This window comes from Stenotrophomonas sp. SAU14A_NAIMI4_8, assembly GCF_003086695.1.
Taxonomy (GTDB): Bacteria; Pseudomonadota; Gammaproteobacteria; order Xanthomonadales; family Xanthomonadaceae; genus Stenotrophomonas.
Genome location: NZ_CP025999.1, coordinates 114,132 through 171,802, shown reverse-complemented (window position 1 = coordinate 171,802; position 57,671 = coordinate 114,132). Strand labels below are relative to the sequence as shown.

Annotated in this window: 43 protein-coding genes (2 of these 43 cut by a window edge); 26 read left to right on the top strand and 17 right to left on the bottom strand. The window is 64.0% G+C overall.

Translation table 11 applies throughout. From position 1 onward, the window contains the following. Nucleotides 1-92, top strand: the end of a protein-coding gene (locus tag C1930_RS00675) for a type II toxin-antitoxin system HipA family toxin (RefSeq protein WP_108770846.1). It extends 1,195 nt beyond the left edge of the window; the window shows 92 of its 1,287 coding nt (coding positions 1,196-1,287); the start codon falls outside the window, past its left edge; it ends in the stop codon at nucleotides 90-92. Here C1930_RS00675 and C1930_RS00670 read toward each other — a convergent pair whose 3' ends face one another. After that, a complete protein-coding gene (locus tag C1930_RS00670; protein WP_108770845.1) occupies nucleotides 93-707 on the bottom strand; it encodes a DUF938 domain-containing protein in 615 nt (204 codons plus the stop codon). It lies immediately after the preceding gene. Nucleotides 708-1,423: 716 nt separating this feature from the next. On the opposite strand from C1930_RS00670, the gene C1930_RS00665 reads away from it, so the two are divergent. From C1930_RS00665 to C1930_RS00625, 9 genes are read left to right on the top strand one after another with little or no spacing between them, the layout of a single operon-like run. After that, complete coding sequence (locus C1930_RS00665) at nucleotides 1,424-3,055, top strand: TldD/PmbA family protein (RefSeq protein ID WP_199912393.1); 1,632 nt, start codon at nucleotides 1,424-1,426, stop codon at nucleotides 3,053-3,055. A gap of 31 nt (nucleotides 3,056-3,086) precedes the next feature. Then, nucleotides 3,087-4,721 (top strand): TldD/PmbA family protein, encoded by a 1,635-nt coding sequence (locus C1930_RS00660; RefSeq protein ID WP_108770844.1) that lies wholly within the window; start codon nucleotides 3,087-3,089, stop codon nucleotides 4,719-4,721. Between the two features lie 21 nt (nucleotides 4,722-4,742). After that, complete coding sequence (locus C1930_RS00655; RefSeq protein ID WP_108755036.1) at nucleotides 4,743-6,077, top strand: TldD/PmbA family protein; 1,335 nt, start codon at nucleotides 4,743-4,745, stop codon at nucleotides 6,075-6,077. Then, nucleotides 6,077-6,784: a DUF4159 domain-containing protein gene (locus C1930_RS00650; protein ID WP_108760858.1), complete on the top strand. Its 708-nt coding sequence runs from the start codon at nucleotides 6,077-6,079 to the stop codon at nucleotides 6,782-6,784. The genes C1930_RS00655 and C1930_RS00650 overlap by 1 nt, the downstream gene beginning before the upstream one ends. A 13-nt stretch (nucleotides 6,785-6,797) precedes the next feature. Continuing rightward, nucleotides 6,798-7,781, top strand: a complete 984-nt coding sequence (locus tag C1930_RS00645) for a MoxR family ATPase (protein ID WP_108755034.1) — start codon at nucleotides 6,798-6,800, stop codon at nucleotides 7,779-7,781. 7 nt (nucleotides 7,782-7,788) lie between these two features. Further along, nucleotides 7,789-8,685 (top strand): DUF58 domain-containing protein, encoded by an 897-nt coding sequence (locus C1930_RS00640; RefSeq protein WP_108755033.1) that lies wholly within the window; start codon nucleotides 7,789-7,791, stop codon nucleotides 8,683-8,685. Then, nucleotides 8,682-9,803, top strand: a complete 1,122-nt coding sequence (locus C1930_RS00635; protein WP_108770843.1) for a BatA domain-containing protein — start codon at nucleotides 8,682-8,684, stop codon at nucleotides 9,801-9,803. The genes C1930_RS00640 and C1930_RS00635 overlap by 4 nt, the downstream gene beginning before the upstream one ends. Next, nucleotides 9,800-11,932, top strand: coding sequence for a hypothetical protein (locus C1930_RS00630; RefSeq protein ID WP_108770842.1), 2,133 nt, complete (start codon nucleotides 9,800-9,802; stop codon nucleotides 11,930-11,932). The genes C1930_RS00635 and C1930_RS00630 overlap by 4 nt, the downstream gene beginning before the upstream one ends. Beyond that, nucleotides 11,929-13,737 carry a hypothetical protein gene (locus tag C1930_RS00625; RefSeq protein ID WP_108770841.1) on the top strand — a complete coding sequence of 603 codons (1,809 nt, stop codon included), beginning with the start codon at nucleotides 11,929-11,931 and terminating at the stop codon, nucleotides 13,735-13,737. The genes C1930_RS00630 and C1930_RS00625 overlap by 4 nt, the downstream gene beginning before the upstream one ends. Nucleotides 13,738-14,180: 443 nt before the next feature. Here C1930_RS00625 and C1930_RS00620 read toward each other — a convergent pair whose 3' ends face one another. Next, nucleotides 14,181-14,855: a hypothetical protein gene (locus C1930_RS00620; protein ID WP_108770840.1), complete on the bottom strand. Its 675-nt coding sequence runs from the start codon at nucleotides 14,853-14,855 to the stop codon at nucleotides 14,181-14,183. 37 nt (nucleotides 14,856-14,892) lie between these two features. Next, nucleotides 14,893-15,387: a hypothetical protein gene (locus C1930_RS00615; protein WP_108770839.1), complete on the bottom strand. Its 495-nt coding sequence runs from the start codon at nucleotides 15,385-15,387 to the stop codon at nucleotides 14,893-14,895. Nucleotides 15,388-15,657: 270 nt separating this feature from the next. Between C1930_RS00615 and C1930_RS00610 the strand changes: the two genes are divergently transcribed. The 4 genes from C1930_RS00610 to C1930_RS00595 all read left to right on the top strand — a co-directional run bounded on the left by C1930_RS00610 (nucleotide 15,658) and on the right by C1930_RS00595 (nucleotide 20,721). After that, nucleotides 15,658-16,713 (top strand): hypothetical protein, encoded by a 1,056-nt coding sequence (locus C1930_RS00610; protein ID WP_159093511.1) that lies wholly within the window; start codon nucleotides 15,658-15,660, stop codon nucleotides 16,711-16,713. Nucleotides 16,714-16,803: 90 nt separating this feature from the next. Further along, complete coding sequence (locus C1930_RS00605) at nucleotides 16,804-19,293, top strand: DEAD/DEAH box helicase (protein ID WP_108751753.1); 2,490 nt, start codon at nucleotides 16,804-16,806, stop codon at nucleotides 19,291-19,293. Continuing rightward, entirely contained in the window at nucleotides 19,290-20,312 is a 1,023-nt protein-coding gene (locus C1930_RS00600) for a ribonuclease H-like domain-containing protein (protein ID WP_108755025.1), read from the top strand. Before C1930_RS00605 ends, C1930_RS00600 begins: the two co-directional genes overlap by 4 nt. Nucleotides 20,313-20,397: 85 nt before the next feature. After that, nucleotides 20,398-20,721, top strand: coding sequence for an I78 family peptidase inhibitor (locus tag C1930_RS00595; protein WP_108755024.1), 324 nt, complete (start codon nucleotides 20,398-20,400; stop codon nucleotides 20,719-20,721). Between the two features lie 72 nt (nucleotides 20,722-20,793). Here C1930_RS00595 and C1930_RS00590 read toward each other — a convergent pair whose 3' ends face one another. The 6 genes from C1930_RS00590 to C1930_RS00565 form a co-directional block, all read right to left on the bottom strand. After that, the gene (locus tag C1930_RS00590) at nucleotides 20,794-22,692 is read right to left on the bottom strand and encodes a M56 family metallopeptidase (protein WP_108770837.1); all 1,899 of its coding nucleotides are present in this window, start codon (nucleotides 22,690-22,692) and stop codon (nucleotides 20,794-20,796) included. Nucleotides 22,693-22,695: 3 nt separating this feature from the next. Next, a complete protein-coding gene (locus C1930_RS00585) occupies nucleotides 22,696-23,082 on the bottom strand; it encodes a BlaI/MecI/CopY family transcriptional regulator (protein ID WP_108751749.1) in 387 nt (128 codons plus the stop codon). Between the two features lie 478 nt (nucleotides 23,083-23,560). Then, nucleotides 23,561-23,725, bottom strand: a complete 165-nt coding sequence (locus tag C1930_RS00580; protein ID WP_343125582.1) for a YgaP-like transmembrane domain — start codon at nucleotides 23,723-23,725, stop codon at nucleotides 23,561-23,563. A 197-nt stretch (nucleotides 23,726-23,922) separates the two neighbouring features. Next, nucleotides 23,923-24,564 (bottom strand): AbiV family abortive infection protein, encoded by a 642-nt coding sequence (locus C1930_RS00575; protein ID WP_234412713.1) that lies wholly within the window; start codon nucleotides 24,562-24,564, stop codon nucleotides 23,923-23,925. Between the two features lie 86 nt (nucleotides 24,565-24,650). After that, complete coding sequence (locus tag C1930_RS00570) at nucleotides 24,651-25,115, bottom strand: hypothetical protein (protein ID WP_108770835.1); 465 nt, start codon at nucleotides 25,113-25,115, stop codon at nucleotides 24,651-24,653. A 73-nt stretch (nucleotides 25,116-25,188) separates the two neighbouring features. Next, nucleotides 25,189-25,782: a hypothetical protein gene (locus C1930_RS00565; protein ID WP_159093510.1), complete on the bottom strand. Its 594-nt coding sequence runs from the start codon at nucleotides 25,780-25,782 to the stop codon at nucleotides 25,189-25,191. 397 nt (nucleotides 25,783-26,179) lie between these two features. Here C1930_RS00565 and C1930_RS00560 point away from each other — a divergent pair, with 397 nt between their 5' ends. Then, nucleotides 26,180-27,052: a hypothetical protein gene (locus C1930_RS00560; protein WP_108770833.1), complete on the top strand. Its 873-nt coding sequence runs from the start codon at nucleotides 26,180-26,182 to the stop codon at nucleotides 27,050-27,052. Further along, nucleotides 27,049-28,749: a hypothetical protein gene (locus tag C1930_RS00555; protein WP_159093508.1), complete on the top strand. Its 1,701-nt coding sequence runs from the start codon at nucleotides 27,049-27,051 to the stop codon at nucleotides 28,747-28,749. Before C1930_RS00560 ends, C1930_RS00555 begins: the two co-directional genes overlap by 4 nt. A 396-nt stretch (nucleotides 28,750-29,145) precedes the next feature. On the opposite strand, the gene C1930_RS00550 is transcribed toward C1930_RS00555, so the two are convergent. Next, nucleotides 29,146-30,867 carry an RNA-directed DNA polymerase gene (locus tag C1930_RS00550; RefSeq protein WP_108770831.1) on the bottom strand — a complete coding sequence of 574 codons (1,722 nt, stop codon included), beginning with the start codon at nucleotides 30,865-30,867 and terminating at the stop codon, nucleotides 29,146-29,148. Continuing rightward, nucleotides 30,864-31,832: a hypothetical protein gene (locus C1930_RS20125; protein ID WP_159093507.1), complete on the bottom strand. Its 969-nt coding sequence runs from the start codon at nucleotides 31,830-31,832 to the stop codon at nucleotides 30,864-30,866. The genes C1930_RS00550 and C1930_RS20125 overlap by 4 nt, the downstream gene beginning before the upstream one ends. A gap of 1,358 nt (nucleotides 31,833-33,190) precedes the next feature. Here C1930_RS20125 and C1930_RS20120 point away from each other — a divergent pair. The 4 genes from C1930_RS20120 (at nucleotide 33,191) to C1930_RS20490 (ending at nucleotide 37,831) form a co-directional block, all read left to right on the top strand. Then, nucleotides 33,191-33,409 carry a hypothetical protein gene (locus C1930_RS20120; RefSeq protein WP_159093506.1) on the top strand — a complete coding sequence of 73 codons (219 nt, stop codon included), beginning with the start codon at nucleotides 33,191-33,193 and terminating at the stop codon, nucleotides 33,407-33,409. A gap of 216 nt (nucleotides 33,410-33,625) precedes the next feature. After that, a complete protein-coding gene (locus C1930_RS00540) occupies nucleotides 33,626-34,819 on the top strand; it encodes an SAVED domain-containing protein (RefSeq protein WP_108770829.1) in 1,194 nt (397 codons plus the stop codon). Then, complete coding sequence (locus C1930_RS00535; protein ID WP_108770828.1) at nucleotides 34,816-36,075, top strand: nucleotidyltransferase; 1,260 nt, start codon at nucleotides 34,816-34,818, stop codon at nucleotides 36,073-36,075. The genes C1930_RS00540 and C1930_RS00535 overlap by 4 nt, the downstream gene beginning before the upstream one ends. Nucleotides 36,076-36,316: 241 nt before the next feature. Beyond that, entirely contained in the window at nucleotides 36,317-37,831 is a 1,515-nt protein-coding gene (locus C1930_RS20490) for a ThiF family adenylyltransferase (protein WP_325051538.1), read from the top strand. 484 nt (nucleotides 37,832-38,315) lie between these two features. On the opposite strand, the gene C1930_RS00520 is transcribed toward C1930_RS20490, so the two are convergent. Next, on the bottom strand, nucleotides 38,316-38,861 hold the full coding sequence (locus tag C1930_RS00520) for a 3'-5' exonuclease (protein WP_108770825.1): 546 nt from the start codon (nucleotides 38,859-38,861) through the stop codon (nucleotides 38,316-38,318). A gap of 1,539 nt (nucleotides 38,862-40,400) precedes the next feature. On the opposite strand from C1930_RS00520, the gene C1930_RS00515 reads away from it, so the two are divergent. Both C1930_RS00515 and C1930_RS00510 read left to right on the top strand, forming a co-directional pair. Then, nucleotides 40,401-42,578 (top strand): DDE-type integrase/transposase/recombinase, encoded by a 2,178-nt coding sequence (locus C1930_RS00515; protein ID WP_159093504.1) that lies wholly within the window; start codon nucleotides 40,401-40,403, stop codon nucleotides 42,576-42,578. Next, a complete protein-coding gene (locus C1930_RS00510; RefSeq protein WP_108770823.1) occupies nucleotides 42,575-43,669 on the top strand; it encodes an AAA family ATPase in 1,095 nt (364 codons plus the stop codon). The genes C1930_RS00515 and C1930_RS00510 overlap by 4 nt, the downstream gene beginning before the upstream one ends. 1,907 nt (nucleotides 43,670-45,576) lie before the next feature. On the opposite strand, the gene C1930_RS00500 is transcribed toward C1930_RS00510, so the two are convergent. Then, a complete protein-coding gene (locus tag C1930_RS00500) occupies nucleotides 45,577-46,683 on the bottom strand; it encodes an SDR family oxidoreductase (protein WP_108755022.1) in 1,107 nt (368 codons plus the stop codon). A 198-nt stretch (nucleotides 46,684-46,881) separates the two neighbouring features. On the opposite strand from C1930_RS00500, the gene C1930_RS00495 reads away from it, so the two are divergent. Continuing rightward, on the top strand, nucleotides 46,882-47,226 hold the full coding sequence (locus tag C1930_RS00495; RefSeq protein ID WP_108747990.1) for a hypothetical protein: 345 nt from the start codon (nucleotides 46,882-46,884) through the stop codon (nucleotides 47,224-47,226). 35 nt (nucleotides 47,227-47,261) lie between these two features. Here C1930_RS00495 and C1930_RS00490 read toward each other — a convergent pair whose 3' ends face one another. From C1930_RS00490 to C1930_RS00475, 4 genes are all read right to left on the bottom strand, one after another. Next, complete coding sequence (locus C1930_RS00490) at nucleotides 47,262-47,855, bottom strand: hypothetical protein (RefSeq protein ID WP_159093501.1); 594 nt, start codon at nucleotides 47,853-47,855, stop codon at nucleotides 47,262-47,264. Nucleotides 47,856-48,043: 188 nt separating this feature from the next. After that, nucleotides 48,044-48,844: a hypothetical protein gene (locus C1930_RS00485; RefSeq protein ID WP_108755020.1), complete on the bottom strand. Its 801-nt coding sequence runs from the start codon at nucleotides 48,842-48,844 to the stop codon at nucleotides 48,044-48,046. 3 nt (nucleotides 48,845-48,847) lie between these two features. Beyond that, nucleotides 48,848-50,266 carry an XVIPCD domain-containing protein gene (locus C1930_RS00480; RefSeq protein WP_108770820.1) on the bottom strand — a complete coding sequence of 473 codons (1,419 nt, stop codon included), beginning with the start codon at nucleotides 50,264-50,266 and terminating at the stop codon, nucleotides 48,848-48,850. 127 nt (nucleotides 50,267-50,393) lie between these two features. After that, on the bottom strand, nucleotides 50,394-51,446 hold the full coding sequence (locus C1930_RS00475) for a DNA topoisomerase IB (RefSeq protein WP_108772511.1): 1,053 nt from the start codon (nucleotides 51,444-51,446) through the stop codon (nucleotides 50,394-50,396). A gap of 118 nt (nucleotides 51,447-51,564) precedes the next feature. Between C1930_RS00475 and C1930_RS00470 the strand changes: the two genes are divergently transcribed. The 3 genes from C1930_RS00470 to C1930_RS00460 form a co-directional block, all read left to right on the top strand. Beyond that, nucleotides 51,565-51,954, top strand: a complete 390-nt coding sequence (locus tag C1930_RS00470) for an I78 family peptidase inhibitor (protein WP_108751744.1) — start codon at nucleotides 51,565-51,567, stop codon at nucleotides 51,952-51,954. A 172-nt stretch (nucleotides 51,955-52,126) separates the two neighbouring features. Next, nucleotides 52,127-56,581 (top strand): glutamate synthase large subunit, encoded by a 4,455-nt coding sequence (gene gltB / locus C1930_RS00465; protein ID WP_108755018.1) that lies wholly within the window; start codon nucleotides 52,127-52,129, stop codon nucleotides 56,579-56,581. A 28-nt stretch (nucleotides 56,582-56,609) separates the two neighbouring features. Next, on the top strand, nucleotides 56,610-57,671 hold the 5' portion of the coding sequence (locus C1930_RS00460) for an FAD-dependent oxidoreductase (RefSeq protein ID WP_108755017.1). 384 nt of this gene lie beyond the right edge of the window; the window shows 1,062 of its 1,446 coding nt (coding positions 1-1,062); its start codon is at nucleotides 56,610-56,612; the stop codon falls past the right edge of the window.

Genomic DNA, 57,671 nt, shown 5'->3' with positions numbered 1-57,671 from the left:
GCATGCGCCACCCGGTTCTGGAACGTATGGTGGACGGCATCAGTGCAAGCTGCCAGCGCTGCCTGCGGCAATTCGAACAATCCGCTAGCTGATCACCCCAACCGCCACAGCAGCAGTCGGTTGTTGGCTGGCATGGCCACGTCGCGCAGGCGGGTGAAGCCGTTGTCCGCGGCCAGCGTCTGCACGGCTTCCACGTCGCGGATGCCGCTGCGCGGGTCGCGCGCCTTCAGCCAGGCATCGAACTGCGCATTGCTGTCGCTGGTGTAGCGGCCGCCGTAATTGAACGGGCCGTACGCCGCAAGCAACGCGCCGTGGCGCAGCAGCGGCGGCAGAGCGGCGAACAAGGCCTGCACGTAGTCCCAGCCCATGATGTGCAGCGTGTTGGCGCTGAATGCGGCGTCGAAGGTGCTGCCTTCGGGCAGCGCCAGACCCGGCGCAGGCGGCAGTTCCACCTGCAGCGCCAGCGGCGGCAGCAGGTTCAGCAACGCGGCCTCGGCGCGCCAGGCCTCGATGCCCGGCAGATGGTCGGGGTGATCACTCGGCTGCCAGCGCAGCCACGGCCAGCGCTCGGCGAAGAACGCGGCATGCTGGCCCGTACCACTGCCGATTTCCAGCACCCGGTGGCGATCGCCCATCCACGGGTCGAGCGCCGCGGCGATTGGTTCGCGGTTGCGTTCGCAGGCTTCTGAATACGGCTTGCTCGACATCAGGGCGGGGTCCAGGCGGAGTCGGCCCATTGTGCACGAGGGGGGATTGTTGGGCAGGGCTTGCAGCCCTGCACCTGCAGAGGCAACGGCAACGGCCAAAGCAACAGCAAAAGCTGGTTTCCTGTGGGTAGGCGGGGTGGGTCCGGTTGAGGGGGACGCCGTAAACCCATCCATGGGGGCTTGGTCGCGGCATCCATGCGGCTCACGCCCCCTCAACCGGACCCACCCCGCCTTCGACAGTTGACCGCGATCTGTCGGAACGGCACGGGGTCAGATCCCGTTGCTACGCAACGGGATCTGACCCCAGATTTATTTCGATATCTGACAGATGTGTCGACCAAGGTCGACACCTACCAACAGCCGCGCGGACAACCATCGCAGTTCCCAACAGCTGCAGGAATCTGTCAGAGGTGGGGCGGTGTCGGATTGCGGGGTGTCAGCCGCATGGATGCGGCTGCCAAGCCTCCATGGACGGATTCACGGCGTCCCCGCAATCCGACACCGCCCCGCCCACCCACGGAATGCCGCTCTGGCTCTGGCTCTGGCTCTGGCCGTTGCCGTTGCCCCAAGCAGGTGCAGGGCTGCAAGCCCTGCCGAAACCCTCCCCACCCATGACTGCAGTCACTTGCCGCCACGCCCCGCGCTGGCGAAAGTCGGAGAGTTGACGTGATCGGCCTGGCCCGTTGCCAGCCGCACGGAAGTGAGAGAGAGACGCTGTGCAACGACGTGAGTTCCTGGCATTTTCCGGTCTGGGCCTGGCGGGCCTGGTGCTGCCGCATTCGCGGCTGATCGCGGCCGAGCAGCTGCTGGCGCCGGTTGATACCGCCCAGCGCAGGCGTTTGGCCGAGGTGGCCCTGTCCGCCGCCCGCAGCGCCAAGGCCAGCTACTGCGACGTGCGCATCGGCCGCTACCTCAACCAGTCGATCATCACCCGCGAGCACCAGGTCGGCAACGTGACCAACCGGGAGTCGTCCGGCGTGGGCGTGCGGGTGATCGTCAATGGCGCCTGGGGCTTCGCCGCCACCCACCAGCAGACCGAGGCCGCCGTGCGCGGGGCCGTCGAGCAGGCAGCCGCCATCGCCCGCGCCAACGCGACCATCCAGACCCACCCCGTGCAACTGGCCCCCACCCCGGCCGTGGGCGACGTGCGCTGGCAGACGCCGGTGCGCAGGAACGCCATGGCCGTACCGATCCAGGACAAAGTGGAACTGCTGCTGGCGCTCAACAGCGCCGCGCTGGATGCCGGCGCCGACTTCATCAACTCCACCCTGTTCCTGGTCAACGAGCAGAAGTACTTCGCCTCCAGCGACGGCTCGTTCATCGACCAGGACATCCACCGCATCTGGCTGCCCTTCACCGCCACCGCCATCGACAAGGCCAGCGGCAAGTTCCGCACCCGTGCCGGCCTGTCCTCGCCGATGGGCATGGGCTACGAATTCCTGGATGGCGATGCACGCGGCAAGGTGCAGCTGCCCGGCGGCATCACCGCGTACCGCGATTCCTATGACCCGGTCGAGGACGCCATTGCCGCCGCCCGCCACGCGCGCGAGAAGCTGAAGGCGCCCTCGGTGAAGCCCGGCAAGTACGACCTGGTGCTGGACCCGTCCAACCTGTTCCTGACCATCCACGAGAACGTCGGCCATCCGCTGGAACTGGACCGCGTGCTGGGCTACGAGGCCAACTACGCCGGCACCAGCTTCGCCACGCTGGACAAGCGCGATGCCGGCTTCCGCTGGGGCAGCGACATCGTCACCTTCTTCGCCGACAAGACCCAGCCGGGCAGCCTGGGCGCGGTCGGCTACGACGACGAAGGGGTGAAGACCCAGCGCTGGGACCTGGTGCGCGATGGCGTGCTGGTCGATTACCAGGCCACCCGTGACGAGGCCCACATCCTCGGTCGCGAGGCTTCGCACGGCTGCAGCTACGCCGATTCGTGGTCCAGCGTGCAGTTCCAGCGCATGGCCAATGTCTCGCTGGCGCCCGGGAAGACGCCGCTCAGCGTGGAGGACATGATCAAGGACGTGGAGAACGGCATCTGGATCCATGGCCGCGGCTCCTACTCCATCGACCAGCAGCGCTACAACGCGCAGTTTGGTGGCCAGCTGTACTACCAGATCAAGAACGGAAAGATCACCGGCATGGTCGAGGACGCGGCCTACCAGATCCGCACGCCGGAATTCTGGAATGCGTGCACCGCCATCTGCGATGAACGCGATTTCCGCCTGGGCGGCTCGTTCTTCGATGGCAAGGGCCAGCCCGGCCAGGTCTCGGCGGTCTCCCACGGATCGTCCACCACCCGCTTCAACGGCATCAACATCATCAACACCGCGCGCAGTCTCGGCGCCTGAGTCTTCCCATCCTTCGACGTGGAGAGCAGCCTTGCAAAGACGTGACTTCCTGGCCCTGACCGGGCTTACCGCGGGTGGCCTGATCGTGCCCTCCTTCTTCGGCAAGGCGATCGCCGCCGAGCAGCTGCAGTCCAGCCTGGACCCGGCGTTGAAGAAGCGCCTGGCCGACGCCGCCCTGCAGGCCGCGCGCAGCGCCGGCGCCACCTACTGCGACGTGCGCATCGGCCGCTACCTGCGGCAGTTCGTGATCACCCGCGAAGACAAGGTGCAGAACGTGGTGAACACCGAGTCCACTGGCGTGGGCATCCGCGTGATCGTCAACGGTGCCTGGGGCTTTGCGGCCACCAATGCGCTGGGCACCGCCGACGTGGCCCGCGCCGCGCAGCAGGCCGCCGCGATTGCCAAGGCCAACGCCGGCGTGCAGACCGCGCCGGTGCAGCTGGCCAAGGCACCGGGCGTGGGCGAGGTCAGCTGGAAGACCCCGATCCGCAAGAACGCCATGGACGTGCCGATCAAGGAAAAGGTCGACCTGCTGCTGGACGTCAACGCCGCGGCGATGGGCGCCGGTGCCAGCTTCGTCAACTCGATGCTGTTCCTGGTGAACGAACAGAAGTACTTCGCCTCCACCGATGGTTCCTACATCGACCAGGACGTGCACCGCATCTGGGCGCCGATGACGGTCACCGCCATCGACAAGGCCAGCGGCAAGTTCCGCACCCGCGAAGGCCTGTCCGCGCCGATGGGGCTGGGCTACGAGTACCTGGACGGCGCCGCCGCCGGCAAGGTGCTCACCCCCAACGGCGTGGTGAACTACGGTTCGTCCTACGACATGAAGGAGGACGCCATCGCGGCCGCCAGGCAGGCGCAGGAGAAGCTGAAGGCGCCGTCGGTGAAGCCCGGCAAGTACGACCTGGTCCTCGACCCGTCGCACACCTGGCTGACCATCCACGAATCGATCGGCCACCCGCTGGAACTGGACCGCGTGCTCGGCTACGAAGCCAACTACGCCGGCACCAGCTTCGCCACCCTGGACAAGCGCGAGCAGCACTTCCAGTACGGCAGCGAGCAGGTGAACATCTTCGCCGACAAGACCCAGCCGGGCAGCCTGGGCGCGGTTGCCTATGACGATGAAGGCGTGAAGTGCAAGCGCTGGGACCTGATCAGCAACGGCAAATTGGTGGACTACCAGACCATCCGCGACCAGGCCCATATCCTGGGCAAGACTGAATCGGACGGCTGCTGCTATGCCGATTCCTGGTCCAGCGTGCAGTTCCAGCGCATGGCCAACGTGTCGATGGCACCGGGCAAGACCCCGCTCAGCGTGGCCGACATGATCAAGGACGTGGAAAACGGCATCTACATCATCGGTGACGGTTCGTTCTCGATCGACCAGCAGCGCTACAACGCGCAGTTCGGTGGCCAGCTGTTCTACGAGATCAAGAACGGGCAGATCACCCGCATGCTGGAAGACGTGGCCTACCAGATCCGCACGCCGGAATTCTGGAACGCCTGCACCGCCGTGGCCGACGAGCGCGACTACCGCCTGGGCGGGTCGTTCTTCGACGGCAAGGGCCAACCCGGCCAGGTTTCGGCGGTCTCGCACGGCTCGTCCACCGCGCGCTTCAACGGCATCAACGTCATCAACACCGCACGCAGCCTCGGCTGACCGGTCAGGAGCCCTTACACCATGAGTATCTTCACCGAAGCCCAGGCCAAGGCCATCCTCGACAAGGTCATCGCCCTGTCCAAGGCCGATGAGTGCAGCGCCGTACTGGTCGGTTCGCTCAACGGCAACATCCGTTTCGCGCTGAACAACGTGTCCACCAGCGGCATTGTCGACAACACCGAACTGGCCGTCACCGTGGCCTTCGGCAAGCGCGTGGGCACCGCCTCGATCAACGAGTTCGACGATGCCGCGCTGGAACGCGTGGTGCGCCGCGCCGAGGATCTGGCCCGCCTGGCCCCGGAAAACCCGGAATTCATGCCGGCCATCGGCAAGCAGACCTACCGCGCCAGTCCCACCTTCAGCGAATCCACCGCCGCCATCGATCCGGCCTTCCGGGCCAAGGTCGCCGCCGATTCGATCGCCCCGTGCCGTGGCAACGGCCTGATCGCCGCCGGCTTCCTGGAAGATGGCCAGGGCTTCTATGCCACGGCCAACAGCAATGGCAACTTCGGCTACCAGCGCACCACCAGCTTCGACTACACCTGCACCGTGCGCACCGAGGACGGCCGCGGTTCGGGCTGGGTCGGCCGCAACCTGAAGGACGCCGCCGACTTCAAGGCCGAGCAGGACATCCGCATCGCCATGCGCAAGGCCACCGAATCGGCCGAGGCCAAGGCGCTGGAACCGGGCAAGTACACGGTCATCCTGGAGCCGGCCGCAGCGGCCGGCCTGATCAGCTTCATGATGAATTTCTTCAGCGCCCGCTCGGCCGACGAAGGCCGCAGCTTCCTGTCGAAGAAGGGCGGCGGCAACAAGCTGGGCGAGCAGGTGTACGACCCGCGCGTGAGCATGTACGCAGACCCGTGGCACCCGGAAGCGCCGGTGCTGCCGTGGGATGGCGAAGGCATGCCGCGCGAGCGCATGGCCATCATCGAGAACGGCAAGGTGGCCAACCTGGACTACTCGCGCTTCTGGGCGCAGAAGCAGGGCAAGACCGCCAAGGCCACGCCGGGCAACCTGCTGATGAGCGGCGGCGAGAAGAGCACCGCCGAGCTGGTGCGCGGCACCCAGAAGGGCATCCTGGTCACCCGCACCTGGTACATCCGCATGGTCGACCCGCAGACCGTGCTGCTGACCGGCCTGACCCGCGACGGCACCTTCTACATCGAGAACGGCCAGATCAAGCACCCGGTGAAGAATTTCCGCTTCAACGAATCGCCGGTCATCATGCTCAACAACATCGAAGAGCTGGGCAAGCCGGTGCGCGTGGCCGGTGACGAATCCAGCTTCGTGATGATGATCCCGCCGATGAAGCTGCGCGATTTCACCTTCACCTCGTTGTCCGACGCCGTCTGATGGATCGCCGGGCCTGCCTGCGCTGGTTGGCCGCTGCCGCTTCGGCGGCGGCGCTGCCAGCGTGGGCGCAGGCGGGCCCGCGCAGTTCCCGCTACGACTTCTGGTTCACCCGCCTGCAGTACGATTCCGGCGATTGGGACGTGGACGCGCGCATGCCGTCCAACCTCATCACGTCCTTGATCGACTACACCTCGCTGCGCGTGGACCCGCAGGAACACGTGGTGGCCCTGGCCGATCCACGCATGCTGGAAGCGCCCTTCTGCTATCTGGCCGGGCATACCCTGGTGGAGTTCAACGCCGCCGAACGGCAGAACTTCGTGCGCTATGTGCGCAACGGCGGCTTCGTCTTCGTCGATGACTGCAACCATGACATCGACGGCCTGTTCGCCACCTCGTTCGAAGCGCAGATGGCGCGCCTGTTCGGGCCCAAGGCACTGCAGAAGCTGCCCAACAGCCACGCGCTGTACCGCAGTTTCTTCCGCTTCCCCGAAGGTCCGCCCGCCACCAGCTTCGAACTGAACGGCTGGGGCGACGACCTGGTGCACGACTACCTGAAGGGCATCGAGGTCGATGGCCGCCTGGGCGTGCTCTACAGCAACAAGGATTACGGCTGCGAGTGGGACTACGACTGGCGCAACAAGCGCTTCCTGGCCGAAGACAACACCCGTTTCGGCGTCAACATCGTGATGTACGCACTGAACAACTGATCGGAACACCGCCATGACCCAGCCCGACCTCGATTCCCTGCTGCCGCGCCTGCATGCACTGCGCGATGCCCTGGCCCATGCCGTGGTCGGCCAGAACGCGGTGGTCGAGCAACTGCTGATCGGCCTGCTGGCCGGCGGCCACTGCCTGCTGGAAGGCGCGCCCGGGCTGGGCAAGACCCTGCTGGTGCGCTCGCTGGGCCAGGCATTGAAACTGCAGTTCCGGCGCGTGCAGTTCACCCCCGACCTGATGCCCAGCGACATCCTCGGCACCGAACTGCTGGAGGAAGACCACGGCACCGGCCATCGTCATTTCCGCTTCCAGCAGGGCCCGATCTTCACGAACCTGCTGCTGGCCGACGAACTCAACCGCACCCCGCCCAAGACCCAGGCGGCGCTGTTGGAAGCCATGCAGGAACGCACGGTCAGCTACGCGGGAACGACCTATGCACTGCCCGCGCCTTTCTTCGTGCTGGCCACGCAGAACCCGATCGAGCAGGCCGGCACCTATCCGCTGCCCGAAGCACAGTTGGACCGCTTCCTGCTGCACGTGCTGGTGGATTACCCCAGCGAAGACGAGGAACGGCAGATCCTGGAACAGACCACTGGCGGCGCCAGCGCAGCGGTGCCGAAGGTGATGGATGCCGAGGCGGTGATCGCCCTGCAGGCGGCCGTGCGCCAGGTCCACGTAAGTCCCGACGTGCTGGCCTGGATCACCCGCCTGGTCCGCGCCAGCCGCCCCGGCGACGGTGCGCCGGCGGCCATCAACCAGTGGGTGAAGTGGGGCGCCGGCCCGCGTGCCGGGCAATCACTGGTGCTGGCAGCCAAGGCCCGCGCACTGCTGCAGGGCCGTTTCGCCGCCACCCGCGAGGACGTGCAGGCCCTGGCCGCACCGGTCATGCGCCATCGCCTGCTGCTGTCCTTCGCCGCCGAAGCCGAACAGAAGCGCGCCGACGACGTGGTTGCAGCGCTGCTGCAGGCCGTGCCGTTCCCCAGTTGATTGCCGCGTGAGCGCCGCCATCCCGCTGACCCTGCCGCCGGACCTGCGTGCGCGCCTGCGCACGTTGCGGCTGTCGCCGCGCCTGGCCAGCGGCGCCAGCGGCATCGGCCAGCACGCCAGCCGCAGCCGCGGTGCCGGCCTGGAGTTTGCCCAGTACCGCGCCTACGAGCCGGGCGACGCGCTGCGCCAGATCGACTGGAAGCTGTACGCCCGCTCGGACCGCTTCTTCGTGCGCGAATCCGAACGCGAGAGCCCGATCACCGTCTGGCTGCTGCTGGACGCCACCGCCTCGGCCGGCCAGGCCGACCGTGCCGCGCCACAGCGCACGCGCCTGGACCACATGCGTGGCGTTGCCGCGTGTGTGCTGGAACTGGCCCTGCAGCAGGGCGACCGCTTCGGCCTGCTGGCAATCAATGGCGATGGCCTGCAACTGGTGCCGGCCGCCAGCGGTGCACGCCAGCGCGATCGCATCCATCTGCAACTGCATGCCCTGCAGGCCCGTGGCGCGTGGCCGGTGGCCGAGCGCCTGCGCCCGCTGTGGGAGCGCGTGCGCCCCGGCGATCTGCTGCTGGCAATCGGCGACGGCTTCGACGAAGCCGGTATCGCCTTGCTGGAACAACTGGCCGGCGCGCGCCGCGAGGTGATGCTGCTGCAGATCCTGACCGCCGACGAACGCGACTTCCCGTTCGATGCCGGCCATCGCTTCCGCGATCCGGAAACCGGCGACGAACTGCTGGGCGATGGCGCTGCAATCCGCAGCGATTACCTGCAGCGCTTCGCTGCCGCGCGCACCGCCCTGCAGTCACGCTTACAGGCCAGCGGTATCGCCAGCGCCATCGGCTGGCTCGACCAACCGCTGGACCAGCCACTGCAGGCCCTGTTCGGCCGCCGGGGCAGCGCATGAACCTGCTGTTCCCGCTGGGCCTGGCCGCACTGGCTGCCTGGCTGCTGCCGCTGCTGATCCACCTGGCCCGCCGCCATCCGTACACGCCGCTGGATTTCGCGGCCCTGCGCTGGCTGCGCGCGCAGATCCGCCCGCGCCAGCGCATCCGTTTCGATGACTGGCCATTGCTGCTGGTGCGCCTGCTGTTGCTGGCAGCGCTGGCCCTGCTGCTGGCGCGGCCAGCGCTGACCGGTCCCGCGCCGGTGCCTGCCGCCTGGACCGTGGTTGCCCCGGGATTGGATGCGGGCGGCTTGCGCGGTGGCGCCGACGCTGCGAACTGGCATTGGCTGGCGCCCGGATTCCCGTCCATCGAACAAGCGCCAGTACCCGGCAGCGCCACCCTGCCCAGCCTGCTGCGCGAACTGGACGCGCAGCTTCCTGCAGGCACCCCGTTGATCGTGCACGTGCCCGATCCGTTACCCGGCCTGGATGGAGCACGGGTGCAGCTGTCACGCGAGGTGCAATGGCATACGCATCCGCTCGCGCTCACCGCGGAGCGGGCCCAGGCAGCGCCACCGCGGCTGCGCGTGCAGGCCGATGCACCCAGCGCGGCGCAGCACTGGGTGAACGCACTGCAGCGCGCGTGGGGCGTGCAGGCAGCGCCGGATACGTTGCCTGTCGATGCCCTGCCCGCGCGCGGCGAAACCGCTGTATGGACCCGGGGCGAGGCACTGCCCGCCCGCTGGCAGGCGTGGCTGGGCGACGGCGGCCAGGTGCTGACCGCCGCCAAGCCCGCCGCGAACGCCAGTGTGCTGCTGCGCGACGCCAGCGGCGCCCCCCTGCTCTGGCAGCAGCGCGTCGGCCGCGGCCGTCTGCTGTCGCTGCCCGCTGACTGGAATGTCGCCAAGACCGAGGCGCTGCGCGATCCGCACCTGCCGCGTGCCCTGCTGCTGGCGCTGCAGCCGCCGGCGCCACCGCGGCTGGGAAATGCCCTGGACCAGGAGCCACAGCGCGCGGCACTGCCGGCCGCCACAGCGCCGGTGCGCGAGCCCACCGCGTGGCTGCTGCTGGCCATCGTGCTGCTGTTCGCGCTGGAGCGCTGCATGGCCAGCAGCGCGCGGCGCAGGACGGCGGCATGAAGACACTTCAACTCGCATGGCGCCGCGCCCGACGCCGACGCGCGCTCATCACCCTGTTGCTGGGACTGCCCTGGGCGTTGGCCGCCGCCACGTTGGCCCTGCGCTTGGGCGGGTTCGACATTGCCTGCGTGGTCGCCACGGTCGGCCTGCTCGCCTGCGCCGCGCTGGCCACCGCGCACGCGCGCCGGCTGGACCGGCACTGGCTGCAGCGGCAACTCGACACCAGCGGCAGCAGCGAAGACAGCGCCGACCTGCTGTTTGCCGATGCTGCCACGCTCAATCCGCTGCAGCAGCGCCAGCGCACGCATGTGCTGGCCACACTGGAACGCACCATGCCGGAGCTGCCTCCGCGTTGGCCACGCAGCGCGCTGCTGCTGTGCTGGCTGGGCGGCCTGGCCATCGCGCTGCTGGCGCTGGGCTGGCCGCGTGCGGGCGCACCGTCGCTGCCTGCGCACGCGCCGGCAGCGGGCGATAAGGCGCCCGCAGGACCGCTGCACCTGCAGTCCACCCGCCTGCGGGTGGACGCGCCGGCCTACACCGGGCAGCCGACCCTCACCCAGAATGCGTTGGATGCCAAAGTCGCCGCAGACAGCCGGCTGTCCTGGTCACTACGCTTCGATCGCGCCCCGGCCAGGGCCTGGCTGCAGTTCCACGATGGCCGGCAATTGCCGCTGCACGAGCAGGATGGCCACTGGCTGGCGCAAGACGTTGCGCGCGCGCCCGTGCTGTACCGCGTGGTGAGCGAACCGGCGCTGGCCGAAACCCGTCTGCACCGGCTGGACGTGGTGGCCGACCGGGCGCCCAGCGTGCGCGTGCTGGAACCGGTATCCAGCCTGGTGCTGGGCACGCCCGGGCAACGCCAGTGGACGCTGCGCTTCGAAGCCAGCGATGACTATGGCGTCGCTGCTGGGGCAATGTTGTCGATCACCACCACCCAGGGCAGTGGCGAGAACATCACCTTCGCAACACGCCGCGTGGCGCTGACCGGCAGCGGCGAAGCCAGCGCGCGGCGCTTCGCCCACACGCTGGATCTGGCCGCACTGGGCGCGCAGCCCGGCGGCGATGTGATCGCACAGCTGGAAGTCCGCGACAACCATGCACCCCGGCCGCAGACCGCGCGCAGCAGCAGCGTGATCCTGCGCCTGCCGACTGCGGAGGTGGCACTCACTGCCGAGCTGGAAGGCCGCATCAAGAAGACCCTGCCGGCGTACTTCCGCAGCCAGCGGCAGATCATCATCGACGCCGAAGCATTGATCCGCCAGCGGCGTGCCCTCGCTGCCGATGCGTTCGTGACGCGCAGCGATGCCATCGGCGTGGACCAGCGCATCCTGCGCCTGCGGTACGGCCAGTTCCTGGGCGAGGAGAGCGAAGGCGCAGCGAAGCCGCCGCCGACCAGCGATCTGCCCACCAGCGATGCACCCACCGCCGACGCGCACGACCACGGCGACGATCATGACCACGATCACGGCGGCACCGCCAGCAGCGCCGATACGCCGCCGGTGTTCGGCAGTGCCACCGACGTGCTTTCCGAGTACGGCCACACCCACGACCACGCCGAAGCGGCCACCCTGCTGGACCCACAGACGCGGGCCACGCTGAAGGCCGCGCTGGACCAGATGTGGTCGGCCGAAGGCGAGCTGCGCCAGGGCCGTCCGGAGCAGGCACTGCCCTTCGCCTACAAGGCGCTGGGTTTCATCAAGCAGGTGCAGCAGGCCGAGCGCATCTACCTGGCCCGCGTGGGGCCGGAGCTGCCGCCCATCGATGAGAGCCGCCGCCTGGGCGGTGACCGCGCCGGGCTGGCCAGCCGTGAACTGCCGTTGGCGCCACGCACGCCACCGGACCCGGCCATCGTCGAGGCCTGGCAGCGGCTGGGTGATGGCGAAGGCGCCGCCGACCTGGATGCACTTGCCAACTGGCAGCAACGCAATGCGGCCTACCTGCCCGATGCACTGGACCTGGCCGCCGCCATCGAGCAACTGCGTATCGCGCCTGGCTGCAAGGACTGCCGCCAGCGCCTGCGCGCGCAGCTGTGGCGCGCCCTGCAGCGCCCGCTGCCGCAGGTGATGCGGCGCACGGCCACCGATGCGATGGGCCAGCAGTATCTGGATGCACTGGAGGTGCTGCCATGACGGCCACCGCGTTGAACCTGTGGCTGGCCGTCGCCCTGGCCATCATCGTGGTCGTGGCCAGCCTGCTGCAGCTGCGCACGGCCACCGCGCATCGCGGCTGGCGCGCGGTGCGGATGGTTCTTCAGGCCATTGCCGCCGTGCTGCTGTATTTCTGCCTGTTGCCGCCCAGCGCGCAGCAGCCGGCGGGCGGCCTGGTCGTGCTCACCGCAGATGCCGCCGCCGCGGGTGCCGTGCCGGCCAGTGACGGTCCAGTGCTGCTGTTGCCGGAGGCGCCCGACGTAGTGGGTGGCCAGCGGGTGCCCGACCTGGCCACAGCGCTGCGCAGGCACCCTGCCGCCACGCTCACCCTGGTCGGTGCCGGGCTGGCAGCCCGCGATCGCGATGCCGTGCTGCCGGCGCGCGTGACGTGGCAGGCATCCCCTGCACCGTCTGGCTGGATCGCACTGCAGCCCCCGGCCGATGCCGCGCCCGGCGCCCGTTTCGACGTCCACGCGCAGGCGCGCGGCGTCACCGGCGGGCGCGCCGAACTGTTGGACCCGGCCGACACCGTGGTTGATCGAGCGACGTTGGGTGCCGATGGTCGCGTGCGCCTCAGCGGCATCGCCCGCGCGCCCGGCCGCAGCGTATTCCATCTGCGCCTGCAGGATGCGCAGGCCCATGTGCTGGACAGCGTGCCGGTGCCGCAGCAGACGATCGCGGCGCCGCCCCTGCGCCTGCGGGTGCGCGCCAGTGCGCCGGGGCCGGAGTTGAAGTACCTGCGCCGCTGGGCCACCGATGCCGGCCTGCGCGTGCAGGTCCAGGCCGACACCGGCGCCGGCCTCAGCGTAGGTGACGGTGCGGTGCCGTTGGACGCCGCCAGCCTGGCGCGCAGCGATCTGTTGCTGCTGGACGAACGCAGCCTGGCGGCGTTGAGCGCCGGGCAGGTGTCCGTGCTGCGCCAGGCCCTGCGCGAGGGGCTGGGCGTGCTGGTCCGCAGCGGCGGCGTTCCGTCGGCCAGCGCACGGCAGCGCCTGCGCGATCTCGGCTTGCCGGTGCAGGGTGATGGCGGCAGCCATGCCGTTGCACTGCCCGGCGATGGTGATAGCGCGATGCTGGCCGCGCGTCGGGGTCCGCTGGCCGCCGGCACCCTGCCCAGCGCGGATGGCGAAGTCGCCGACCGCAGCTCGCACACGGCCGCACTGCCCGCGCTGGAAGCACTGTCCCTGCAGTCGCCCGGCAGCAATGCACTGCTGCACGACCAGACCGGCGCGCCGATCGGCAGCTGGCGCAGCGTCGGCAAAGGCCGTATCGGCCTGCTGCCGCTCACTGACACGTGGCGCTGGGTGCTGGCCGGTCGCGATGATCGCCACGGCGAACTGTGGAGCACGGTGCTGGCCAGCGTGGCCCGCGCGCAGCGTAACGGCGACGCGCTGTGGTCACCGCAGCCGCAGGCCTGGCTGGGCGAACGCGTCGCCGTGTGCGGCGTGCAGGCACCGCTGCAGGCCTTCGATGCAAAGGATGCAGGCGTGCCACTGGTCGTTGACGCCGCCACAGCGTCGCAGCGCTGCGCCGGCTGGTGGCCGCGTGCCGCAGGCTGGCAGCGGCTGCAGCATGGCGACGCGACGTTATGGCGCTATGTGTTCGACACGAAGGACGCCGCCGTCCTGCACCGCCAGGCGATGATCGATGCAACCACGCAGGCGCTGGCAACCACCGTGCCGGTCAGCGCGCAGGCGATGCAGCCGGTGGCCGGCCCGCGCTGGCCATGGTGGCTGGCGTTCGTGCTGTGCGCTTCCCTGCTGTGGTGGCTGGAGCGGCGCAGATGAAAGCCGGGGTCGGATCCCTTTCGCACGCGAAAGGGCTCTGACCCCACCACGTGGATCGCAGGCCGCATCCACGCATGGCGTGGATCTACCGGGGTCGGATCCCTTTCGCGTGCGAAAGGGCTCTGACCCCACCACGTGGATCGCAGGCCGCATCCACGCATGGCGTGGATCTACCGGGGTCGGATCCCTTTCGCGTGCGAAAGGGCTCTGACCCCACCACGTGGATCGCAGACAGCATCCACGCATGGCGTGGATCTACCGGGGTCGGATCCCTTTCGCGTGCGAAAGGGCTCTGACCCCACCACATGGGTCGCAGACAGCATCCACGCATGGCGTGGATCTACCGGGGTCGGATCCCTTTCGCGCGCGAAAGGGCCCTGACCCCACCACGTGGATCGCGGACAGCATCCACGCATGGCGTGGATCTACCGGGGTCGGATCCCTCAGCGTTTGCCCGCGCGCCGGTACACACCATCGAAGCGCACGTTCATGCCACCACATTCGCTGTTGTCCGACACCACCAGCACATCGCCCAGCAGCTGCGCGTGCACGCTGCAGGTATCCTCGACGAAATCGACCTGGCTTCCGCGCGGCGTGGCCGACGCGTTCACCGCACCGATGTGCGGCCCACCCGGCCGTTCTTCCAGCGACGGATTGGCCGACGGCCAGTAGGCATCGCCTTCCACCTGCAACTGGCTGCCACGCACGCGGATCTGCAGGCCGTTGTCGCCGTCCTTCCAGTCACCCGCCCATCCCTGCAGGGTCGGCGTCACCTGCGGCACAGGCTGCAGCTTGCTGCGATCCACCCACCCCGCGCTGCCGCCCACCTTGTTGGGGAAGAACGCGCAGCGGTACGGGCCCAGGTCGCGGCCGGTCACCACCGTATCGCCGCTCACCACGTAGCTGCGCTGGCGGCACGCGGCCTCACCCTTTTCCGGGCAGCCGTCCAGGTCGCGCAGCAGGTACAGACGCGGCGTACCCACCACCTTGGCCACGGCGAAGTCCGACTGCTGCGAGGGGAAGGCGCCATTGCGGCATGAACCGTCGTCGGCCAGTTCGCTGGCCAGCGCCAACGACGGGCCGCACAGGGCAATCAGGAAAAGGGAACGCAGCAGCATCCAGGCAGCCTCGGAAAGAAAGACGGCAGGATAGCGCCTAGTCCTGCGGCGGTGCGCCGCAGCCGTCCTGCTGCTGGCAGAACTGCAATGCGCGGCGCTGCTGGTCGGCACTCAGTTCCGGCGGTGGCCGTGCGATGGCCGACTGGATCTGGTCCGGCCCACCGGTCAGCTTGTTCAGACCGCGGCCTGCGGCGAGCACACCCTTGACCACGCCCATCATGATGTAACCCCCGCCCAGGCTGACCTGCTCCGGCGTAGGCGGTTCCTGCCAATCGCGGCTGAAACGGTTGTCGCCGAACTTCACCGGGTTCTTGAAGCGGTACAGATCCAGCGGCTGGTCGTCTTCCGGCTTCAAGGCACGAACTTCACCCAGCGTGGTCACGCTGTCCTGCGCCGGTGCGGATGCGGGTGCTGGCGTTGCCTGCATGCTGGTCTCGGTCGGCGGCGCAGGCAGCTGCTGCGCATGCGCGGTGACGGCCAGCATCATGCCGGCCAGAAGTGCTCCCTGCAGTGTCCGTCGTGCCACAGCCATTGCCCTGTCGGATGTGTCCAGTCTGCGAGCATACGCATGGCGGCTTCAGATTGTGTTGGCGCACCGTGCAGACGTTCAGGATGTGTCGCGCTGCCCAGAACGCTGCCAGCGCGGCGCGATTTGCAACAAATGTCATTGTCAGCGCCGCCTCGGATCAGCAGCCTGCAGGGTCTTTCCGATGGAGCCCGGCATGCAGCCCCGCGCTTTTTCCCCTGCCGACCTTGTGCTGCACAGATGACATCGCGGGTCGCTGTACTGGTTGCACTTGCCATGGCAACTGCCATGCTGGTGGCGGCTATTGCCGAATGGATGGCGCGCACGCGCAGCGCGCTGCAGGCGCTGCGCCAGGCACCGGTGCTGCGCTCCCTGGATGCGGGTGAACAGGCGGCGCTGGCACCCCTGCGTGCGCTGACCGGCATCACCCATGACGATCAGGTCCGGCCGCTGCAGGGCGCCCTTGCCAGCGCCAGCCATCGCCCCTGGCAACCGTTCAACGACGGCCGGCTGGGTGGCGTGCCGGTGCTGTTTCCTGCAGTCGCGCATCGTCATCTGGCCGCGTGGAATGACGCAGAGGTGGTGCTCGCTGCACATTGGGCCATCATCGTCCGCCTCAACGGCGTTGCACTGGCCGCCCTGCCCCGGGTGGGCGCAAGCCGATTGCTCGGTGAACGCCTGGAATCCGACGCGGAAGTGGCGTTGCGCCGCGGCGGCCGCCTGCGCACAGCCGGCCTGGGCACTGCCGCGATGGCACTGTGGGCCTGTGCACACACGCCGGTGTCCACCGCGCTGCCGCTGATCGTGCTGGCGATGCTGGCCGCGGGCTTGTCCTGGCCGCGCCGCCGTGGGCCGCGCACCGCGCAGCCGGTGCTGCGGGTCGCGGGGCGACTGCAGAACCTGCAGCGCACGCCGGCGCAGGCACCGGTCTGGCTGCTGGGCCGCGACCGCCGCGTCCAGCTTCCTGCGGAATGGCAGGATGCAGCGGCCTTTTCCAGAACCCGTGTAATGCAGTTGGACCTGCGCCAGCACGATGGCCAAGTGCTGGCGGCCGGGCCCCACTGGCGGCTGGCCGACGACCGCCAGGCTTTTCCAGCCAGCGGCAGCGGCTGGCACCTGGCCTGGCTGGCACTGCTGCTGGCGATCATGGGCACCGTCGCACTCTTGTCGCTGCCCGGCAACCCGCAGGCCATGCTGCCATGGTGGCTTGCGGCAGTCGGTATGGCCCTGTGGCAGGCGGTGCAGGGTGTGCGCAGCGCGGACCGCGCCCTGCAGCGTGACAGCGCGCGCCGGCAGGCATTCGCCGCGCGGCCGCCACCGCCCCGGCACTGAATGGTTTACTGCATCCCGGCCCGCGGTCTCACACCCTGAGACCCATCTGTGGTGCCATGTGACCCCTCGCAAACCGTCACCCCGCTTCCCATGGCTTACGAACTCGCCAAGCGCACTGCCGATGCCGAGCAGAAGCTCGCCACCCGCGATGGCCTGCCGGCGCGCGACGGCGCGCTGCTCAGCGCCCGCCTGCAGCGCCGCTACCACGACCGCATTACCGGCAGTTTTGCCATTCCAGGCCGCGAGGGCCGCTACGCGCCCATTCCCGAGTCGGTGCCGCCGGCCCTGGCCGCCGCGCTGAAGGCGCGCGGCATCGAGCAGCTGTACAGCCACCAGGCCGAAGCGTGGAATGCCAGCCAGCGCGGCGAACACGTGGCCATCGTCACCCCCACCGCCAGCGGCAAGTCGCTGTGCTACACCCTGCCGGTGGTCAGCGCAGCCATGCAGGACAAGGCCAAGGCGCTGTACCTGTTTCCGACCAAGGCGCTGGCCCAGGACCAGGTGGCCGAGCTGCTGGAACTCAACCGCGCCGGCGACCTGGGCGTGAAGGCGTTCACCTTCGACGGCGACACCCCCGGCGATGCGCGCCAGGCCATCCGCCTGCACGGCGACATCGTGGTGTCCAACCCGGACATGCTGCACCAGGCCATCCTGCCGCACCACACCAAGTGGGCACAGTTCTTCGAGAACCTGCGCTACATCGTCATCGACGAAGTGCACACCTACCGCGGTGTGTTCGGCAGCCACGTGACCAACGTGCTGCGCCGGCTCAAGCGCATCTGCGCGTTCTACGGCGTGCAACCGCAGTTCATCCTGTGCTCGGCCACCATCGGCAACCCGCAGGCCCATGCCGAAGCCCTCATCGAAGCCCCGGTCACCGCCATCACCGAATCGGGCGCGCCCAGCGGGCCCAAGCAGGTGCTGCTGTGGAACCCGCCGGTCATCAACCCGGACCTGGGCCTGCGGGCCTCGGCACGGTCGCAGAGCAACCGCATCGCCCGCATCGCGATCAAATCCGGGCTGAAGACCCTGGTGTTCGCGCAGACCCGGCTGATGGTGGAAGTGCTGACCAAGTATCTGAAGGACATCTTCGACCACGACCCGCGCAAGCCACCGCGCATCCGCGCCTACCGCGGCGGCTACCTGCCCACCGAGCGCCGCGAGACCGAACGGGCCATGCGTGCCGGCAACATCGACGGCATCGTCAGCACCTCGGCGCTGGAACTGGGCGTGGATATCGGCAGCCTGGACGTGGTGATCCTCAATGGCTACCCCGGCAGCGTGGCCGCCACCTGGCAGCGCTTCGGCCGCGCCGGTCGCCGCCAGCAGCCCGCACTGGGGGTGATGGTGGCCAGCTCGCAGCCGCTGGACCAGTACGTGGTGCGCCATCCGGACTTCTTCGCCGAAGCCTCGCCCGAACACGCGCGCATCGCGCCGGACCAGCCGCTGATCCTGTTCGACCACATCCGCTGTGCCGCCTTCGAACTGCCGTTCCGGGTCGGCGATGGCTTCGGCCCGATCGATCCAGAAGTATTCCTGGAAGCGCTGGCCGAAACCGAGGTCATCCACCGCGAAGGCGAGCGCTGGGAATGGATCGCCGACAGCTATCCGGCCAACGCGGTCAGTCTGCGCGCGGTGGCCGATGGCAACTTCGTGGTGGTCGACCGCAGCGATGGCCGCCAGCAGATCATCGCCGAAGTGGATTACTCCGCCGCCGCGCTCACCCTGTACGAAGGCGCCATCCACATGGTGCAGTCCACCCCGTACCAGGTGGAAACGCTGGACTGGGAAGGCCGCAAGGCCTATGTCACCCGCACCCACGTGGACTACTACACCGACAGCATCGACTTCACCAAGCTCAAGGTGCTTGACCGCTTCGACGGTGGCGTGGCTGGTCGTGGCGATTCACACCATGGCGAAGTACACGTGGTGCGCCGCGTGGCCGGCTACAAGAAGATCCGCTATTACACCCACGAGAACATCGGCTACGGGCCGGTGAACCTGCCCGACCAGGAACTGCACACCACGGCGGTGTGGTGGCAGTTGCCGCAGGCGCTGCTGCTGCGCGCCTTCGCCAGCAAGCAGGATGCGCTGGATGGTTTCCTCGGCGCGGCCTATGCGCTGCACATCGTCGCCACCGTGGCGGTGATGGCCGACGCGCGCGATCTGCAGAAGTCGGTCGGCAATGGCGATGGTGCCTGGTTCGCGATTGCCGACCAGAGTGGCCGTGGCCAGCTGCGCGGCAGCAATGGCGATCCCGGCGTGGTGGAACTGCTGCAGGAATTCGTGCCCACCGTGTACCTGTACGACAACTTCCCTGGCGGCGTTGGCCTGAGTGAGCCGCTGTGGCAGCGCCAGGCCGAGCTGGTGCAGCGCGCGCGTGAACTGGTGCAGCGCTGCGACTGCAAGGCCGGCTGCCCGGCCTGCGTGGGCCCGGTGCTGGCCGCGCAGGAAGAGGACGAAACCTCGCCACGTGCGCTGGCACTGCGCGTGCTGGACCTGTTCGATGCACACGCCTGCCAGCACGTGCCGGACGTGGTGGTGACCACGCGCGACCCGATGGAGCTGCTGGCGCCGTGAGCCTGAGCCTGGACAAACTGCGCCTGCTGCGCAGACAGGCCGGTGACCCGAAGGCCAGCGCGCCGGCCGTGCCCGAGCCGCCACCCGCAGCACCGCCCCCGGTGGCCGCCAACGATGCACGGCAGCCGCCCGCCGAACGCTCGGTGTTCGCCTGGGTGGAACAGGAAATCCGCCACAAACCGACCGGTGCCGCCGCGCCGGCGGCGGCCGCTGCACCGCTGCGGCGGCCGGAGGTGGGCAGCCTGCATCGCCTGCTTGGCCTGCGCACGCGCGGCGGTCCCGCACCGGCACGCGCCAGCGCGCAGGATCGGCAACTGCCCGGCGAGGAAATCGCGCCGGGCCTGTTCCTGATCGAATCGCTGCAGCCACAGCCGATTCCGGCGCAGCCGCTGTCCTTGGACTTCGCCCGCCGCGATGGCCAGTACGTGGCCGCGCGCGACCTGCTGTTCTTCGATACCGAAACCACCGGTCTGGCCGGCGGCACCGGCACCCGCGCCTTCATGATCGGCGCCGCCGACTGGCATGCCTGCCCGCAGCGCGGCGAAGGACTGCGCATCCGCCAGCTGCTGATGTCCACGATGGCCGCCGAAGATGCCATGCTGGCCACCTTTGCCGGCTGGCTGCAGCCGTCCACGGTGTTCTGCAGCTACAACGGCCGCAGCTACGACGCACCGCTGCTGAAGGCCCGCTACCGCCTGGCCCGGCAGCGCGACCCGATCAGCGCGCTGGACCATGTGGACCTGCTGTATCCCACGCGCCGCCGTTATCGCGGCAGCTGGGAAAACTGCAAGTTGTCCACCATCGAACGCCAGCTGCTGCGGGTGGTACGCGAGGACGACCTGCCCGGCTCGGAGGCACCCGGTGCGTGGCTGCGCTACCTGCGCGGTGGCGACGCCCTGAACCTGCGCCGGGTGGCCGACCACAACCACCAGGACGTGGTGACCCTGGCCCTGCTGCTGCAGCGGCTGGTGCGCGAGGAACAGCGCGAGCGCGAGACGCTGGCGCTGGTCGGGCAGTAGCGCTGCGCGGATTCAGGCAGCGTTGACACAGCTGACACGCGCAGCGGCGACACTGCCGGTTATTCCATCCTGCGGAGTCGTGCCCATGCGTTCTTCTTCCCTGTTACTGCTGGCCGCCATCCTGCCGTTGGCTGCCTGCAGCCACGCCGGCGGCAGCAGCACCGCCGATACCGGCAGCCTGCCGGCCAAGGTGTCCGATGGCCCGCAGGAGTGCCGTCCCGAAGCGCTGGAGGCATTCACCGGCAAGACTGCCGATGAGGCCACCATCAAGAAGCTGGTGGCCGACAGCGGCGCGCGCAATGCACGGGTGGTGAAGCCGGGCATGGCGGTCACCATGGACTTCCGCCAGGACCGGGTCACCGTGCAGGTGGACGCGCAGAACAGGATCGAGCGCGCCAGCTGCGGTTGATGTAATCGCGCCAGCGCTACCGGACGCGATCGATCCGGTAGCGCCGGGCCATGCCCGGCGAGCGAAGCGGTCCTACAGCTGCTGGGCCTTGCCGCTGGCCATGGCGCGGGCGATCACCTGCTTCACCTGCGCCGAGGCCTGCGCCTGCAGCTGGGCCTGGCGTTCCCCCAGTTCGGCCTGCTGGCTGCCCAGCGCGGACTGGCGCAGGCCCAGCTGGGCCTGCTGGTCGGCCAGCTCGCTGATGTCGCGGCTGTGTGTGTCCTGCAGGTCCTGCATTGCACGACGCACTTCGGCGTCGGCCGCGCGGGCAATCGCGGCATCGTCGGTCACACCACGTGTCGCCCTTGCCGCCTCGGCCGCAGCCTCACGGTTGATGTCGGTGGCGCGCACGGCCTTGCTGGCCACCTGCGTCGCCACGCGGGCGATTTCACGCGCGTGTACCGCCTGCTTGCGGCCCAACTCGCCCTGCTGGCGCCCCAGCGCGCCCTGCTCGCGGCCCAGTTCACCCTGCTGCCGGCCCACTTCCGCCGATTGCGCGTAGACGCGCTGCAGCGGTTGGATCAGCGCCGGGTCACGCACGGCGTAGCGCTTGTTGCCCTCGCGGAACCACAGCACCGGACCTTCGCGGCCGACGTCGCGGCGGGCCTGCTTGATGTCGTCGATGGTGGCGCTGGCGTAGCTGCGGCCGTGGTCGATCAATACGTGGCCACGCTCCATGTCGTTGCCCAGGTGCAGCTGGCCGACGGTGGTGAAGCTGTCGTCATCGTCTTCATCGACCGGCGGGGCCGACGGTGCGGGCGGCGCGGCGGGAGCGGCCGGCGGTGCTGGCACGGCGGGCAGCGCTCGCGCCGGGGCGGCAGGCGCCTTTGGTGCAGCGGGCGCCACTACCGCAGCCGGCGGCGGCGGCGGGGCGGGCGGTGCCGGCGGCACCGGGGCAGCCACCAGCTGCATCGGCGCCACGCTCAGCGCCAGTACCAGGGTGGTCAGCGCGGCCGCCAACACGCGCGGGCAGGACCGGCGCGGCTGCAGCGAAAGCAGGCGGCGCTTCAGGCTGGTGGTGCTGGGTGCAGCGCTGGCCACGCCCAGATGCGGCGCGGGTGCCACACCCAGCTGCAGCAGCAGGCGGCCATAGGCATGGCGGCTGGCACCGTGCTGGCCGACCACCGCCGCATCCACCGCTTCCTCGCGGGCCTGGGCATATTCGCGCACGGCCATGCGCAGCAGCGGATGGAAGAAGAACAGGTGCTGGGCCAGGGCCGGCAGCAGCCCCCACTGCAGGTCACGGCGCTGCAGGTGCTGCAGCTCGTGGGTCAGCGCCAGGTCCAGCGCGTCGCCCTGCAGCGCATTGGCACCGGCGGGCAGCAGCAGCACCGGGCGCAGCGGCCCGACCAGCTGCGGTGCGTCCACCTGCGCGCTCATCCACAAACGCGGTGCACGGCGCAGGCCATGGGCATCGGCCGCCAGTTGCAGCGCCTGCACCAGGGCGGCGTCTTCGCAGGGGTGCGCGGCGGCCAGAAGCGCGCGGCACTGCCGCCATTCGCCGAAGGTGCGCCATGCCATCAGCAGCACGCCGGACAACCACAGCGCGGCCAGCGCCAGTGCCCACACGGCCAGCGGCGATGCGCCGGTACCGATGGACGCGGCGATGTCGTGGGTCTGGTCGATCGGCGCGGCGGCCAGCAGCTGCGCCGACGCTTCGGGCGCAAGCGGATAGATCGCATCGGCGGCCAGGTCGGTGGTGGTCATCGCCACCTCGGCGGGGGGCGGCAACCAGGCCAGCTGCAGCGGTTGGCTCCAGGCCAGGCCGAACACGGCCTGCAGCGACACCAGCCACCACAGGCGGCAGCGCGTGGCCGCCGACAGCGACGGCAGCCGCTTGCACACCAGATACACCAGCCCCACCAGCAAGGCAGTCTGCAGGCTGGTCCAGCCCAGCCGTTCCAGCAACGCGATCAGCATCGTGGTATCCATGGCTCAGCCCTCGTGACGACGCGATTGAAGTTCGGCGACCAGCGCTTCCAGCTCGGCCAGTTCGTTGTCACTGACCTGCTGGCGCTGCGACAGATAGGCCACGAACGGCGACACCGAGCCCTGCAGGGTGTTGTCGACGAACTGGGCCACCGCGCCCTGCAGCACGCTTTCCGGGCCACGGGTGGCCTGGTAGCGGTAGACACCGTCCTGTTGCTGGCGCTGAAGATACCCCTTCGCCCGCAGGCGCTCCATCATGGTCAGCACGGTGGAACGGGCCAGCCCGCGGGCCTCGCCGTAGCCACTGGCGACCTCGCCGACACTGGCCGGCGCATGTTCATCGATGTACTGCAGCAGGGCCAGTTCCTGGTCCCCGATGGTCTTGCCGCGCATGACACCACTCCATTGACTACACGTGTAGTTACTGTCGGCGTGACGACATATGTAGTCAACCCCCCGGAAGTCATGGGCCGACGAACGGTAGGGGAGTGAGCGGGGTCAGTATGCAGGGGCGTAAAGATTGTCGTAAACGACAAATCGGCAGCGAATTTCAGAAAAGATTGTCGTATACGTCAAATCGACGGCGAATTTCGGAAAAGTTTGTCGGTCGGCGGCCTGACGCAGAGCGTCGAGATGCTCTTTTGGCTGCATCCGTGAAGGACCCGCGCCTCAAATCGCGGACTTGATCCGTCCAATTTGATCGCTGCGGCGACCACCGGGTGCGGGTGGTCGCTCTTCAAGATCGACTATGGATCGTGGCTGGTTACGACCAAACGAGTGTCGTCGGCCTTTCCCCATGTTCCTGCGAGTTTAGGGGCTCAAACGCAGGAATCTTGCGTAGCGCTGTCAGCCACGACGCAATCCCAGACACTCACGTGTTCGGCTGCGTCGCCTTACGGTTCCAAGGCATGCGCATCAGTACGCGTGCCAGCCCGCAGAACCCCGAGACCCCAGCGAAGAGAAGCCCAGCTCCCACGAAGCCCGAGAGCGCGTGAAACCAAGGCGAGACCGTAGCACCGGGCACGGCTCCGAGCACGATCAGGGATGGCGCGCAGATCAACGAAGCGGCAGGGATCGTGCCCTCCGATCCCGTGAGCTAGTTCGAGGGAATGCTGTCCCGGGGAACCCGCCCAACTGATGAGCGCGCATGGAGTGTCCGCTTCCGGCCAGAAGCGGACATCGGAACGCCCGAGTTAAGCCGCACCGCGCAGCAGCGTCGGCTCGGAAGAATTGTCAGGAGGCAGGCCGCGAGACGAAGGCATAGATTGCTTCCTCTAGGCTGACGTTGCCGCCGTTTATGCGCTCAAGATAGAACGGCGAGAACTCATCCTGGCCCATGATTTCCTGAATCTTGCTGCTGGACAGGGTATAGAAGAAGTCGCTAGCCGCCGTGGTCGACGCTGGCTCGTTGTTCGCCTGATGCTGTTTAGCTCGCGCCAGACAATGTTGGGCGAGGTGTACCGTGTCACGTGCGGCGACAGGACGCACCAAATCTTTTGGGTTCTGGATCGAGCCATCCGCGAGAACTCCCGTATACATCGACGGCTCGCGGCCCAGGCGCAGGCTGCCCATAAGTTCAAGGGAAGTATCAAGCGCCTCCTTCATGTTCTCTCGCTGCGTTAGGCTCAGCGATGGTCCAAAGGCGGCAATGATCTTTGACTTGTGATCCAGAAGGTTGTTCCAAGTCTTCTTGTGAACTTTCCGATCCGCCAGGTTTCGACCTGCCGCGCCAAACGCTAAAGCAGATTTGCCGACTTCCTCGATGGCCGCAACAGCAAGGAAGTAGGCGCGCGCGAAATGCTCGCCACTTAGCAACGCTTCCGCCTCTTCAACTAGCGCAGCGGCGTTATTAAGCGACGCGCCCGAAAGCTTCACGAGTATTTCCCTACTGAGTTCTCTCATATGCCGCCTATCGCCAATATTAAGCCGACCCGCGAAGCCGGTTCGGCCTGAATGAATTATTAGTCATCAACCCAGATTACCTCGCGGACTAACGCGCCGTCGGCGGCGTAGCCCAGGATGACATGCGCAGTGTGTACATAGCCAAGCTCCTCTCGGAACGCTTGGAGTTTGAGCTCGTCGTATGCGGCGTCCTCTCCAGGTTTCTTGAGTTCCAACACGACGATGTTGTTTGCGTCCGTGTTGCGCTCATGCACCAGAATGTCAGGGAACACGGTGGCTGCACGAATCCCGCGATCCAAAGCATTGCGAGGCGGGAGCTTGAGTCTTTTGGGGTCACCGAAATGGCGGTTGTACTCGCAGTCCACGGTAAGCGGCGGCCGAATAGCCTCCGAAAGCGCCATGTAGTGGGCGAGCCGGTAAGAGAGCGAACGCTCCGTAACGCGAAGATCAAGCAATGCAGAGTCATTCTGCACCAGCTGATCAATTGCGGAATTGACTAGAGCGGCGGCCTGTTCTCGGGTCATCGACAATTCTTCCAATGATGACAAACGCCTGAATTAAGCCGTGTCGCGAAGCGGCATCGGCTTGAATGAATTGTTAGCCTTTTGCATTGGGCACCAGCATGGCGATTCTTGAGATGCGACCGGGCAGCCTTCGCAGGAACCACTTATCAAGCTTTTCTAGCGCGTCGTGATACTCCAACGGGGTGTATTTGCTGCCAGCGCCCATTGTGAGATCGTCAGCTGCGACATAGAACTCGGCGGGGAATACTGGGAAGTTAGGGGTACCCCCCCAAACTGGGTGAGGGATCCGAGCTATGGGAAAGTCGTGCTCCTTCGGCTTTGGATGAACGACATTGTTGCGCTCCGAAATCAGCGCGACAAGGCGTTGGTACACCCAGTATTGCTTGTCGAAGCGATACTTGTGCGACGTGAGAAGTACTGGCAATGCATCTAGCTTGCTGCGGAAGGTCATTGTGAGCAAAGCATTGCCATAGTCCTTCTGATCTTGCCCCCACTTGTCAGCGGCATGTTCTAGGAGCGCATCATTGAGGATGGCCTCTAAAGCCGCGGCGCACATTACAACGTAGGCGACCGTTAAAGCGTCTGGTCGTCGGGATGCTTGATACGTGTCACGGAAGATCCGGAGCATCCGTTCAAATTTGACGCTCGCGCGAAAGCTGACTTTCATGCTTTCGCTAGTTGGTGCGCGGCGGCGTTTGGGCATAGGGCTAACTACCTAATAGCCGGATCCCTGGGTCCGGTTATACGACCTACCCACAGCCCTCCGTATGGTGGGCTATCCCCTTGATACGGCTCGATCTTAAGACGGCACGGTTCGGCTAACAAGCCAAAGTATAACCGGACCCAGCAGGGTGCAGAGCCTGCGCCACATCGGAAGTCCGCTTTGAGTCGCATCTCGCCGAACTTCCTAGGCTGAAAGCAGCAGCATCGCTCCCTTTAGAGGGGGAACGGTCATGAAAGTTCTCCGAGCCTGGGCCGCGCCGTTTGGCCTGAAGCGCTGCTAGAGTTCGCATAGCACGTTGCGAATGACAGCTCGCCCTATCCCTCATGTCACCGGCCATCCCATGCCCAGTCGATCCGACGACCTGTTTGCACGCCTTGCCGCTGCCGAAAACGACGCGGCAGCATTGCGGTCGGTTCTAGCCGAGATCGCCGCGCTAACGGCGACTGCGGAGTCGTTTGAGTTCACCCACTGCATTCAGCTGATCGCGCAATCGCCGGCACTTGCCAGCGCCGCCTTGGGGGATTGGCTGATCACCGCGACGCGAATGGACGCGGCGCGTCTCCTGTTGCAGGAGATGAACATCTCCAACTTAGCGGGTGAACAGTTGGTTGCCTTCGAGCCAGCACGTCTAGAAGCTGCGGACGCAGTATTGGTGGGATATCGCTTGGCCGCCTTCGATGCGGCCCCGGCTGTTGTACTGGGCTGGATCGTTGCTTGCTTCCGGGCCGACATGGACCCGAATGGAAAGCGGCTAGTCGCGCTGTTGAGTCATGAGGCACAACAGTACCCCGGTACGACCAGACGGCTGCTGGAGAGCCTAGACCCCGACCTTGTCGCCCGCTATCCCGTGCTGGAGGAGATTCGTCTGGCGATGACTGCGGCTTACGCTGCGCGCGTGGCGGCTCCTCGGCTGAAAGAGCTCATGCTGTCGGCAGATGATCGGGAAGTTCTGCGTCGACATCGATTGCGCGAGCAGCGAGACATTCACCGGCAGGCCGAGGAAGCCTCAGTGCTCATGAAGTTCATTAAGCGCTCTCACTTTAAGTACGCCTCCGAGGTCTCGCTCGAGTTCGATGTGGGTGGCGCAACTTCCGAGCAGTCGCTTGCGATGCAGGAGCATGAGTTAGCGACGGAGTTGCCGTTCCTCGCGATGACTGACCCCCTGAGACTGTTGTTCCTTCGCAGGAAGCTTCTGGAGGGACAGGCGCCGTGAGTATTCGTTTGGTGCTGACTCATTACTTGGCCACGCTGCGCGAGCGCAACGAGCTAGATGCGCTGTTACCGGAGTTGCTAGTCGCTATGGGTCACAACGTACTTAGCCGAGCGCAGGTCGGCGTGCCACAAGGCGGTGTTGACGTGCTCTCGAGCCTAGCGGCACCGGACGGCCCGGAAGAAGCATTCTTGTTCATCATCAAGTTTGGCGACATCGGTCGTGAAGATTTGTACGCCGGTGCGCAGTCCATCCAACCGTCTGTGCGGGAGGCGTCTACGGAGTATGTGCAAAACCGCCTACCGGCCAATCTTCGCGGCGGGCGCAAGCGGTTAATCGTGTTGTCTAATGGCGAATGGAAGCAGGCCGCGCAGGCTGGCTTCAAAGTGCTGAGCGACGAGGTAGCGACGCAGGCGGGGTGTTCACTCGAGTTCTGGGGCATTGATCAGCTCGCCACCCTGATCGAAGCGCACCTGCTCGATGAGTCGCTTCTGCTGAAGGCCGGGCGCGATCACCTGCGTGCCGCCATCGCGACGCTGGACGATAGCCATGCCGCCGAGCGTAGTTTCCGCCGGTTCGTTGACGACGTACTCGATGGTAGTTCGGCTGGCAATTCGGCAGCAAGACGCCGCGCGTTCCTTAAGCGCTGCGCTGCGGCCGAAATGGGCTGGGCCGTTTTCGACATGTGGGGGCAATCCGAGTCCAACCTCAAGCCCAGTGTCGCGGGCGGCGAGTACTTGCTGCTGAAGATTTGGTCAGAGGCAGTCGGGGCCGGACTCGACTGTAATGCAGAGTTCTTGACTCGATTCGAAGGTTTCAAGGTACGTCTCTGGCTGGCGATGGGTCGGTACTCCGACAAGGTCTGGCCACAGCTGCAAGACCCCTATGCAGTCATGGGCTACGCAGGGCACGAGGTGCTCTACAACAGGCTGGTCCTCGAGGAAGCGGGTAGGCTGGGCTTGCTCCTGTTGAGCCCACCACACTCCTCAGAGTCGCAGGCCGGCCGCACCGCGGCGCATGAGCGCCTGGTAGCGCTGCTCAACGCCCATCAGGGTGCGCGCCTTCCCGCATTGGATGGCCAAGCCATCGACCTGTCACTCGCGTTGGCGGGCCTGATGTCCGAGGGCGACTTCGCGAGCGTGGACTCGTTGGTCATGGATGTGGCAGATCGATTGGTGCTGGCCGCACGCGACGGGCGCCTCCTCCCCGTTACCACCGACTTGGTGGAGGACGCGATCGCTCTGCGGGCGGGCGATGTGGAGTCCGGTGAGGTGTGCCGAACTAGCACCCTTGTGCCAATGCTGGCTGCGGTCGCCGCTTTCGTCGATAACGAGGTTGCACTGCACAGCTTGCGCGAGACCCTGAGACCGCTCATGCCCGAGGCCACGCTTGAACGTTGGTTTCCGAAGGCCGAGATCGATCAGATCGCCGCGCGTCGACCGGAAGGCTTACCTGGCGTGTCACGAGGACTCCGCACGCTCGGGGCGACGTGTGCTGCCGAAGCGGCTGCAGCAGTCGCCTTACCGCCGGGAGCTGCTGCCCCAGGTGACGTCACCTGCGTTGCACGTAACCAAGCGGTAGTCCTGGCACTTTCGGCGCGGGTGTTCCGACACCCACTGCCGAGTTGGTTCCTCGAGCAGTTTCGCCGTCCATCGGCACCGCCCGTGGGAGCACCGGCGCCGACCGAGCCAGCCGCCTAGCGAACCAAACGGCTCGGCCAGCAGGCTCGACTCAATGCAGACATCGACGTGGTACAGGTTATCGGGCCCAAAGCTGGCGCGCTATTCGCTCAGGCAGACTCCGAGGAGGATCGAGTATCCGCTTTGGGTCGAGCAGGCTCTAGCACTCTTAGCCGCTTTGCCTGGCGCCGGCGCGGCTGCTTTCGGCCAGAAGCGGACCTTCAACACCGCTTTGCCTGAATGGTCGCGTCATGCCTTGGTGCGGATTTGCAGCCTCGATTCAACAGGACCGTTTACAGGAATGCGGTCTGGCGTCCGTCGCCATCGCATTGCATCGATCGGCAGTACGCACGATCGCAGCACAACACAATCATCGGCAGTGTCCCTGATCTGAACTTCACTCATGGCCATGAATGCTCAGTACGTGTCGATTGGTGTCGTCGCGTCGAAGGCGAGCTCCTCACCGCGATCCAGTGCAGTCTCAAGAATGTGGGGATGGCGGGATTGTTCCGAAACCCCGTGGAGGCAGGCCAGTTCCTGGATGAAGGGATCGTCTGACTTCATCAACTCATGTCCGCGCTCCTGCCACATAGCGAAGCGATTGAGCTCATCGTCGACCGGACCGACAACGCTGATGCCGTTTGCTCGCAAGATGGCCAAGCCCTGACGTTCAGCAGAATTCCAAGATTCGATTCGGCAAGTGATTTCGCCGGGAATCAGTTTCAGGATCTGAGCAGCCGATTGCGCGGCATTGCTTCCCATTCGCAGAAGATGCGTGATATCTCGCGTGCCGACCGCATGGATTATTTCTGCGAGCATAGCGAGCTCTGGGTATTGCCGCAGGCGCTCTGCAATCAAAGGCAGATCTTCAGTCTTGGCCAGGTATAGGAGTCGGCCTGCGAAATAGCGAATCTTGGGGATGGCTCTTTTTCGTACATAACCATCCAACTTCGGGCCAGCCTCAAGGATACGAAGTAAACGCTCAGTGTACTCCCCGCGAAGAGTCTGAGCGGAGAGCAAAAGCATTTTTGGCGTAGCCTGTCGGAATATCTTTTCTAGCAACCACGGATAACGTCGCAGCTGGTCGAGGAAACGCTCCTGATAACTCGCATCACCGACTTCAACGCTGTAATCCGGCAATGGAATCCTGAATCCCTCTTCAGCAAATCTGGCGGCAAGCCCGGCACGAGACGAAGGCTGTGAAATCAGAAACTGCTTTAGATCGCGGGCGAAGAACATCCAGCCTTGTGAGTCGTTGCCACCGAAATCTTCTTCCCCTGCTAGCCAATCACCCGCAGCAAGCTCGAAGTCCTTGCTTGCATCGACGTCATGTAAGTCAAGTCCTAACTCACTCAACAATGCCGCCAATTGAGCGCGACCCATAGCGACCTCCGATGGTGATCCCACCAGCACTACATCATCCACATAACGGAAGTAACGGCTCGGGAAGGCCGCTGACATTGCGTGATCAACATCACGCAACACGAGATTGGCAATCAGGTGACTAAACATAGGGCCAGTTAACAGCCCTTTGCCACGATCAGCGCTTTGGCCTACCAGCGCGTGGTCGGCCAAGAGTTTCATACCCAACTCACGAGTTAGGGGGGGCATCTGAGCTACATCGCACGCCTTCAGCCAGGCGTGGGTTGCCAGCTCACCGGAGATACTCGGATAGAAACGTTTGATATCGGTATAGCGCACAACCTGACCGGCGTCAGCTTTGCATGCGGCGGCTATTTTCCTGTGCCGCTCTTGTAGTCCCGAGAAATATGGCTTGTAAACGCCTTGAGAGTCTTCGCCTTCCGCCAGGCGATAGCTGAAGACGAAATCGGGAGAGCGAAATGCTGCGTGCCGGCTGCACTCCGCGAGTAACGCAGCTTCCGCGAACGACTCATTAGGCCCAGGCAGAAAAATGTCGCGGTATCCGACCTGACCGTCAGCGCGAATATCCTTGAAGTGCAGGGACTGAAAATAGGCGCTCCTGTTGCGGCTCATCACGAGATGTAGAGAAACCTTCTCGGCCCAGCGATCCCTGCCTGCGCATAGATTGGCGAAATAATAGCGCAGCCCAAGGTAGGCCATGATGTCGCGAGTGCGGTACTGATTGGTCGCCCGCAGTGCGAGTAGCTGTGGCCTCATGCCTTCGCTCCATTCAAGGGTAGATCAAAGCGCTGAATTACTAGACGGACGTCAAATTGGTGGGCCTTCAGTGGATGCTGAACGCAGGCGCTACTTTTGCCAAGGTTCTCAACGACGAGAGCTTCCTGCTCCTCCTTGGACTGATGAGTTGAGAACAAGTTTTTGAACCAAGCAAGGGCTCGTCCGAAGAAGCCACCTGACCCAAGTACCTTGTTCGTTTGCGGCTCGATCCAAAGTACAAAACTGTTAAGGGCTCGGCCGTGTACGAACAGGCTTTCAAATTGGGGGATAGCCTCTTTCCACTTCCCTTCGCCCTGTAGAAAGCCAGAGAAATTAGCCAGCACAATGAGGCGGGCTGAACAGTCTTGGCCAAGCACGGTCAGGCGATTGGTCAGGTCCGCGGTAGAGAATTTACCCAATGCATCCCACCGCAGAAATTCGGCAGAGACCCATATCGCCTGCTCAGCCAATGCATCCTTGATGTGATCCATGGCTCGGCTGGCATAGTCTCGCGCGAATTCCGACAACTCTCCTCCTACAACCTTGACGTGTAGCGGGTGGCGCGGAACGCGGCCTTGGCGCCGCAACTCAGAAATACTCGCCAGCATCGTCAAAACCGCTGCGCCGGAACCGCAAGGCAGATCAGCTAGCAACACGGTCCCACCCGAAAAAACCTTCGCAAACGCGTCTGAGACCCCTGCAAGTTCGTCCCGAGGATCAAGCAAGCTCAGTTGAACACGCGCCGAGGAGCCACTGAAGCGCCATGCCAGGTGGTCATCAGTCTCCTCCTGGCTCAATCCACCGATTTCTCCTTTGGGAACAGGCTGCAGTGCCTTTTCCTCCAGTCCTGCGTGCCGCAGTAAGTGCCCCCATGCGGCGAGCAGCGATGGAGCAAGACGCAGGCACTTCAATCCAGGGTGCCAAAGCGTTTCCGGGATATCTTCAGGATTAATAAGTCGGGCCATCAGTTCAAAGAACCTCGGCAATCAGCGCTTGGGCCATAAACACCCGTTCGGTTTATGCGGCGGCGAGGCGGGCTTTGAGAGTTGAGGGCAGAGCCAACATCTCTGGGACTCGATGGACCTTGTAGCCGCGCACGACGAGGTGCCCATCGGTGAGAGCAACCTTCAATCACTTGAAAGTCGTTGCTCCAGCCCCTGGTTGCGATGGAAGGTGCAATGAACTTCGTGCAGATTTCCGACTCGGATAGCGTTCTCTTTTCCATGGCCCGTGCTCTTGTTTCTTTATTCCCAAAGAATGATACCGAATCGCACAGCCTTTCATATACAGATGATGTCCGCTTCGGGTCGATAGCGGAATCTAGCATTCTTGGTCGCGTTGTCTGGCGCCGGCATGTCTGCTTCCGGCCAGGAGCGGACCGTCGCAATCCACCAGTAGAGTCATTCATCGCCAAAACGCACATCCAACGGAGGCGGCCGCGCGGAACGCCGGCAGCCCTGAACTGTCCACAGACCGGTCGATGTTCCGTTACCACGGTCTTGACCGACTGGATGTGCAGTGCCGACTGGCTCACCGAAACGCAATTATCAATTTAGCGACCACACCTACTCTTCGCATTGCCAAGTAGATGGAGCGAAAAGCGTGAGAGTTTGGACCAAGGTTGTGGCCGCCCTGTTGGGCTGCAGCAGTTGGATTCCACCGCCGGTAGCATTGTAGAGTTCGGCAATACCGAGGCATTGAAGCAGGCAGCGATACACGGGGGAGGAATTGCGTGGCTCCCAGGCATCAGTTTGACGCGCGACCTGCAGGACGGAAGTTTGGTTCGCCTTCCTATAGATTCGCTTGCGATCGAGCGTTCATTCAGCATCATCCGTCGTGAGGGCGCATACGAAGTCCCGGCAGTGGATGCTTTCGTAGGAGTGATTCAGAAGAATTCTCACTGTTCCACGATCTGACTGCCTGCACTTGATGGCGAAGGCTGGTCGCTGCGAAGGATCAACGCGTACCGCGGCGTGGAGATGAGGCACGCAGGTAGCCCCAGTATCCGTCGGTGCCTGAGTAGTAATGCAGCCACGCTGCCCGCACTCGGGGGAATTTCAGCACTCTTGGGAACGAAATTTCCCACAATGCAGCCATATCGCCCGCACTCGCGAGCGTTTTCATTGGCTAACATTGTCAGCAGGTGAGCTACAGGCCTATCTAGACCAGATGTTCTGCGCTGCGCCAGCGGCGATGCACATCTCCAAACTCCTGTTTGGAGCGCACTTGCATCACGCACAGCACCGGCCGGCCTGGAGGCACCTATCTTGGAAAACGAGTCTTTGATGCAGTGAGGCGCTGCCTCTCACGATGGAGATCGCGCATGGACAACCTGAGTACCTTTGCCCAAATGGGCATATTTTCCGGCATAGCCTTACTGTTCCCAATCTCCATTGTCATCACGATCTTCATCATCATTCGCGCTCAGAACAAAGCCGAAGCTCGGGCCAGACCCCGCCGAAGGAAGCGAGCGCGGCGAAGTGCCCAGGCACGACTGCCGGTGTCGGTCAAATGGCCAGCCACAGCGGCGAACGATGACTGAAGTTGCTGGGGACTGTTCAACAGCTCCCAATGACTATCAGGCCACTACGATATTCAATCTTTCGTTGCCGATTTGATCGCGCCTGCAGAGGGCGCTGGCCTACTGTGAGCCCTGGGTTTGATGCTTCGAATGCGCTGTAATCGATTACATCCAAAATGAGACTTGAATCACACCTTGGCAGCCCAAAGAATGAAGGGGTCGTCAAGGAGGGATCACATGGAACAGGCTCATGAAGACGCAGAAGTAACATCACCAGACTCTTCGGCCGGAAGCGGCCGATTTCACACCACAGGCAACATTAAAAAGCTTGTCTGGGTGAGATCCGCCGGCCACTGTGAGCTCTGCGGCCAAGACCTTACTTGCGACTTCCGCGTCAGCCAGGAAATGGCATGGGGTGAAGTTGCCCACATCATGCCTGCTAGCCCGAAGGGTCCTCGAGCTGACCCCAGCCATGGAGCGCAGGAGGCAGCTGATCTCACCAACGATACGAACAACTTGATGCTTCTCTGCCCTGGTTGCCACGATAGGGTGGACAGGGATGCCGATGGCTACCCCACTTCAGACCTTACAGAGCTGCATCAAGCATTTCAGGAGCGAATTCGACTGGCGGCGAGCGTGCCGGATGCCGGACGCGCCATCGGATTGATTGTCCAGGGTAGCAACTTCGTCACCAATGCCGACATCTCCAAGCGAGACCTCGCGATGGCGATGTCTGCTGAAGGGCTGTCCGCCTTTGGAGACATCATCAAGATCACGCTCAAGCCGCCTGGTGCAGATGGGCGAGATCAACGCTACTGGGCAAACATCAAGGACGAAGTGCGGCATCACCTAGAGCGACAACTAGAGAGACGTGGCGGCCGCTACGGAGATCAACCTGCTCTGGCTGTGGTGGGCTTGGCGGACATCCCCACGTTGATCATGCTCGGCCAGACTATCGGGGATCGATCCAACCGGGTGATGTTCTCTAAGAGCCGCGACCACGGCCTACGCTGGCCCGATCCCTCTGCTGCGCCACCGAACTACCAGCTTCACATCCCTGATGAAGGGGCGGAGCCAATTGCACTGGTCGTCTCCATCTCAGCGAAGATTCCAGAGCGGGATGTACTCCTGGTGGTTCCCAACGCACGCATTGCGACGCTCACGATCGAAGATCCTCGTTACTCGATTGTCAGCAACCGCGGCGCCATCTCCGCGTTCAGAGATGCTCTGCAGATACTCATGAGCCATCTTGAAGCCTCTAGCCCCGAGCCCATCCATCTATTCATCGCCGCACCGGCCGCTTTCTGCGTTGAACTTGGCGCACTGATGACAACGGAGCATCAGCACCCTTACGTAGTCTACGACCGCGAAAAAACCCAAGACGGACGTTTCGTAGAAGCCTTCACAATCACCCCTGGAGATCGTGCATGACACTGCCTACCGACCACGATACGAAGCGCGATAGTTGGGAGTATTTCTTGCTTCGTGCGGCAAGATCCATATCCCTGAGCGAGTCGCAGTACGAGAAAATTGATGACCGCTACGGAGTTCTGGAGGGAATCCTCAATGCTTCTTCCAATCCAATCCTGAGTAACGCTCACATCTTCGTTCAGGGCTCCATCGGGCTCCGAACCACGATCAAGCCACTGGCAGGTGCCCCAGCCGACCTTGGAACGGTGGATGCAGATGCGATTGTATGGCTCCCAAATGCAGAGGGCGCTTCCGCCCAAGATGTACTGGATGAGATCTATGATCGAATCTCTGAAGGAACTCGCGTGGAAGCGAAAGTTAAGCTCCTCCGCCGTGGTGTCCGAATCATCTATGCGGATACGAACCCGGGCTTCCACATCGATGTCACTCCTGCTCGGGCAGTGCCTGGCAATACTGAAGCCGATGGGCAAGGAAAGCTTGAGGTTCCTGATCGCGAACTGATGGCTTGGAAAGCCAGTAGCCCGATCCCTTACATGCACTGGCTCGATGCCGCGACCAAGAAGGAGATCACACTGGAGAGCATCGCTGCGCTGTCCAGGAAGGCGTTGGTGATGGATGCCGCCACTCAAGCTCCGCTACCAGCGTATGAGCAGTACATCGACAGTGACCCCTTGCGCGCCGCCATCAAGCTCCTCAAGCGCCATCGCGATGAATGGGCGGTTAGAAGCGGAGATCCCAAGCATCGCCCCATCTCCGCTGTGATTACAACGCTGGCGACACGCGCATATGAAGATGTCGCTGCAGACTCGCACCAGCGGCCGCGGAAGCCTCTTGAAGCAATACTTGAGATCGTGGGAAACATGGCCAAGTACATCCGCTATGAGGATGGCCAGTTTCAGGTCTGCAATCCGCAAGACAGCGGCGAGAACTTTGCCGAGAAGTGGAATCGGGCCGATGAGGGCTCAGCCTACGTCCAATCCTTCTATCAGTGGCACGCGAGCGCTACAGAGTCCATGTCTATTGGACTTCAAGAGTTCCCGTCAGCGGAAGCCTTCAATGACGCAATCAAGGAACGCTTTGCCCTCGGCGGAACCTTCGTTGCGGCAGTGAACAACGAAATTCCGAACGACTGGACCATGCCAGGACGGAAGGCCGGACATACACGGAACATTGCGAGCATGGGTGCAGTGTTTGGCAGTGGTGCGTCCAGTGGTCAATCGCAAGAAGCGGCGGAGTCGCTTGACCGCCTTGGCTGAGTCAGGCACGCCTGTGGAGCGCGGCATTGCCGCGCTCCATGCCTACTTGGGTGACGATGGAGCCTCTCTGTTGCAGCCGGTTTCACCACGGCTTGGTGAGGCTGCCGTCTTCCGGCTCCCGTTGCCCGTCGACTACGCTGGGGTTCAACGCTGGCTAAGAATTGGATTTCCCCAGTCATTCCCACGATCGACCTTGAGTCTTCGGGTCGAGCCTTCGCCCTGGCTGATTTGGCCGCACGCGATGGAAACCGGACTGTGCCTGCATGGATTCCAGCAAAAGCCTGTGAACGGAAGTCCAGAGACTGTGGTCAAAGACAGTCTTTCCCGCTTGGGAAAGATCATAGAAATCTCGCTCCCAACGGCCGATCCAGCTTTCAGGAGTGAGGAGTTCCAGCGAGAGGCAATCTCCTACTGGAAGAATCAGCAGTCCGTTTCGAATCAGAGCGTCTCGCTGTTGAAGCGACCTTCGCGTTCAAGATCCCTCATTGCCGTCACTGTGCCACGCATGCGGTCACATGACGGCATTGAGCCAGTCTGGATAGCTGAAAGCGCCGGCGATATCAGCACACACATTAGGAGAGTTGCAGGCGTCCGGGTGAACATCCGGGCGCCGGCTAGCGCCGCATTCTATCTAAGGTTGACGAGCTATCCGGAGATCAAGGCCCCATCACCAGAAGGATGGCTTGCCTGGCTCAAGCCTCATGTGGCGGTAGACGACTTCGCCAAGCTTCTATTCTGGTTTGGAGAGTCGAGCTCGATGAGTAGTAGATGGGTCGCCCTGGAGCTTCCGGGTGGCAGCGACTCTGCCATCTACTGTCTGAACCTGCGGGATCACTCCCTGCTTCCGACTCGTGGAGTCACCCTAGGGGTGAGAGCGGGCCGTAGACAGGCGACACGGACCAGTCGGGACAGCCTAGTCATTGTCTCGGCCACCATCAACGTTCTTGATCGGCGCGAGATCCTATCGCGAGATCGGAGCATTGACGCTCCTCTTCTATCTGAAGCCCGCATTGTCATCGTCGGGCAAGGATCGCTGGGCAGCCCAGTTGCACTACACCTAGCTCGGGCGGGTGTAGGTCACCTCACCGTCATTGACCCCGATGAACTGACATCAGCCAACTTGGGGCGTCACGTCCTGGGTACGGATGAACTCGGTAGAAACAAGGCGCTCGCGATGCGAGACCGCTTACAGCGAGATGTTCCTATTGTTTCGGTAGTCGCCATTCCGGTGCATGTCGAACTCGCGCTACTGACGCATCCAGAGGTGTTCGAAAGCGCTGACATTGTGATCGTCACCAGTGCCGACTGGGCATCTGAGGTAGCACTCTGGCGAAAGAAGAGCGACGGCGCCAACTGGCGACTGATTCAATCCTGGAGTGAGCCCAACGCACTCGTCGGCCATGCCCTAGTCGCGCCTGCGGGCTCCGCAGATGCCCGCCCTCTGTTCACGGACAAAGGAAGGTTCAAGCACGCATTCACAACGTGGCCAGGAGGCGGCAGTGTCCCGTTACCTGCGTGTGGGCAAAGTTTCATCCCTGGTGGCGAAATTGGAATGTCAGGGGTAGCCGGCATGGTTGCACAGGTTGGAATTGCTAGCCTGGCTCACCGTGGAGAGGAACGCCTGTGGGTTAGTAGTGTGTCGAACCCGCAGCTGGCTGAAGGACTTGGGGGAAGCTACATCGGCCCTGTCCTTCCTGAGCATACGACAAGCATGACCTTGACCCGCGCGTGGCCTGAGGTGGCTCCTAATGAATGATCTTCTTTGGGAGTGGAGTTGGCCCGCCGTTGACGGCTCCGTGCTCGTACCGGCAAGCCTCCTGGAGTCGCTCGCCAGATATCGCCAACGCGCGTGGAACTTCGAACGCGGTGGACAACTCTTCATTGACCCAGCAGATCCACGCGGCCTGGTCCTCTCAGTGGCAACAGCACCAGATGGCCGAGACCGGGCCGGCTGGACCTGGCTGGAGCTTGACCCGAACCGATGCAAGGACGAGATCCGGAAGTACAACAGCCTGGGAATGCGCCTCATCGGTCACTGGCACACCCATCCTCAAAGCGTACCCAGGATCTCAACCACAGACATCAGCAGCGTCGGTCGCTTTGCACAGGCAAATGCCCAATTCCTCGAGAATCCGCTGGCAGTCATTGTCGGCCAGTCACCTGAACCCGAGGGGATCCAAGCATGGCTGTTTCGAGAGGGGAGGCCCCTCCTTGCTCAGAGAAGGGTGATGGACACGTAGTCAAGATCGACCACCCGCCCGCACGATAAGTAGTCGACAAAGCTCAGCCTGGTACCGCGCGTCATCGAGCGCATTGTGATTCGGCCTCAGGGCGGGGCCAAGCAGGGATGACATCTGGCTCGACTTCGTCTGATCCCACCTGACGCCAACGACCCCCATGAAGTAGGCCTTGAGGTCCAACGCAGTGAAGCCAAACGGGTTTCCTCCACAGTACTTGTGGAAGTAGTAGTTGACGAACGACCAGTCGAAGGGAGCGTTAAGACCAACGAAGACTGGTCGCTGCCCATCAACGCATGTACTAGCGACCCAATCGGACAGACCTTGCATCGCGTGACTTGGCTGACTGCCACTCAGCCTCAACTGATCGAGATCCAATCCCGTGACGGCCACTGCCTCTGGGTCATGCCTTGGGCTGTCAGGCTTCAGCTCTACATAGAATGACAGCTCCGGCTGATGGACAACGACGGCCCCGATGGACAGAAGGCTGAACTCACCAGGGATGGGGCCAGATGTTTCAACGTCTACAGAGATGAAGTGTTCCGGCATTGGCGCAGCCTCCATTGCCCACGTAGTTAGTTAGATGCTGGCCCTGGCGGCCCACACCGACTTCAATTTGGCCTGCTACTGCGCATCACGATAGAGCAAGGCAAGTTACGGCGCTAAGTTAAGGCAAAGAGATCACTGATTGCAATTCGAATGGAATCGAACCTCTGCAGCAACAGTTTCATAAGTCTGTAAATTGCACCAATCATCACTAATCAATTGCATACAGAAATGATGCTCTCTGCTTAGGCAATTGGCCAAGCCAGTTGGTTTCCGCCATAGAGCTCGCCGCATTACTGGATGCGACGTACAAACAATCAACGCGCCACCAAGCGAACGATAGTGATCCCTCGCTCCCTGCACGTCGCTTCGATGCGCGCGCGTCATCTGCGCAACTCAGCGACACTAGGCTCAAGTTCGTCGCTCAAGCGCAATAACTGTGCGACTGGTGAACGATGACGCAAGGGATGTCATGCCCTTTAGCCGCAAGGCTTTACTAAAGTCTGTCGCCAGCGTGCCGGACGCGCTTCAAGTCTGAGTCTGTGCGGGGTGTTTGCCTCACGATAAAAATGGTTTAGCGTTCCGATGATGAATTCCCACGCTATCCATCAACACGTCCTTCAGTCCCGTTCGCTCGGCGAGCTCACTGAGCGGATCGCGAGTGAGCACGGCTTGTTCGTTCCGATTACGGAAGCTTGGCAAGCGATGGGTTTTCGAACCTATGGAGCTGCACGTAGGGCTGCGGCAAACGGCCGACTAGGCATTCCGGCGGTATTTCTTCCTGGGAGGAGAACACGCGTCATTCGAGCGGGCGACTTGGCCGGATGGCTGTTTGATCAGTACAAACGAACTGATGGACTGAACTAGACTGATGATCAATAAGGAGCAAGCGCACTAAGTGGCTAGCCCATAGAACGAGGCCCGTGCTTGCGGAAGCACGGGCCTCGGGAACCGCTAGGGTACGTCTGATTTCTACGCCAGACGACCCTACGATACCACCTCGTGGGGCCCCGTCAAAGCGGGGAGGCCTGTCTTTGTGCCTAAGTTATGGCCAGGTCAACAAGGCCGGTAGGTCTGCCGGATTCACTATGCACGAATGGCAATTCTCGGTTCATATCTGAGGATGAGCTAAGGCCGTGCGCAGAGGCCGAGTGGTCTGTAGGCTGCCGCCCTCGTACAGCAAGTAGCCTGACTGGCTTCTTGAGTGTGGAGGAGACGATCTCGCACCTTTGCTCCATTGGCCTAACGCAAGATGGGATCGATTACGTCATCCAGGCTCTCCATAGTCGGCCAAGTCGAAAGGTCGGCGGAGCGCATCAGAGGAGTCGGATTGGCGAAATTCTGAGCTACGTGCAGGGCGGGTTTAGGGAAGTCCCGACTGCAGCAACGATACAGTTTGAGTCGAGCTCGGAGCACGACTTTGCAATTTGCATCAGCGCAAACCCGTCCACTCTCTTCCTAATTGACCAGCCCACAACGATCTCCGTGCCTTGGACCTCGGATGCCGGTCGAGTGCAAGACTGTCTCCATACTCCAGACTACTTGGTCATCTACCGTGAGAAAGTAGTTGTATATGAAGTCAAGCCGCTTGAAGTGCTGACTTCCCTTATCAAGGACAGACCTCATCAATGGGCGTACGAGAACGGCTTGTTCACATACTTGCCGCCAAATAAGCACTTCGAAGAGATGGGCATTATTCACCAGGTGGTTCCGTCGGAGACCATCTCATGGATCTATTCAGAGAACCTGAGAATAATTTCAAGTCCGGCCATAGTCGACTCGGAGTGTGATGAACACACAATCTCGCGCATAAAGAGATTTGTGGCCAAGCACGAGCCGACGTGCCTGGCAACAGTTCTCGAAAGGCTACGACTACCTAACGGAATGGACATTCTTAGGGCCATCTCTGATGGCCAGGTCTTCGTCGATCTTGGGCGCTGCAGTTTGTGGGACCCCGAGAATCTGAGCATCTGCAGCTCGCCAGCCAATGCCCGCCTAGTAGGTACTGCCGTTCATGAGTTGGCGGCCGAGGCGAGGCATGGTGAAGATATGGCATGGGTCACTTGCAACCCCAAGCATCTACTGCTCGTCGGCCTTCGCTTTGCGCTCGTGACAGGAGCAGACACTTCCGAGTTCGGCTCTATCAATACTTTTGGAGAGCGCACACATCAGCGACTTAGAAAGGCCTACAAGGATCAAGGCTTACAGGGCCTTTTTCCGAAATGGGACAAGTGCGGCAGAAAGCGCAAGTACAGCCCCGAAGACATCGATTTCGCGATTGCACGCATCAGGATTGATCGCGGAAGCACGAACCACGACTCAGTTCAGCAGTCATTTGCCAGGTACCGCGTTGATATCTCTGAGGCCGCGAAACAAGGCAAGGTCATCGGCTCAGTCGGGATTAGCTTGTACTACGGACTCTGGAGACGCCGGCGCCACAACCTCAAAGACGCGCATGGAGTTGGTGGGAAGCGCAAGGCGAACTCAGACTCACCTTACGGCGACCCCGCCGTTCAGAAGCCACTCTGCACGCTACCTTTCCAGGTAGCTCACAGTGATCACTGCAGCCTTCCTGTGCTCTGCAAGGAGTCCGAGCGCTTTCCTCAGCTCAGTAGCCTGGTCTGCCACAAGCACCAGGAGATCCTTGCAGCCGTCGTTCGATTCGAGCCCCCCAGCACAATCACGCTCGGGCTTCTCATGCGCCAGTGCGTTCGCAAACATGGGTATCTCCCCCGATACATCTACACTGACTGTGGCTCGGACTATCGCAGCAAGCAGTTCACTATCGCCATGGCCGAGCTCGGAGTCTCCGTAATGCATCGCCCGCCGGCGAAGGCGAAGGCTGGCAGTGAGATTGAACGCTACCACTGGACGCTGCAGGAAACCGCCATCAAAGGTGGAACCGGATACGTGCCGCCGGTGAAGACTACACGGGGGGTGTCCTCATCGCATCAGCCTAAGAATCTCGAGCACCGGCGTCATCGTGATCTCCTGGTCGATATCAATATCGCGATCGACATGATCAATGACGGATCAGCCTATGAAGAGAATGGTCAAGATTTGATCCGTCTGCGAAGGCAGTCTGAGGATCTTTTTGGACCCCAAGGAGTCCCGCATGAGATGGACTTCAGGTTCCACGTTTGCACTTCACCCTTCATCAAGGACGCACATAGCGTGACAGAAGCAAGGGGCGCCATACGCTGGAATGATCGTCGTTACCTCTCTCCAGTACTGGTCGGTCAATCGATCAAAGTAACCGCGCTGCATCCTCGCCTCGATCCAGAATCCGGTGGATCGGTGATGTACTTCTTCTTGGATGGCCGTTGGCATACGGCGATTTGCCGCGAACGGCTGGCATCGGCCGGACGGAGCATTGAGTCCATCTTGAAGGAGGCTGCGCATGACTACGAGGCAAGAGGGGCAACTGCAAGCCTCCTGCCGTTGCATGAAGCAATCGAAGTGTCTAGACGAGCTAGGCGCGGCGACAACCGCCTCACCTCTTACTCTGGTCCCGACCTCAGTCGGAACCTGCGTGTGGCCGCCAGTGACTACCAGTCGCCTGAAGCATACGTAACTTCAGGCAGTAGCAACGATGAGGATTTTCTCGTGGCACCAACACCATGCCGCCAAAGCTTGGACTCCGCACTGCCTGACAGCGATGACATCGACGAATGGGACGATCTTGGTGAGATCGAGATCCATGACGGTGATGCTCCATGATCGCGTGCCCGAAAAGTAGGTTTGTCTTGGAGCTGGAGAACCTGGCGCCAGCATTCACGGCGGCACCCATCATGCACGCGAACTTCGCTACGCTTTGGCGCTATCTGAAGACCTTCACGAGCCTGAGCAACGGCGGGGACATCATCCTCATAGTGGGGCCCTCCAACAATGGCAAATCCCAATTGCTAGGCCTCCTCACGAAGCACATTCGAGAAACGCTTTACCCATTCGTTGAGCTAGGTCATGTCCCTATCATTGGAGCGAAGGCGAACCCATCCAGGGACTCTCGAATGACCCCCAAGCAGCTGATCCGATCACTTCTTGAAGATGGCGGCCACCCTCTTTTTGATCCTCAGCGGCGTGAGCAGGCGGGCTTCTATCCAAGGGAGAATAGATTCAGTGAGGACGGCCTGCTGGGAAATCTGACTGAGCTTCTGTCCCGCCGAGGCGTTCGATACGTGTTGATCGATGAGGGCCAGGCTATCACGCGCACCAAGGATCCACAGTTCGCCGCGACACTGATGGAGTCTCTAAAGACATTGGCTGGGTCTGACCGAAACCTTGTTGTGTGTGGAGGCTACGACCTACTCGAGCCCGCGCTCTCGGTTCGTTCGCACTTGGCAGTTCGGACGATCGTGCTCCACTTGGCTCCGTACGAACTGACTACAGGCTTGACCGAGTGGAAGAGAATCCTCAAGACTCTTTCGACTACCCCCAAGCTTGAAGGACTAGGACGGGTCTTTAACGATTCAGCACAGATGTTGCTGACGGAGTCGAATGGATGTGTCGGCGTTCTTGAGCGCAGACTCAAGGACTGCCTGTCTTGGTGCGCGGCTCAGAGCATTCCTTTTGACAAGACAGCTCTCTCTGAGCGTCGTCCTACCAAATTGCAGTGGGAGGTTCAGCGAAAGGACATCGCGGATGGCATCGATCAACTTCATCAAGTGGATTGGGAAGCAGGTGCAGGCGGTGAAGTTACGTTGATTGGTCTTGCCAAGAAGAAGCAGGCTGAGACGCCTCGAACTGTACCGCGCCCCAAGAAGCAGAAGCCGTTCCAACGTAACCCCGATCGATTTCCCGGCGTCCGATGAGCACGTTCTTTCTCAAGGTCCTTCCAATCGGTATTGCGACAGATGAAGTGGAATCTCTCTTGTCGTTTCTGTTCCGCTTGGCGAGCGCCAATGGCGTCACCCTCATTCAGCTCGTGGAACTGGCTAGACGAGCGAGTTTGCACTCTGCCACTGGAGAGCACTGCAGCAAGCCTCAGCGCGCATTTGATTTGCGCGCTCAGCTCAGTGCTGTCGAGGCTCTAAGTGGCAACAAAGACTTAGCGAGGCTGACATACCTTCCTCTCTCAGCTGACAACGGGGCTGCCACTGGAAGATCGCTGCGAGATACTCGGGCGTGGTGCGAGCAATGCTTTGTCGAAGATCACAGAGTCGGGCGCCAACCGTTTGACCGTTTGATATGGTCTGCGCGCTTCATGATGAGATGCCCCTTTCACAAAGTTCTGTTTCGAACAACTTGTCCGATATGTATGGATCCGCAGCCTGTTAGAGGAAAGCGTAATGTATTCAGTACTCACGGCGTTGACCGCTGCGTTCATTGCGCGTCCAGCCTTGTCGGGCCTACTCGTCTCCTCCGGCCGGAGTTCAGGCCTTTTTTTGGAGAAATTGAAGTTCAAGAGCTAGTTGGTGCGATCTCGACCGGAGATTTGACGAGCACGGGGGCGCGCTGCCTGGCAACCTTCTACCAGTCGCTGGACGGCTCCAGCCGGCTGCGAGAGGAGATGGAGTCTGATCTCTTGCCAGACGTTGCACATTCGTGTCTGCCGACAATCGCCAACGTCGTCGCCACTGCTTGCAAGTACCAGGTCTCAGCAGTGTCCCTGATCCTCACGCCTGAGCTTGCTGCAGAGCAAGTGAATAGATTTTTCTTCGATTCCCACTTCGTTCCAGGCAGGGCACGCATTAAGAGCGAAGCCCTCCTGCTTCAGTCGATCCGTACGACCCTTGAAGCGGGGATGCATAGTTCTCCTGAACATCCGATACCGACTCTTGCTCAGGTAGGTGCGCTGTTCGCCATGAGGAACTTGAACTTTGTCAGTTCCTTCCCTGTGCTCGCCGAGAAGTACTTAGAGAGAACTCGTTGGCAAGCCGCCCGAGTCTTAGACTGCGGGCTCGGCTAGTAGGATGAGTCGCGCACTACTGAGCCCTACCGCGCAGAGTGTCCTCATTAGTGCACTCCTCAGTGGTGAACGTTGCTTTGTCGTCGCAAGAAAGCTGTTCTCTTTGGGACTTCGCTATCAGAGGGCCAGGTTGGTGGCCCGTGAGATTTCTGCCTTTGGTTTTGCGGTCGTGGATTGGGGAGTCAAGGGATATCGAATTGAGCTGGACGAGCCACTTGTCGCTTGGTCTCTTGTCCAAGCTCACGCTGCAAGTCCTGTGACTAAGATTGTCCGTCGCCCTTACAGCGAGCATATTCCTGAGTACGCTCGTTTCTCCGGCCCTTCAGCTCTAGCCATCATCACAGGCATGAGTCCTCCAGCGACCCGACGACTGGCGGTCTTTCAGGAAGGTGGGCGTGAATTTCTCAGCCAGCTCAGTGCCAACGGATGTGGCGTGAGATTTGACGAGGTAGAGCTATGGAATGTTCCTCCCGCCGCGCTTGCGGTTGGCACCCGCCACGTTGATCCTCTTTCACTGTTCCTCACACTACGCGAAGTGATGGAGCCAGGTGGGCTTACCCTTGTTCAGCGGTCAATTTTGAATCTTTGGCCGCCTTCTGGCTCCCAAGCGCGTGAGACAGGGCATTAGCGTACGCGTGGAGGAGCTCAAAGCTTTCCCTTGAAATCAACCACTTACACGACCGAGGGGGACTGCAGTTCCTGCGGCGACAAACTTTTTCGAAATTCGGCGTCAATCTTTAATCAACCGCACAGTCAGATCCCTTTCGCTTGCGAAAAGGATCTGACCCCACGCCTCAACGTTGGTCTTCGCTAGCCGCGCGGCCCGCCCATCACCGGCAGGATCGCGCCGCTGATATAGCTGGCGCACGCGGGCGAAGCCAGGAACACATAGGCCGGCGACAGCTCTTCCGGCTGTGCGGGTCGGCCCATGTCGCTGTCCTTGCCGAACTCGGCCACGTCCTGCGCCTGCTTGTCGGCCGGGTTCAGCGGCGTCCATACCGGGCCCGGCGCCACGCAGTTCACCCGGATACCGCGTGGCAGCAGTTGGCTGGCCAGCGCCTTGGTGAAGGCATGGATCGCGCCCTTGGTGGCCGAATAGTCGATCAAGGCCTTGCTGCCGAAGATGCCCGTTTCCGAGCCGGTGTTGATGATGCTGGCGCCTTCGCCCAGGTGCGGCAGCACCGCGCGCGCCATCTGGATGTAACCGCCGATATTGGTCTGCAGGGTCTCCTGCAGGTGGGCGTCTTCCAGGTCTTCCAGACGCTGGCAATGCAGCTGGAACGCGGCATTGTTGACCAGGATGTCGATGCCGCCAAAGGCCTTGGCCACCTGCTTCACCGCCTTGTTGCAGAAGCGCGGATCGCGCACGTCGCCGGCGATCACCACACAGCGACCGCCCTCGCGTTCCACATGCTGGCGGGTAATGTCTGCATCCTCGGCCTCGTCCAGATGCAGCACCGCCACATCGGCGCCCTCGCGGGCGAACAGCACCGCCACCGCGCGACCGATGCCGGAATCACCACCGGTGATGATTGCGCGCATGCCCTGCAGTTTGCCGCTGCCCACGTAGTCGGGGGCGAGGAAGCGCGGCGCCAGCTCCAGCGCATGTTCGTGGCCGGGCTTGGGCAGATGCTGGGCCGGCATGGTTTCCGGCTGCTTGCGCGTGCCGGCCTGGGTGGCCGTCTTCTTCGCCGCCTTCTTGGTGACGCGCGCATCCTTGGCCTTCTCCTGGTCCTGCAGCCGCCGCTGCCGCGACGCCACGCGGGCCGCACGCGGATCGCTGGCGGCGGCCTTGCGGGTGGCGGTCTTCACCACGCGCGGGCGATCGCTGTCGGCAACCGGCTTCGTCGCGGTGCTGCCTTTGCGTACTTTGGGCGATGCCTTGCGGCGGGCGGGCAATGTCTTGGTCGTGGCCATGCAGGTCTCCTCGGGAGGGAAAGGGGCCGCCAGCCGAAGGCCGGCGCTACCGGGGGCGGCGGGCGCCGCTCGTGCAGTGTCCCTACAGGGGCTGTTGGCCGCAGTGAGCGCGTTGTATCCATCGCGTGCACGGCTTCATTCCGCCACCACGCGTGTCGTCGCACCCTGCCAGCAACGACACTCATCAGGAACGTCCCCATGAAGCACGCCATTGCCACCGCCGCCGTCTGCTTCGCCCTGGCCGCCTGCAGCAGCAGCCCGGTCGCCCAGATCCAGCCCATCGACGGCGTGATTTCCGGCCAGTGCCACACCGACATGGTGCGCGGCGCGGTCGGGCTGGCTGCCTCTGACATGACCGTCGAACGCGCCCGCGTGGACAGCGACAGCCTGAACGTGCAGGTCACCCGTGGCAGTCGCGAACACAGCGGCAACACAGCCAGTGGCAATGCCGATCCGGCGGCGGGCGCGGCAAGCGAAGGCGGTGATCGCCTGACCATCGAGACCGGCCGCACCAACAACATCACCGCCATTTATTGCGGGTAACAGCCGTCGAGCAAGCTCGACGCTACGGAGTACCTCTATGGCCTCTTCACGAAGGGGTCATGGCTGCAGGGAATGGTCGGGTAGCGGCGGCATGGCCACATCGCAATCGGGATCGTCCAGTGGAACGTGAAGCGATCCCCTTCCCATACCAGGAAGCCGCCATGCACGAAATTGCCGCGGTCAATCGTGCGGGCGTCTTCTTCAATGGGGCGATCAGGGTCAGGTTCGGCAATCCAGCGAAGCACGGGGACACTGCCCAGCTGCTCGATCAAGGCGAACATCTCGCTCACCCCTGCCTTGGCATACGTGGCCATCGCGGCGGCGTCGGGAAATGCGCTCTGTGCCAGAACCGCTGCAGTCACGTCCTGCGGCGCGGCGTCGCCCTTGGCGATGTAGGCGCGCATGCCGACCGTGGAGGCAGGACAGCCTTTGAGCTGCAGCAGGTAGCCGGTGCTGTCGCCACTGCCAGAGAATGACCGGAGCCAGTAGCGGAAAGCCGATCCACTGATGTCGGTCACCATCACGTCCTGACGACCACCCACACCGGGTACGTAGAGCACCCGCGCCTTGGCCGTGTCGTCCAGACGGCACCCGAGCCCTGTCAGCACCCGCTTGGCGTGTGCCGGCAACGGCCCTAACTCCCCCCGGAACCCGAGCTGCCGCTCGCGGTGGGCAATCCAGGCAGCCCGACCTCAAAGTTCATGGCGGACGCGCTGCAAGCCAGCAGCGATAGCAGGAACGCCGACCCGGCCGAAACGGCGTGCTGCATCGGCTGGCTGGTCCTGATCGTCTGCATGTCCGCGTCCTTGTCCGTCCGCTACCAACCTTTCAGGAAAGGATCCTCACTGCAGGAAAGGGCCTCCCATTTTTTGCAGGGCCACAGGGCTGCCGGAACGGATTTGTGAAAGGTGAAGCGATCCTTTTCCCATACCAGAAAGCCCGCGTGCACCATGTTGCCCCGGTCGAAAGTTCGGCCATCCAATGCGATGGGTCGATCCACGTCGGGCTCGGCCACCCAGCGCACTACTGGAACCTTATCCAACTTCCAGGTGAGGGCGAACAGATCGCTCACACCGGCCTCAGCGTAGGCGGCCATGGTGACGGCGTCGGGCAGCGCACTGTTCGCAAGAACCGACGCCGTCACGTCCAGCGGCGCGGCGTCGCCGCGGGCAATGTATGCCCGCATGCCGACCGTGGAGACGGGGCATCCCTTCAGCTGCACCAGATAGCCCGTGGTGCCGCCACTGCCGGAGAATGATCGGAGCCAGTAGCGGTAGCGCGTGCCGATATCGTCGGACACCATCACATCGCGGCGTCCATCCTCGCCCATTACCTCGGTCAGCAGCACCTTGGCACTACCGTCCAGAACGCAGCCCAACCCCGTCAGTAGTCGCGTGGCGTCGGGAGGCAGCGAGCCCACTCTGCCAGGAAGGTCGGGGGCGCCGCTCACATCGGGCAACCCCGGCAACCCTTCGTCGCGCACTGCAGCAACGGACGAGGATTCCCCGGCGGGCGGGATCAGGCGAGGTGCCAGAGGGCTTTCACGGCTGGAGGTACAGGCGCTGCAGATCATCAGCGAAAGCAGAACAACCGATGTAGTCAGGTAACGGTGTTGCATGGCTCAGCGTCCTCCCATGACAGGTGCTTCCTGTTGCTGTGCAGGCGTCAGGTGCGGGGGCGTCTGCTCCCGCGATTGCCGCTGGAGCTCCTGCAGACTGGCCTCCGCGTTGGTCTCTGCAATCTTGGCCGCATTCACTCCAACGCGCTGTGCAGCTGGATCGGTGAGGCTCCCCTGAACCAGGAACAGCGTCTCGCCAGCCGCGCCTCCCCGCACCGGATTGCTTGCCACCACCTGGTCTACTCGGGTCAGACCCGCAGCCTTCGCTTCAAGCAACATCACCAGGCTGTACTCGTCTGCGTGCTCTGCATAGGCACCGCCCATTGCGCGCAAGCCTTGGCTGATCTGCTGCTGTAGGGGATGGTCACGATGTGACGGCAGACGCGGATCTTCTGTTGCTGCGGGGGAAACTTCCTGACCACCGCGCTCGCGAACCTGTCCTGGTGCGACCGAGGTCAAGACGTACTGCCAGCTGTTCTGTCCAGGCGTACCGCGCACGAGCTCGATGAAGTCGTCGTACTTTCCACCACCGATTGTCTGGCAACCGGCTGAATCGGTGTTCCGCGAGCTTCCACGATGGATCTTGAAGGTCGAGTTGAGGTCCTGCATTCCGTGGGTATCGCGTGCGTCAAACCAACCGTCGCCATTGCTGTCACGCTCGACGCGACGAGCGCCCGCAATGACTGCTGCCGAGCTCGGGCGAAGGGCGAACTCGGCTGGATGATCTCGGCGCGGGTGTGTGGCCGCCCGCATCTCGGTGGTTCCCTCGGTCAACCGGCCAAGATCCCTGACACCATCGCCGTTGACGTCTTCTCCTTCGGTCTTCTTCTTCCGAATCACGTTTTCAAACCCCGGACTCGGCTGCCTGGTCGCGGCGTGGGCATCGTACTGGGCGGTAGGTTCGGTGGTAGCCTCGTTGAATTCACGGGCATACCGGCCACCCTCAGCATCCTTCCAGAGCACGACGATGCGGTCGTTGTAGTCACCTCGACCGAGCTCCGTGGTCGTGCGGTCCTCCTTACGCAAGCCAAGGATGACCCGGTCCTGGGTACCCATGGCATCATGCGCAGCCGCACTACCCCGTACTGCTACTACGCTGCCGTACACATCGTATTGCTGTGTCTGGCTCAGATCCCTCGTTTCCTCAGCATCTGGCATCCGCGGCGGCCGCGACGCCTCACGCAGTCGATCCAGCATCGGGCTGACGATGGCCCTATCCCCGGCGGCAACACCCCCAGCGGCCTGCAGCGCTCCCAGCTCCGCCGCGCCGCGAACCGAGACGTACCGGTCCAGTGACTCCTGGACAACCGCAGCCTGGCCATCACGCAGAGCCTCCAGCCGTTCGGCGGCAGCGCGTGCCTGGTTCTCCCGCAGCAACCGCACTACTTCGTCGGCTGCACTACTGATATCCATCTCGGGCATGTCCCCGTCCTTGTCATCCGTCAGGGCCCCAGCCTAGCCAGCGCCCGCAGGCGTATCCTTGAATTACTGCACAGACCGTAATCGGACAATTCCGAAATTGCCGTAGTCGACCCGAGTCGCCAGTACCTTAGCCTCCGCGCCGGGCCAGCCGCCGCGCCCGGCGCAGCACTTTCAGCGTGGCCTGTTCCCACTGCCGCGGGCCGCGCAGGCCGGCCAGCGAGGCCAGCTCACCGCGCTCCCAGCCGGCAAACACGCACGGGTCGATGTAGGCCTTGCGGCACACGGCCGGCGTGTTGCCCAGCCGGGCCGCCACCTGGCACACCACCTCGCGCTGCGCCTTGGCCAGCGCCCGCTGGCTGGCCGGTTCGGGCAGTTCGGTGGCGGCGAACGCCTGCACCGCCGCCAGCGTGCCGCCCCAGGTGCGGAAATCCTTGGCGGTGAAGTCTTCGCCCATCACCTCGCGCAGGTAGTCGTTCACCGCGCCGGAATCCACCGGCTGCAGCGCGCCGTCGTCATCGCGGTACTGGAACAGCGCCTGCCCGGGCAGCTGCTGGATGCCACGCACCAGCGTGCCCAGCCGCCGATCGCCCACCACCACCTCGTGCAACTGCCCGGATTTGCCGCGGAAGCGCATGCGCACGCGGCCACCGCGCAGCAGGTCCAGGTGGCGGTTGCGCAGCGTGGTCAGCCCGTAGGATTTATTTTCCTGCGCATAGCTTTCGTTGCCCACCCGCACCAGGGTATCGGCCAGCAGGGCCACCACCACCGCCAGCACCTTGTCGCGCGGGAAGCCGGGCTGCTTCAGGTCGCGCGCCAGGCGCCGGCGCAGGGCTGGCAGCGCTTCACCGAAGGCGATGACGCGGTCGAACTTGCCGGCGTCGCGCACGGCGGCCCAGTCGGCGTGGTAGCGGTATTGCTTGCGGCCGCGCGCATCGCGGCCGGTGGCCTGCAGGTGGCCGTTGGCATGCGCGCAGATCCACACCGCGGTGTAGGCCGGCGGAATGGCCAGCGCGCGGATGCGCTGCAGCGTGGCGGCATCGCGCAGCGCGTGGCCGTCTGCATCGCGGTAGCTGAAACCCTTGCCGGCGCGGCGCCGGCTGATGCCCGGCTGGGTGTCATCGACATAGCGCAGGCCGGCGGCGCGTGCGGCCTGGCGTTCGGGGGTGGGGGCGTTGGGCATGGCTGGCAGCATGGCCAGCGCCGTGCAGCCGACGCGTCAATAACGCAAGACAAACACGTGAGGGTGGGTTCGCGGCTATCCTCAGGGCATACCCTTCCATCCCTTTCTGGAGTCCTTGATGTCGTTCCCGATCCGCGCCCGATCCCTGTCCGCCCTGCTGCTGCCGGCCGTGCTGGCCTTGACCGCCTGCCAGGCGCCGTCGATGGACGAGCAGGATGCGGCGACCGCCCATGCCCAGCAGGCCGCCGAAGCGGCCAAGGCCCCGGCCGATGAAGCCGGCAAGGCCACCGAAGCACCGCCGGCCGGCACCTGCGATGCCAGCCAGGTGCAGAGCCTGGTCGGCCAGGCCTACACCGATGCGGTGGGCAAGCAGGCCCAGGAAGATGCCGGCGCCAGCCAGGTGCGCGTGCTCAAGCCCAACGACGTGGCCACCATGGAATTCCTGGGTGATCGCCTGAATGTGGAAGTGGACGCCAAGGACGTGGTGAGCGGCGTTCGCTGCGGCTGAAAAACCCCTGCGCTGGCAGGCACTTGCCAGCGCTTTGGTTGCACGCGCAACCGTGTGTTGCGGCGTTGCAGCAACTGTGATCTAGTCGAGGCATCCGGTGGCCTCACGATGCGCTCCAGGGAATGAGCGGGCACGAGTGTCCCCGCTCATTTCATTTCGCATCGAGGTAGAGATGGCCCCCCGCAACCGCCAAGGGCTTTACGACCCGCGCTCCGAGCGCGATGCCTGTGGATTCGGCATGGTCGCCCAGCTCGACGACCAGCCTTCGCGTCTGCTGGTCGACACCGCCATTGCCGCGCTCTCGCGCATGACCCACCGCGGCGGCGTTGCCGCTGACGGCCTGACCGGCGACGGCTGCGGCCTGCTGCTGCGCCGCCCCGATGCCTTCCTGAAACTGCTGGCCAGCGAGGCCGGCATCCCCATCGGCGCACGCTTCACTGCGGGCCTGGTGTTCCTGCCGCACGATGAAACTGCCGCCCAGGCCTGCCGCGCGCAGCTGCAGCAGCAGATCGAAGCGGTGGGCTGCAAGGTGGCCGGCTGGCGCCTGGTGCCGACCGACGACAGCGTGTGCGGCCAGCTGGCGCGCGACACCCTGCCGCGCATCGAACAGGTGTTCGTCGATGCCGGTGTCGGCCAGGACGATGCCGGCTTCGCGCTGGCCCTGTTCCTGGCCCGCCGCCGCAGCGAACAGCAGCTGCGCGAGCACGCCGATTTCTACGTCACCACGCTCACCCCGAACGCGATCAGCTACAAGGGCATGGTGCTGCCGGACAAGCTCAGCCGCTTCTACACCGATCTGCAGCGGCGCGAACTGGCGTCCAGCGCGATCGTGTTCCACCAGCGCTTCTCCACCAACACGCTGCCGCGCTGGCCGCTGGCACACCCGTTCCGCATGCTCGCCCACAACGGCGAGATCAACACCATCGAAGGCAACCGTCGCTGGGCGCAGGCGCGCAGCAAGGTGTGGAAGACCCCGCGCTTTGATATCGCCGAGTTCGATCCGGTCATTTCCATGCACGGCTCGGATTCGCAGAGCCTGGACAACATGCTGGAACTGATGGTGTCCGGTGGCATGGAGCTGATCCAGGCGCTGCGTATCCTGGTGCCGCCGGCCACCCAGTCGCTGGAATTCAAGGACCCGGACCTGGCCGCGTTCTACGAGTTCTACGGTCTGAACAGCGAGCCGTGGGACGGCCCGGCCGGCATCGTGGCCTGCGACAGCCGCTACGCGGTCTGTACCCTGGACCGCAACGGCCTGCGCCCGGCGCGCTGGATGCTGACCGCCGACCGCCACTTCCTGGTCGCTTCCGAGGCCGGTGTGTGGGAAGTGCCCACCGAACGGGTGGTACGCAAGGGCAAGCTGGGGCCGGGCGAAATGATCGCCATCGACCTCAAGCGCGGCGACCTGCTCGACTCGGAGGCCATCGACCGTATCAACCGCGGCCGCGCGCCGTACAAGCAGTGGCTGCAGCAGGGCGTGACCTACCTGCAGACCGAACTGATCGATCCGTCGCTGGTGGAAGAACCCTTCGACGAAGGCACCCTGCGCAGCTACCACAAGCTGTACCAGCTCAGCAGCGAAGAAGTGGAGCAGGTGCTGCGGCCACTGGCCGAAACCGAGCAGGAAGCCACCGGCTCGATGGGCGATGACACGCCGATGGCGGTGCTGAGCCAGCGCAGCCGTCCGCTCTACGACTACTTCCGCCAGGCCTTCGCGCAGGTCACCAACCCGCCGATCGATCCGCTGCGCGAAGACTGCGCGATGTCCCTGTCCACCCAGCTCGGCAAGGAGACCAACATCTTCCATGCCGGCCCGGAGACGGTGAACCACGTCATCCTGAATTCGCCGGTGCTGAGCCAGCGCAAGCTGCGCCAGCTGCTGAAGATGGACCAGTACGTGCAGGCCAACCGCCTGCTGGACCTGTCCTACAGCGAAGACGAGGGCCTGCGCGCCGGCATCGAACGCATCTGCAGCGAGGCCGAACAGGCCGCCCGCGAGGGCATGGTGATGCTGCTGCTGTCCGACCGTTACCCGGTGGCCGGGCGGCCGATGGTGCATGCGCTGCTGGCCACCAGTGCCATCCACCACCACCTCTCGCGCCTGGGCCTGCGCTGCGACGTCAACCTGATCGTCGAAACCGGCACCGCGCGCGACCCGCACCACATGGCCTGCCTGCTCGGCTTCGGCGCCACCGCGGTGTACCCGTACCTGGCCTACCAGACCCTGTTCGATCTGGGCCGGCGCGGCATCCTCAAGCTCAGCAAGGGCGGCGAGCAGTCGCAGATCGGCCGCCGCTACCGCAAGGGCGTCTACAAGGGCCTGTCGAAGATCATTTCGAAGATGGGCATCTGTACCGTGGCCAGTTACCGCGGCGCGCAGTTGTTCGAGATCATCGGCCTGGAACCGGAGGTGGTCGAGCTGTGCTTCCCCGATACCGCCTCGCGCATCGGCGGCGCCGGCTTCGCGCGCTTGGACGCCGACGCCCGCGAACTGTGCGCGCAGGCCTGGGATGCGCAGCAGGGCGTGGATGTAGGTGGCCTGCTGAAGTACGTACATGGCGGCGAGTACCACATGTACAACCCGGACGTGGTGACCACCCTGCAGCGCGCGGCGCGCAGCGGTGACCCGCGTGCCTGGCAGCAGTACTGCGATGCGGTGCACGCACGGCCGCCGTCGGCACTGCGCGACCTGTTGGAACTGGTACCGGCCGCTGCGCCGACGCCGCTGGACGAAGTGGCCCCGGCCAGCGAACTGTTCCCGCGCTTCGATACCGCTGCCATCAGCCTGGGTGCACTCTCGCCCGAGGCACACGAAGCGCTGGCCATCGCCATGAACCGCCTCGGCGGCCGCAGCAATTCCGGCGAAGGTGGCGAAGATCCCGCGCGCTACGGCACGCAGCGGCGCAGCAAGATCAAGCAGGTGGCCTCGGGCCGCTTCGGCGTCACCGCCGAATACCTGGTCAATGCCGAGGTGCTGCAGATCAAGGTCGCGCAGGGCGCCAAGCCCGGCGAAGGCGGCCAGTTGCCCGGGCACAAGGTTAACGAACTGATCGCGCGGCTGCGCTACGCCAAGCCGGGCATCGGCCTGATCTCGCCGCCGCCGCACCACGACATCTATTCCATCGAAGACCTGGCCCAGCTGATCTACGACCTGAAGCAGGTGAACCCCACCGCGCTGGTGTCGGTGAAGCTGGTCAGCCATGCCGGCGTGGGCACGATTGCCGCCGGCGTGGTCAAGGCCGGCGCCGACCTGATCACCATTTCCGGCCATGACGGCGGCACCGGTGCATCCCCGGTCAGCTCGATCCGCTATGCCGGCGTGCCTTGGGAACTGGGCGTGGCCGAAGCGCACCAGGCGCTGCTGGCCAACGACCTGCGCGGGCGCACCCTGCTGCAGACCGACGGTGGCCTGAAGACCGGCCTGGACGTGGTGAAGGCCGCACTGCTGGGTGCGGACAGCTTCGGCTTCGGCACCGCGCCGATGATCGTGCTGGGCTGCAAGTACCTGCGCATCTGCCACCTCAACAACTGCGCCACCGGCGTGGCCACCCAGGACGAGCGCCTGCGCGAAAACCACTTCACCGGCCAGCCCGAGCGCGTGGAGAACTTCTTCCGCCTGCTGGCCGAGGAAGTGCGTGGCTGGCTGTCCTACCTGGGCGCGCGTTCGCTGGAAGAGATCGTCGGCCGCACCGACCTGCTGCGGCAGATCGACGCGGCACCGCGCGAGGGCGTGCGTGTGGACCTGTCACGCCTGCTGGCCGACGCCCGCTACGAGGGCAGCCATTGCGCCGCCCAGCGCCTGTACGAATCGCCGGACAGCCTGGCCACGCAGATGGACGGCCTGCTGGCCCAGGCCATCGAAGAGAAGCGCGGCGGCGAACACCGCTTCCTGATCCACAACACCGACCGCAGCATCGGCACCCGCCTGGCCGGCGCGGTGGCACGCGTGCACGGCAACCAGGGCATGGCCGAATCGCCGCTGGAACTGCGCTTCCGCGGCAGTGCCGGGCAGAGCTTCGGTGCGTTCAACGTCGGCGGCCTGCACCTGGAAGTGGAAGGCGAAGCCAACGACTACGTGGGCAAGGGTATGGCCGGCGGCCGCCTGGTGGTGCGCCCGCCGCGTGGCGCGCGCTTCGAGGCGCGCAGCACCGCCATCATCGGCAACACCTGCCTGTACGGCGCCACCGGCGGCGAGCTGTTTGCCGCTGGCCGCGCCGGCGAACGCTTCGCCGTGCGCAATTCCGGCGCGCTGGCCGTTGTGGAAGGGGCCGGTGACCACTGCTGCGAATACATGACCGACGGCGTGGTGCTGGTACTGGGCAAGGTCGGCCTGAACTTCGGCGCCGGCTTCACCGGTGGCCTGGCCTACGTGCTGGACGTGGACCGCGATTTCGTCGACCGCTACAACCACGAGCTGATCGACATCCACCGCGTGTCCGCCGAGGGCTTCGAGAACTACCGCCAGCACCTGCACCGCCTGATCGGCCGCCACCGCGAGCTGACCGGCAGCATCTGGGCGCAGCAGATCATGGACGAGTTCCGCGATTACATCGGCAAGTTCTGGCTGGTCAAACCCAAGGCCGCCAGCATCGAGTCGCTGACCGAAACCCTGCGCCGCGCCGCCTGAGCGCGCGCACTGCACTGCCGAGACGATCATGAGCCGCAAGCACGCTTTCCAGTTCCTCGACCTGCCCCGCACCATGCCGCAGCGCATTCCCGTGGAACTGCGCACCTCCGGCGACTGGGGCGAGCTGTACGGAAAATTCGGCAAGGAAGACGCCCAGTACCAGGCCGGGCGCTGCCTGGATTGTGGCAACCCCTACTGCAGCTGGAAGTGCCCGGTGCACAACGCCATTCCGCAGTGGCTGCAGCTGGTGCAGGAAAACCGCATCCACGAAGCGGCCACGCTGTGCCATAGCACCAACCCGCTGCCGGAAGTGTGTGGCCGGGTGTGCCCGCAGGACCGCCTGTGCGAAGGCAGCTGCACGCTGGAGGAATTCGGCGCGGTCACCATTGGCGCAGTCGAGAAGTACATCGTCGATACCGCGCTGGCCACCGGCTGGCGCCCCGATCTGGAAGCGGTGCAGCCCACCGGACACAGCGTGGCGGTGATCGGCGCCGGCCCGGCCGGCCTGGCCTGCGCCGACCGCCTGGCCCGCGCCGGCATTGCCGCGGTGGTCTATGACCGCTACGAGCAGATTGGTGGCCTGCTGCAGTTCGGTATTCCCAGCTTCAAGCTGGACAAGGATGTGATCCACCGCCGCCGCGAAGTGCTGGAGGGCATGGGCGTGCAGTTCCGGCTGGGCGTGGAGATCGGCCGCGATATCAGCGTGCAGCAGCTGCTGGACAGCCATGACGCGGTGTTCGTCGGCACCGGTGCGTATCGCTATACCGACGGCGGCCTGGTTGGCCAGGACCTGAAGGGCGTGCTGCCGGCGCTGCCGTTCCTGGTGCAGAACAGCCGCATCGTCAGCGGCGATGACCCCAAGGGCCGGCCGATTGCCGGCTGGGAAGACACCATTGCCCTGCCCGATCTGAACGGCAAGCGCGTGGTCGTGCTGGGCGGCGGCGATACCGGCATGGACTGCGTGCGCAGTGCCGTGCGCCTGGGCGCGGCCAAGGTCACCTGCGCCTACCGCCGTGACGAGGCGAACATGCCGGGCAGCGCGCGCGAAGTGGCCAATGCGCGCGAAGAGGGGGTGCGCTTCCTGTTCAAC

Excerpts from the sequence above, each read along its gene's own strand:
- C1930_RS00670 (WP_108770845.1), bottom strand. The coding sequence starts at position 707 with ATGTCGAGCAAGCCGTATTCAGAAGCCTGCGAACGCAACCGCGAACCA.
- C1930_RS00655 (WP_108755036.1), top strand. The coding sequence starts at position 4,743 with ATGAGTATCTTCACCGAAGCCCAGGCCAAGGCCATCCTCGACAAGGTC.
- C1930_RS00650 (WP_108760858.1), top strand. The coding sequence starts at position 6,077 with ATGGATCGCCGGGCCTGCCTGCGCTGGTTGGCCGCTGCCGCTTCGGCG.
- C1930_RS00645 (WP_108755034.1), top strand. The coding sequence starts at position 6,798 with ATGACCCAGCCCGACCTCGATTCCCTGCTGCCGCGCCTGCATGCACTG.
- C1930_RS00635 (WP_108770843.1), top strand. The coding sequence starts at position 8,682 with ATGAACCTGCTGTTCCCGCTGGGCCTGGCCGCACTGGCTGCCTGGCTG.
- C1930_RS00630 (WP_108770842.1), top strand. The coding sequence starts at position 9,800 with ATGAAGACACTTCAACTCGCATGGCGCCGCGCCCGACGCCGACGCGCG.
- C1930_RS00625 (WP_108770841.1), top strand. The coding sequence starts at position 11,929 with ATGACGGCCACCGCGTTGAACCTGTGGCTGGCCGTCGCCCTGGCCATC.
- C1930_RS00620 (WP_108770840.1), bottom strand. The coding sequence starts at position 14,855 with ATGCTGCTGCGTTCCCTTTTCCTGATTGCCCTGTGCGGCCCGTCGTTG.
- C1930_RS00615 (WP_108770839.1), bottom strand. The coding sequence starts at position 15,387 with ATGGCTGTGGCACGACGGACACTGCAGGGAGCACTTCTGGCCGGCATG.
- C1930_RS00610 (WP_159093511.1), top strand. The coding sequence starts at position 15,658 with ATGGCAACTGCCATGCTGGTGGCGGCTATTGCCGAATGGATGGCGCGC.
- C1930_RS00605 (WP_108751753.1), top strand. The coding sequence starts at position 16,804 with ATGGCTTACGAACTCGCCAAGCGCACTGCCGATGCCGAGCAGAAGCTC.
- C1930_RS00595 (WP_108755024.1), top strand. The coding sequence starts at position 20,398 with ATGCGTTCTTCTTCCCTGTTACTGCTGGCCGCCATCCTGCCGTTGGCT.
- C1930_RS00590 (WP_108770837.1), bottom strand. The coding sequence starts at position 22,692 with ATGGATACCACGATGCTGATCGCGTTGCTGGAACGGCTGGGCTGGACC.
- C1930_RS00585 (WP_108751749.1), bottom strand. The coding sequence starts at position 23,082 with ATGCGCGGCAAGACCATCGGGGACCAGGAACTGGCCCTGCTGCAGTAC.
- C1930_RS00570 (WP_108770835.1), bottom strand. The coding sequence starts at position 25,115 with ATGACCCGAGAACAGGCCGCCGCTCTAGTCAATTCCGCAATTGATCAG.
- C1930_RS00565 (WP_159093510.1), bottom strand. The coding sequence starts at position 25,782 with ATGAAAGTCAGCTTTCGCGCGAGCGTCAAATTTGAACGGATGCTCCGG.
- C1930_RS00560 (WP_108770833.1), top strand. The coding sequence starts at position 26,180 with ATGCCCAGTCGATCCGACGACCTGTTTGCACGCCTTGCCGCTGCCGAA.
- C1930_RS00550 (WP_108770831.1), bottom strand. The coding sequence starts at position 30,867 with ATGAGGCCACAGCTACTCGCACTGCGGGCGACCAATCAGTACCGCACT.
- C1930_RS20125 (WP_159093507.1), bottom strand. The coding sequence starts at position 31,832 with ATGGCCCGACTTATTAATCCTGAAGATATCCCGGAAACGCTTTGGCAC.
- C1930_RS20120 (WP_159093506.1), top strand. The coding sequence starts at position 33,191 with ATGGACAACCTGAGTACCTTTGCCCAAATGGGCATATTTTCCGGCATA.
- C1930_RS00540 (WP_108770829.1), top strand. The coding sequence starts at position 33,626 with ATGGAACAGGCTCATGAAGACGCAGAAGTAACATCACCAGACTCTTCG.
- C1930_RS00535 (WP_108770828.1), top strand. The coding sequence starts at position 34,816 with ATGACACTGCCTACCGACCACGATACGAAGCGCGATAGTTGGGAGTAT.
- C1930_RS20490 (WP_325051538.1), top strand. The coding sequence starts at position 36,317 with ATGGAAACCGGACTGTGCCTGCATGGATTCCAGCAAAAGCCTGTGAAC.
- C1930_RS00520 (WP_108770825.1), bottom strand. The coding sequence starts at position 38,861 with ATGCCGGAACACTTCATCTCTGTAGACGTTGAAACATCTGGCCCCATC.
- C1930_RS00510 (WP_108770823.1), top strand. The coding sequence starts at position 42,575 with ATGATCGCGTGCCCGAAAAGTAGGTTTGTCTTGGAGCTGGAGAACCTG.
- C1930_RS00500 (WP_108755022.1), bottom strand. The coding sequence starts at position 46,683 with ATGGCCACGACCAAGACATTGCCCGCCCGCCGCAAGGCATCGCCCAAA.
- C1930_RS00495 (WP_108747990.1), top strand. The coding sequence starts at position 46,882 with ATGAAGCACGCCATTGCCACCGCCGCCGTCTGCTTCGCCCTGGCCGCC.
- C1930_RS00485 (WP_108755020.1), bottom strand. The coding sequence starts at position 48,844 with ATGCAACACCGTTACCTGACTACATCGGTTGTTCTGCTTTCGCTGATG.
- C1930_RS00480 (WP_108770820.1), bottom strand. The coding sequence starts at position 50,266 with ATGCCCGAGATGGATATCAGTAGTGCAGCCGACGAAGTAGTGCGGTTG.
- C1930_RS00475 (WP_108772511.1), bottom strand. The coding sequence starts at position 51,446 with ATGCCCAACGCCCCCACCCCCGAACGCCAGGCCGCACGCGCCGCCGGC.
- C1930_RS00470 (WP_108751744.1), top strand. The coding sequence starts at position 51,565 with ATGTCGTTCCCGATCCGCGCCCGATCCCTGTCCGCCCTGCTGCTGCCG.
- gltB (WP_108755018.1), top strand. The coding sequence starts at position 52,127 with ATGGCCCCCCGCAACCGCCAAGGGCTTTACGACCCGCGCTCCGAGCGC.